Raw genomic sequence first — 57,671 nt, 5'->3', positions numbered from 1 at the left:
CAGACACGGCACGGCCGTGCTCCGTCAGGCCACGAATGGACAGGGCGAAATACAACACCACAGCCTGAACCAGCAGGTATTCCCAGTTCCCCAACCACCAGCGCAACCACTCGGCTGCCGCCAGTACGGGTATCACAGCGATTAACAGGGCCAGGAACCCGAGAACCATCGATCCTGCCATTCGCTCAGGTAGACGATTCATTCTCTGTTCGAGGAAGGCGGCGACATGCCCAAAACCAACGAGCGGGTGCCACCGACGCGGCTCACCCAGCCAGCGATCCAATACAACGGCGATAAAACAAGCTGTCACGGCGAGAATGAAGGCGTTCAAATCAGCAATGTCTCTTCGAGCGGGCGATGGGTTGTCGTGATCGAAAGGAAGTCTAACCGAGTGGCTGCTATCCTTGACACTTTTTCAGGCCGGGTAGACCATCTTCGGCTCCCGACACTTTGCCACCTCAGGATCCAACCATGCCGCTGCCTTCCTGCTGGACACAGCCGTTGCCACCCTCCGACACCCATTTTTGCGAGCGGGCACGGCAACGCCAACACGTGCTCACCAAGCCCCGGGGGTCTCTGGGGCAGCTGGAAGACGTAGCGATTACACTGGCGGGCCTTCAGCGCACGGAACATCCGCAGGTCGACCCTGTCCGCATCGCTGTTTTCGCGGCGGATCACGGCGTCTGTGCGGAGGGCGTATCCGCGTACCCCCAGGAAGTCACCGCCCAGATGATTGCGAACTTTGCCAGCGGGGGTGCGGCTATCAGCGTGTTGGCTCGGGAACTGGGAGCCTCGCTGGAAGTGGTAAATCTCGGAACCGTCGGCGACGTTCCGCCGTTGACCGATGTACGTGATGAGCAGATCGCAGCGGGCACCGCCAATCTGACCACAACCGACGCGATGACGCCGGGCCAGTTTGAACAGGCGCTGGCCAGTGGTGACAGGGCCGCCGCCCGCGCCGCGGATGACGGGTGTCGACTGTTTGTGGGCGGCGATATGGGCATCGGCAATACCACCAGTGCCACCGCCGTGGCCTGCGCGTTGCTGGAACAAAGCCCGGAAAACCTGGCTGGGCCGGGCACGGGGCTGGACGCAGCCGGCGTGTCTCGAAAGTGTGAGGTCATCGCCCGGGCGCTGGCCAGGCATGGCAACAACCGTGATCCTCTAGCGGTGCTGGCCTCCCTCGGCGGGTTCGAGATTGCTGCGCTGGCAGGCGCCATTCTGGGTAGCGCGGCGCGCGGCATTCCCGTACTGGTGGATGGGTTTATTGTTTCCGTTGCCGCCCTGGTGGCGGTTCGCCAACAACCACAACTCCGGCACTGGCTTGTGTTTGCCCATCGTTCGGCGGAGCCGGGGCATCAGGCCGTGCTCGACGCCATGAATGCCAGGCCGTTGCTGGACCTGGGTATGCGCCTGGGTGAAGGCAGCGGCGCTGCGGTGGCGGTTCCGCTGCTTCGCAGTGCCTGTGCCCTGCACAACCAGATGGCCAGCTTCGCTGACGCCGGCGTGACCGACAAGAACGAGGACTGAAGCGGGGATGACCAATAACCAGAACACCACTGCGTTTTTCGACCTGATCCGTCATGGCGAACCTGCCGGCGGGCCCATGTTCCGGGGCAGCAAGGATGATCCACTGAGCGACACCGGCTGGCAGCAAATGAACGCGGCTATCAGGGACGATGACCAGTGGGATGTGATCATCACCTCCCCACTGCGGCGCTGCCGCCTCTTCGCAGAACAGTTGGCGGAGCAACGTCAGATTCCGTTGCACCAGGAGCCACGGCTGAGGGAGATTGCGTTCGGTGACTGGGAGGGCAGAACCTCCGAAAACATCATGGCGGATACGCCCGAGGCGCTGACCCGCTTCTGGAGCGACCCGGTTCGTTATCCTCCGCCCGGTGGTGAGGCTATCACCGAGTTCCGGCAAAGGGTCAGCAGCGCCTGGCAGGATTGGCAAACCCAGGCGGCAGGCAAGCGGGTACTCGTGGTATGCCATGGCGGCGTGATTCGCATGCTCCTGGCGGAGGTGATGGGTATCCCCACTGAACGCTCTTTTTCAGCGTTAACGGTACCCTACGCCTGCCGCAGCCGTATCCGCGTGGACATCTCGGAGCATGGCCTGCTCAGTTGCCTGCAAACGCACGGCGCATAATCAGCCTTTCAACGTTTGCGACAGCCCCGCCACGCTCATCAGCACCCGCTCACAACGGGCGGCAAGATCCTGGTTGAGCCACCCCAGTTCATCGCAGAAACGGCGGGTGAGCGGGTCCATGCCGATGGTACCCAGGCCCACTTCATTACTGACAATCACGATTGGGCCCGGGTAGTTCTCCAATGCCCGCAGGAAGGCGGCACGCTCACGGGCAAACACTTCATCGCCGGCAAACAGCAGGTTGCTCACCCACAGGCTCATGCAATCCACCAGCAACAAGGGTGGTTGTGGTTCCCTGGCGTAACCATCCAGCAGGGAGGCCAGCTTCAAGGGCTCTTCTGCCAACCCCCATTCCGGCGGCCGATTCTGCCGGTGGCGGGCCACCCGCCGGGTCATTTCTTCATCGTCGGCGGTCGCCGTTGCAACATAGACCACCGGTGAACCGGCGTCACAGGCAATACGCTCCGCCAACGCGGTTTTGCCGGATCGAATGCCCCCAAGGACCAGTGTATGAATAGCAGACAAAACCCATCCTCTCGTGTGTAAACCAACGCTATCTTGCCCAACATCATGGCCGTAAAACAGCGCCACTGCTATATTGCGTGATAAATTCCAGAGGCGTAACCGGTGCGAAAAGGAAGCGAACAATGCAGGCAGAGCTGATCGAGATACGCAACCACCTGGCCCAGCACGCCCCGTTTGATGAAATGCCGGAGAATGTCCTGGACCGTATCGTCTCCAGCATCGAAGTCGCCTATTTCCGCGCTGGCACAGACATTCTCACGCTGGGTGAACGAAACACCTACCTGCACTATGTGCGCAGCGGCGCCGTCGAGATTTATCGCCGCTCTGGCGAGCTATACAACCGCATTACCGAAGGTGAGATTTTCGGTCAGTTTGGTCTGCTGATGAACAAAACCGTGCGGTTTCCGGCCAAGGCTATTGAAGACTCCCTGATCTACCTGATTCCCGACGAAATATTTCAATATTTGTGGGAAAACGACGAGAACTTCACCGATTTTGTCGAAATTGAAGACCATTCACGTCTGCGGTCGGCACTTTCACGGCGGGAGAAATCGAATCAACCGATGACAGCACGGGTGACCCGGCTGATTTCCCGCGAGCCGGTGATGGCGCCCAACACCGTGCGCCTTCAGGAGGCCGCCCGAATCATGACGGACCGGGGAGTGTCGGCCCTCTTGCTGATGGACGAGAGCGGCAAACAGCCCCGGCTTTCAGGCATCATTACCGACCGTGACCTGCGCACCCGCGCCCTCTGCGAGGCACTGCCGTCGGAAACACCCATCAGCGACATCATGACGGAAGAGCTGATCACCACCCGTTCCGACGCCTTCATTTTCGAGGCCATGCTGACCATGCTGCACAACAACGTGCACCACCTGCCGGTAATGGAGGGTGACAAGGTGCGGGGTGTGATTGCACTGTCGGACATCGTCAAACACGAATCCCAGAGCAGCCTGTATCTGGTCAGTAACATCTATCATCAGCAGGATGTGAAGGGCCTGAAGCGCCTGAGCAAGGACGTGCCCAACACCTTTGTGCGCATGGTCCGTGAAGATGCGAACTCCCATATGATCGGCAGTGCCATGGCTGGCATCGGGCGCACCTTCAGCCAACGACTGCTTGAGCTGGGAGAGGAGAAGCTGGGGCCACCACCCGTGCCTTATTGTTTTATGGCACTCGGCTCCATGGCCCGGGACGAGCAACTCGTTGTCACCGACCAGGACAACGCCATGGTGCTGGACGACAGCTTCGATCCGGCCCAGCACGACGAGTATTTCCTCGCCCTGGCGAAGTTCGTCAGTGATGGCCTGGCAGAGTGCGGCTACAGTTACTGCACCGGCGATATCATGGCCACCAACCAGAAGTGGCGACAACCGCTGCGGGTGTGGAAGGAATACTTCGCCGACTGGATCGAAAATCCCAAGGCGGAGGCGCTGCTCAACAGCAATATTTTCTTCGACCTGGACGGCATCCATGGCCGCACCGAATACACCGAAGAATTGAAAACCTTCATTGCGGATAAAGCGAGCAATAGCCAGCGCTTCCTGGCCATGCTGGCCCGCAACGCCCTCAACCGCACGCCACCGCTGGGCTTTTTTCGTACCTTTGTGATGGAGGAAAGCGGCAAGCAGGCCAAGACCTTCAACCTGAAGCGCCGCGGCACGGCACCGGTGTCGGATCTGATCCGGGTGCATGCCCTGGCCTGTGGCTCACGGGCACAGAATACCTTCAACCGGCTCAAGGCCATTGGGCAAACCAAACTGATCCCGGAAGATGGCGTTGATAACCTTCGGGATGCCTTCGAGTTTATTGCCATAGTACGTATTCGACATCAGGCCCTCTCCATCGAAGCAGGAAGAGAGCCAGACAACAATGTGCGGCCGGAAGACCTTTCGCCATTCGAACGCAGTCACCTGAAAGACGCTTTTCAGGTGGTCGGCCAGGCACAAAAGTTCCTCAAATTCCGCTACAACCCCCAGGCTACCCGGAATGTCTGATGGTAAGGCAGCACAGATCGACACTTTGTCCTGGCCCGAACAGTACCGGGAACTGGCAACACAAACGAAAGACCCGCGACTGAAGACGTTCTACGAGGCAGGTTGTGTGGCGCCGGAAACGCCTCTGAGCGACGTCCCGTTTGTAGCCGTGGATTTCGAAACCACCGGCCTGGACCCTGACAGGCACTCCATCGTCAGTATCGGTGTGGTGCCCTTTACCCTGGACCGTGTGCAACTGGGTGGTTCACGGCACTGGCTGGTGAAACCGCAACTGCCGTTACACCAGACCTCTATCACGATACATGGCATAACCCACGCCGATATCGACAAGGCCCCTGATCTGGCCGACGTACTGGACGAATTCCTGGGAAGCCTGGCCGGGCGCGTACCGGTGGTGCACTACCGCAATATCGAACGTCCGTTCCTGAACATGGCGCTGAAGTGGCGAATCGGGGAGGACATACGCTTTCCGGTGATGGATACCATGGCCATTGAGGCTTACCTGCATCCGAACCGGAAACGCTCCTGGTGGCAGAAGTTGAAGGGTCAGCAGCCGATCTCGATTCGGCTGGCAGACAGCCGGCGGCGGTATGGGCTGCCACACTACCCACCGCACAATGCCCTGGTGGATGCGCTGGCCAGCGCCGAGTTGCTGATGGCGCAGGTCCAGCATCACTTTTCGCCAGAGACCCCCATCGGGGATCTCTGGCTGTAACGGGTTGGCTTAGTTGGAAGCGGTACGGCTGGCTTCTTTCACTTCACTGATCAGCGCGCCATACCCTTCCTTCTCCATGTTCTCCAACGGGATGAACCGGAGCGCGGCCGAGTTCATGCAGTAACGCAACCCCGTTGGCGCCGGGCCGTCGTTGAACACATGCCCGAGGTGGGAATCCGCATAGCGGCTACGGATCTCCGTGCGGGTCATGAAGAAGCTGTTGTCCTCTTTCTCCACCACCATGTCCGGGCTGATCGGCTTGGTAAAGCTGGGCCAGCCAGTGTTGGACTTGTACTTGTCGCGGGAGGAGAACAGGGGCTCACCGGAAACAACGTCGACATAGATACCCGCCCGTTTCTCATCATAATACTCGTTCTGATAAGCGGGCTCAGTGCCGTCCTCCTGGGTGATTTTGTACTGCGTCTCAGTCAACCGTGCCTTGAGCGTTTTGTCGTCCGGCTTGGTGAACGTGTCCGGGTTGAATGCCTCAACCCGGCTGAGGTTCATGTCGGATTTGCCACCAGACGCTTTGTTGACAGTGGCCTGCGCGGAACCGCCATTGTTCTCGGGGCGGTACTGGGCATAGTCCACTTTCTCATCCTCGCCCCAGACCTTTTCGATAAACTGGTAGCGCCCGGAGTTGAAGGTGTAGACCTGGTACCGAACCGGGTTTTTCTTGTAGTAATCCTGATGGTATTCCTCGGCGTCGTAGAACGCTTCGAAAGGCACCACTTCAATCTTGACCGGATGATCGTAACGGCCGGATTCTTCCAAAGCCTTTATCGAGGCCTCGGCGGCACGCTTCTGGGCGTCGTTGTGATAGAAAATCGCCGGCCGGTACTGTTTGCCCCGGTCCACATACTGGCCTTTCACGTCGGTCGGGTTGGCCGTACGCCACAGAGCCTGGAGCAGGCCTTCGTAGGTGATCGTGTCAGGGTCGTAGTACACCTGGACCGCCTCGGTATGGCCTGTGCGGCCACCAGCTACCTGTTTATAGTTCGGGTTCTTCTCGTCGCCGCCACTATAACCAGACACCGCCTCAACAACGCCGGGTACTTTCTCTTCATACGCCGCTTCCACGCACCAGAAACAGCCACCAGCGAACGTAGCAACCGCCAGGCCTGGGTCATCCGGGGCGTATTGTGATTCCGTCCCTTTGGAGGCGCCAACCTGGAAACCGGTCAATGCGATCGCGGCCGCGATAGACGTCAGTAACAGATACCGTTTCATAACCTTAACCTCTTGCCTTTTGAATGCTGTGACCAGTTTGCACGGAATTCATCACATCACTTTCTCCAGTTTATTACGTTTGTATAACGCCGGAGAGATCATTATGGATGCAGGCAGCCTATTCGGGTGGCCCTACCGGTAAGCGTATGCAGAAGGATGCCCCGCCGGAGCTCAGGTTCTCAACGCAGATATCACCGCCCTGAAGACTCATGATCCTGCGGGCGATAGCCAACCCCAGGCCGGCGTGGCCGGAACCGCCGGACGATTCGCCACGGTAGAAAGGATCGAAAATGTGGGGCAGGTCCTGCTCCGGAATACCGGGGCCGCTGTCGTGCACACAGACCTGCGGCAGCCCATCCGCCTGCCCGAACACCACTTCAATGCGGCTCTCTGAGGGACTGTAGGCAATGGCATTGCCGATCAGGTTGTCCAGTACCCGCTCGGTCATGGCCAGGTCCGCGTACGCCAGGGGGAGGTCCGGATCGCCATCCACCACAAGTTCCAACTGCCGGGCGCCGGCCTCTTGTCCATGCTTCTGGACCACATCGTGCACCAATTCCGCCAGCGGAAAGGGTTCCGGCACGGGCTGCTTTTCCCGGGCCTCGAGGGCAGCAAGCTCAAACAGCTCGTCCACCAGGCGGCTCAGGCGTCGGCCCTCCTTGAGGGCAATGTCGAGAAAGCGGTCCTGCTCTTCCGCTGTCAGCCGATCGCGCCTGAGCTTGAGGCTTTCAATGTAGCCCTGCATGGAGGCCAGCGGCGTACGCAGGTCATGGGACACCTGGGCCACCAGTTGCCGGCGCTGGGCGTCTTTTTCCGTCAGCAGTTCGATCTGGGATGCAATGCGGCTGGCCATGTCATCAAAGGTGGCACCCAGGTAGTCAATTTCGTCGCGCACCACTGGCCGTCGGTCCCGCCAGGTGCTCTGTAGGGCCTGTCGACTCATGTCACTGTGCTCGAAATCTTCCACCAGCCGGGTCAGCAAGGTCAGCCGGCGTGTCAGCAGCCGGAAGACCGCCAGCCCCGCAATCATCACCACCGCCAGACTGATAATCAGAGCCCAGGCGCTCAGCTCCACCAACTGGCCACCCCGGGCCATGGTTTCGGCAGCATCGTATTCCTCGCCGCGCAGCACCACATAGAGATACCCTTCAGGGTTTTCAGCCGACGGCACCGGTGTTACGGAAAAGACTTTCTGCCGGTCATGGCTGCGGGGGTCGTCGCCCAGTACCGGGTAGCTGTCCATATCGTTCATCAGGCGGCGGATGGGTTCGAGCGAGACCTGCTTGCGTTTGATCTTCGCCGGATCAGCGGAGTAAGAGAGGATGGTGCCGTCCAAATCCAGCAGGTAGATTTCAATGCTGGGATTGATGGTCATGTACAGCGCAAAGAGTTCTTTCAGGGCGCCGCGGTCGAGTTCCCCTTCACTGACCAGATTCCTGTCTGCCACCAGGTCTTTCGCCAGATCCCGGTGCAGCTCCTGATTAACAGACGCGTTGTACTCCCGCAGGGAATACAAGCTGAAAAAGGTGTACAGCAGACCAACGGCCAGCAGGAGCAGGAAAAGACCTAACGTCAGCCGGGTGTAGAGTGTCTTCAGCATGGTTCAGTCCCGGAAGCGATAGCCCACCCCCCAGACGGTTTCGATAAACTCCGGTCGCGCCGGGTCTTGCTCAATCTTGCCGCGCAGACGGTTAATGTGGGTATTGACGGTATGCTCGTACCCTTCGTGGTTATAGCCCCAGACCTTGTCCAGCAGCTGAACCCGGCTGAACACACGTCCCGGGTGGCTGGCAAAGTGCCAGAGCAGGTCGAACTCGCGGGCCGTCAGTTCCACCTCCTGTTCCCATACGAACACTCGGCGCCGGGCCGGATCGATACGCAAGCCTTCGGTGTCCAACTCACCCAACTCTTCGGGCCCGGACGTTTCGCCTGACGAACTCGACATGGCGTCCACCCGCCGGAACAGGGCTTTCACCCGTGCCGACAGCTCGGCCACGCTGAAGGGTTTGGTGAGGTAATCGTCCGCCCCCATCTCCAAGCCCAGTACACGATCCAGCTCCGTGCTTTTCGCTGTCAGCATCAGCACCGGCACATACCCGGGGCCGGAGCGAATCTCCCGACACACCGAGAGACCGTCCATTCCAGGCAACATCAGATCAAGCACAACCAGGTCGATGTCCCCTTCGCGAAAACGCTCCAGCCCGGTATCGCCCCGGTCACAGAGAACGGCATTCATGCCAAGGTCCGCCACGTGCATTCGCACCAGCTCCCCGATACCCGGGTTATCCTCAACAATCAGTACGTTTCGTGTCATAAGTTACTGGCTCTGGAAGCTCGCAAATTACCGTTAGTTGATACCAGTGTAGAGCCAAAACTTCACAAATGTATCACGCCGATATCAGGCCTCCAGGCTGCCCAGCAGGCGTTGACGGATAATATTGTCTGCTTCATCCATAATGCGGCCAATCAGTTCCTCGCAACTGGGAATGTCGTGAATCAGCCCCGCCACCATGCCACAGCTCCAGGCGGCCTCATCCATCTTGCCTTCCTGAAGCACCAATCTGCCTTTCACACCGGTGACCAGATGGCGAATGTCATCAATGGTTTCGGTGCCGGCTTTCGCGTGCTCGATGCGGATGATTTCTTCCACGGCAGCGTTGTTCATTACCCGCTCGGTGTTACGGAGGTTCCGCATAATGAGGCGGGTCTGGAGTTCGTCCGCTTCGACAATGGCCTGCTTGACGTTATTGTGGATGGGGGCGTCTGTGGTGGCCAGAAAACGGGTACCCATGTTCATGCCCTCTGCACCCAGTGCCATCGCGGCTACCAGGCTGCGACCATCCGCCATACCACCTGACGCAACAAATGGAATGGTGAGTTCTTCCGCAGCGCGGGGCAGCAGGATAAAGTTGGGAATGTCATCCTCGCCCGGGTGGCCGCCACATTCGAAGCCGTCCACACTGACCGCATCGCAACCAATTTTTTCGGCCTTCAGGGCATGGCGCACCGAGGTGCATTTATGGATAACCTTGATACCCGCGGCCTTGAGCTGCGGCATGTATTGCTCGGGACTGCGCCCGGCGGTTTCCACCACCTTGACGCCACCGTCGACAATGGCCTGGATATAGTCCGGATAGGGGGGCGCCTTGAAGGATGGCAGGAAGGTCAGGTTTACTCCGAAAGGCTGGTCGGTCATCTCAGCACAACGTGCAATTTCCCGAGACAGGTCTTCCGGGGTAGGCTGGGTCAGCCCGGTGATTATACCAAGGCCACCGGCGTTGGAGACGGCTGCTGCCAGCTCTGCATAACCCACGTGATGCATGCCACCCTGGATAATCGGGTGACGTATACCAAACAATTCGGTGATTCTGGTCTTCATAGCGGGCTTCCTGTTTTGTCGTTAGAATGAAATCGAGTACCGATACGAGGTTGCAGTGACAGAAAAAACAACAACAAGGGCGACACCAGCAGATGCCTTCCGGCGTGCACGGAGGATGTGGTTGAAAGGTGAACGAATTCATCTGGCATCGCTGTCTGCAGAATTGAATATTGGCAGGGCCACCCTGTTTCGCTGGGTTGGCAACAAGGATTTACTGCTGGGGGAAGTACTCTGGTCACTCTACGAACCCCTGAGGCTGGAAGCGCTGAACGCAACACCGGGGAACGGCGTCGACTTTGTCGTCGGGGTATACCGTCACATTAACTCCACCCTGTTGCACTCTGAACCTTTGCGGCGGTTTATCCGCGAAGACCCGGAGTACGCGCTCAAAATCCTGACGTCATCCCAGTCCACGCTTCACAGCCGTACTGTTGAGGCCAACACCCGCACCCTTCGGGATCAGATTGCGGGCGGACATATTAATCCACCCCTGAACGTGAACAGCCTGTCCTACTTCATGGTGCGCCTGGCCGAATCCTGCCTGTACAGCGACATCATCAACGGCCGCGAACCCCGTGAAGAGGAGCTGGAGGACGCCTGTACCGCTGTTCGTGTAATGCTTGGCGGAACGGCCTGACGAATGGTGGCTGGCCCCGAGGCGGGGGTACCTTTTCTTCTGGGAAAAATAACTCGCTTCGCTCAGACATCTTTTTCCCGGCAGAAAAGGTACCCCCACCCCGTGACCGACCTGACTTCGGTCCAATTGCCATTAGAGCTGTAACGACCGCACTTCCAGAAACTCTTCAAGCCCCCATTTGCCGAATTCGCGGCCGATACCGGAGTGGCCGAAGCCGCCAAACGGCGCCAACGGGTTGAAGTCCCCGCCGTTGACAAACACCTGACCGGTGCGCAGTTTGCCTGCCACTTTTTTCGCGTGGGCGTCATCGGCCGACCAGACAGCGCCGGACAGGCCATAGGCCGTGCCATTGGCGATCTCGATGGCCTCGGCTTCGTCCTCATAAGGGATCACGCACAACACCGGGCCGAAGATTTCCTCCTGGGCAATGCGGCTGTCGGGTTTGACGTTACCGAACACCGTGGCCTTCACGAAGTAGCCCTTGTCGCAGCCTTCCGGTGCTTCCGGGCCGCCGGCAATCAGGGTGGCGCCTTCTTTGATACCGATGTTGATAAAGTCGATGACTTTGTCCCGCTGCTGGGCCGAAGCCAGCGGGCCCAGGCGTGTGGTTTCTTCCAGCGGATTGCCCGGCGTCATTTTCGCCACCGCATTAGCGGCCAGTTCGCAGGCTTCGTCATGCTTCTGGGCCGGCACCAGCATGCGGGTCAGCGCCGTACAGGTCTGGCCTGAGTTCAGCAGGCAGTTGTTGACGGTTCCCTTGACCGCTTTCGCCAGGTCAGCATCCGACAGGATAACCGAGGCAGACTTTCCGCCCATCTCCAGGGCAAAGCGCTTGAAGTCATCGGCAGCAGCGTGGGCAACCAGGCTGCCGGTGCGGGTGGAACCGGTGAACGACACCATGTTGACGTCCGGATGTTTGATCAGGGTGTCGCCCACGGTGTGGCCTTCGCCGCAGACCAGGTTGAAAACACCCTCGGGCAGGTCTGTCTGGTCCAGAATATCCGCCAGGATATAAGCACTCTGGGGTGCGATTTCAGACGGCTTGAGCACCACCGTGCAACCGGCGGCAATGGCCGGAACCACCTTGAGGATGACCTGGTGCAGAGGGTAGTTCCAGGGGGTGATGCATCCCACCACGCCCACCGGCGTGTACTGCACCTCGGAGTTGCCGACCTGTTCGGCAAAGGTGAATTCGGGCAGCATTTTCAGGTAGCTTTTGGTGATGGTGGCCGGCAGCCCCGCCTGAATGCCGGTGGCCAGTTTGATGGGCATACCCACTTCCCGGCATACGGTTTCGGCTATCTCACCCGCCCGTTCTTTCAGGCCGGCATGCAATTGCTCCAACACATGCAATCGCTTTTCCAGTGTGCTTTCCGACCAGCTTTCGAAAGCAGTGCTGGCGGCGGCGATGGCCTTTTCCATTTCCTCGCGACCGGAGGCGGGAACCTTGGCAATCACGTCGCCAGTGGCCGCTTCGTGAACATCAATGGTCTCACCATTCCAGTTCTGCCATTGGCCGTTGATGTAGTTTTTGCTGAGATCATTCATGGTTCTGCTCCTGAATCAGTCGAACACGATCACGCCACGGGCGTTCTTGCCAGCCAACATATCATCGAAGGCCTGGGGTGCGTCATCAATGTGGTAAGTGCGGGTGACAAGTTCGTCGAGTTTGAGTTTGCCCGCTTTGTAGAGCCCCAGGATACGTGGGAAATCGTATTGTGGACGGGCGGAGCCCAGCCAGCTGCCCTTGAGGGTTTTCTCGTCGGCTGGAAGCGTCAATGTGGTGATAGAAGTTCTATCCTTTGGGTCTGAAACGCCCACCACCACGGCGGTACCACCCCGACCCAGGCATTTGTAGGCCTGTTCAACCACTGCGCCGGCGCCCACGCATTCGAAGGCGTAGTCCACGCCGCCCGTGAGTTTTTTCACGGCTTTGGCGCCGTCCTCCACCTCGCTGATATTGACGGTGTGCGTGGCACCGAACTCACGGGCCATTTCCAGCTTTTTCTCGTTGTTGTCCACTGCCACGATCATTTCCGCGCCGGCGGTGACGCAGCCCTGAATGGCGTTCAGCCCCACGCCGCCTATACCGAATACCGCCGTGCGGGACCCCGGTTCAACGTTGGCGGTGTTGAACACGGCACCAACGCCGGTCATCACCGCGCAGCCCACCAGAGCGGCGTTCTGCATGGGCACGGATTCATCCACTTTGACGCAGTTGTCCACGTGCATGGTGGCATATTCCGCCATCACGCCGCAGGCGCCGAACACGTTGAGATCCTCACCATCCGCGCCTTTGGTGCGAACAGTGCCATCGGGCAGGGTAAACATGGCTTTACGGGCGTTTTCACAGAGCACCGGGCGGCCACGAACACACTGACGGCATTTGCCGCACATGGAAATAAAGGAACTGACCACGTGGTCGCCTTCCTTGAAGGCGGTGACACCCTCGCCCACTTCAATAACAACACCGGCGGCTTCGTGACCGAGCACCAGGGGCGCGGGGTAGGGAATTTTGCCGGTGGTGGCGGACTGGTCACTATGGCAAACGCCACAGGCTCCGATCCTGATGGTGATTTCGTCCCGCCTCGGACCTTCCACGGTAATGGTTTCCACCTGAACGGGTTGGCCCCATTCGCGGCAGACGACGGCTTTGGCTTTTCTGTCCATTCTGTTTACACCACCTCGAAAAGACCAGCCGCGCCCTGGCCACCGCCAATGCACATAGTTACGACCACATACTTGGCACCACGGCGCTTACCTTCGATCAGGGCATGACCGGCCAAACGAGAGCCCGTGACACCGTAGGGATGGCCAATGGAGATAGAGCCGCCGTTGACGTTCAGCTTTTCCATGGGAATGCCCAGGCGATCACGGCAGTAAACTACCTGCGACGCGAAGGCTTCGTTCAATTCCCACAGGTCGATATCGTCCATCTTCAGGCCATTCCGCTCCAACAGGCGTGGAATCGCGAAAACAGGGCCAATACCCATCTCATCCGGCTCACAGCCCGCCACCGCGAAGCCGCGGAAAATACCCATGGGCTCGATGTTGTTTTTCTCGGCATAGGCGCTGTTCATCACCGTACACACGGACGCACCGTCAGACAGCTGGGACGCGTTACCGGCGGTGACGAACTGATTGTCTCCGCGCACCGGATTCAGGCCCTGGAGGCCTTCCAGAGTGGTGTTGGGGCGGTTGCACTCGTCACGGGTCAGGGTGACGTCCTTATAACTGACATCCCCCGTTTCCTTGTCCTTCACCATCATAGTGGCGTCAAAGGGCACGATTTCATCGTCAAACCGACCCGCTTCCTGAGCTGCGGCGGTGCGCTGCTGGGAGATCAACGCGTACTCGTCCTGAGCCTCACGGCTAACGCCATAGCGCTGCGCGACAATGTCGGCGGTCTCAATCATCGCCAGATACAACTCGGGCTTGTTCTTCATCAGCCAATCGTTGGTAGCGTGGAAGCTGTTGAGCTTCTCGTTCTGCACCATGGAAATGGATTCGACGCCACCCGCCACCATGGCCGGTACCTTCTCCGACACCACCCGCTGGGCGGCAATGGCGATGGACTGAAGGCCGGAACTACAAAAACGGTTGATCGAAAGGCCAGCGGTGGTTACCGGCAGACCGGCACGAATCGCCGCCAGCCGAGCGATGTTCTTGCCCTGGGCGCCTTCATGGAACGTAGCGCCGAGGATGACATCTTCAACAATATTCGGGTCGATACCCGCACGCTGCACAGCCTGCTGGATCACATGGCCGGCCAGATCCACGCTGTGGGTGTTGTTCAGTGCGCCACGGTAGGATTTACCAAGACCGGTACGGGCAGTGGAAACAATAACGGCATCAGACATAACAAACTCCTTCGTAAACGTGTAGGTGGCTCAAACCTCGGCAGTATGGTCGGTCACGGGGTGGGGTGCCTTTTCTGCCGGGAAAAAGATGTCTGAGCGCAGCGAGTTATTTTTCCCAGAAGAAAAGGCACCCCGCCTCGGGACCAGCCACCACACCAGCAGGCCAGGCTTTTAAAGGTCCGAAAACTTGCGCCCTTCACTGACCAGTTTTTGCAACAGGGCTGCTGGCTTCCACTGCTCGCCCCCCAGGTCATCGTAGAACTGTTCAACGGTGCCAAGTATGTTGTCCAGACCAATCTGATCCGCCCAGAACATCGGCCCACCCCGATAGGCCGGGAAGCCATAGCCGTAGATCCAGGTAATGTCGATATCCAGGGACCGGTCCGCAATGCCCTCCTCCAGAATCTTGGCACCCTCATTGACCATCACGTACATGCACCGCTCCAGAATCTCCTGGTCGGTGATCTCGCGGGACTTGATACCCTGCTCCTGACGGAACTCGGCAATAACCCGGTCCACTTCCGGATCGGGAATCGGCTTGCGATTACCCTCTTCGTACCTGTACACGCCCGCCTGGGTCTTCTGGCCAAGGCGCCCCTGCTCCGCCAGCTTATCCATCCAGCTCGCCGGCACGTCCTCACCTGCCTTGCGACGCTCCTGACGGATGCTGTAGCCAATATCGATACCGGCCAGGTCCGACATCGCAAACTGCCCCATGGGGAAGCCCAGGTCGGTCAGTACCTTGTCCACCTGTTGCGGGCTCGCACCTTCGTTGACCAGCGCCATGGCCTCTGCGCCTCGCTTGTGCAGCATGCGATTGCCAACGAAGCCATAGCAGTTGCCCACCATGACCCCGACCTTGCGAATCTTCTTCGCCAACGCCATGGCGGTGGCCTTGACCTCATCAGAGGTTTTTTCGCCGCGCACAATTTCCAGCAGCTTCATCACGTTGGCGGGGCTGAAGAAGTGCAGGCCAATCACGTCCTGCGGACGTTTCGTTGCCGCCGCAATGTCATCAATACTGAGGGTGGAGGTGTTGGACGCCAGAATCGCACCCGGTTTGCAGGCGTCGTCCAACTGACCGAAAATCTTTCTCTTCAGTTCCATGCTTTCAAACACCGCCTCGATCACCAGATCCACATCGCTGAAATCGTCATAGGTCAGGGTGCCGCTGATCAGGCTCATGCGCTCCTCAACCTGGGCCTGGGTGATACGGCCTTTCTTCGCGGTGTTCTCGTAGTTTCGGCGAATCACTGCCAGACCCTTGTCCAGCGCCTCCTGCTTGACCTCGGCGATGGTCACGGGTATCCCGGCGTTGGCGAAGTTCATGGCAATGCCGCCACCCATGGTGCCTGCACCTATAACACCCACTTTATGGATGTCACGAACAGGTGTTTCCTTGGGAAGACCTTTCACTTTGGAGACTTCCCGCTCGGCAAAGAAGGCATGAATCAGGCCCGCACGCTGTGGGGACTCCATGCACTCCATAAACAGTTCACGCTCACGCTTCATACCGTCTTCAAAGGGCAGGCTGAAGGCGGCTTCCACCGCATCCACGCACTTGAACGGGGAAAACTGGCCCCGAGCTTTCTTCTGCAGGCCAGCGCGGAACTGTTCAAACACCTCGCTACCCTTGTCGGCCTCAAGCTTATCGGTCAGATCCCGTACGCGACGAACTGGCTTTCCTTCATCGGCAATGTTCTGTGCGTAGGCCAGGCCAACGGCCTTGATGTCATTGCCATCTTCAACCGCATCAACAATGCCCAGGGCCAGAGCGTCTTTAGCGCCAACAAACTCACCGGAAGTGATCATTTCCAGGGCTTTCTGCGCACCCGTCAAACGTGGCAGGCGCTGAGTGCCCCCGGCTCCGGGCAACAAGCCCAGCTTTACTTCCGGCAATCCCACCTTGGCGCTGCTCAAGGCCACCCGGTAATGGCAACCCAAAGCGGTTTCCAGGCCACCGCCCAGCGCAGTGCCATGAATTGCCGCAACAATTGGCTTGTCGCAGTTCTCATATTGGTCAACAACGGACGGCAGCCCCGGATCCTGCATGGGCTTGCCGAACTCGCTAATGTCGGCCCCGGCAATAAAAGTGCGGCCTTCGCACACCAGCAACAGTACCTTGGCGTCGGCGTCTTTCTGGCCCTGCTCCAGTGCAGCCACCAGGCCGGAACGAACCGCATGGCTGAGGGCGTTCACCGGCGGATAATTCACGGTGATCACGCCGATGGAGCCTTCCCGGTTATAAGTCACGACCTCAGACATAATATCTCCTCGCCATATATGGAATGTAGTTTTAACAAGCGAAACATAGTCACGATTTAATACAAGTTTTCGGCAGGTTTCAACCATGAACTAAAATGCAGGCATAAAAAAACCCCAGAACGAATTCTGGGGTTTTTCGAGAAAATCGGCTCGGGGAAGGCCCGGACGGGGATCTCTCTCCGAAACACGCTGTAAATACATCCCTGTACGCTCGGCTCCGCCATCCATGGCTCCGCACGGTTTCGGAGAGAGATCCCCGTCCGGGCCCACGCTTTATCAGTTAGCCCGCAAAATCAAACACCGAGCGATTCAATATCGCTGGCCAGCATCGCCAGTTGGTGAGCAATGGATTCCCGCAGCTTTTCCCCGGAAATCAGATAGGAAGGCGCCGCACAAGTCAGCGCCATAATGGTGCCATCCTGCAGGTGAATGGGCACACCCGCAGAGTTGATGTTGCGATCCCACTCGCCGAGCGACAGGCAGAAGCCATACTTCTTGTAGTCTTCCATCGAGCGCTCAAGGCCCTCCTGCTTCTCCGGCCAGGCGTCACCATACTTGGCTTCCATGGCATCCGTGATGACCTTGCGGCCTTTATCCGAAATGGCACAGTAGTAGGCTCGACCGGCCGATGTGGTGGCCATGGGCAGCTTCAGACCGATATCCATACGCAGCAGCGATGCTTCCGGCGGCAGGCGATTTTCCACATAGATCATGTGCAGACGATCGCGGCACGTCAGGCCCACGGACATGTTGGTCTGACGGGCAAACTCGTCCATGTAAGGCTTAGCCAGCTGGCGCACTTTAAGGTTGGAAACGTAGGCGTAACCAAGAGCCAATACACCGGAGCTGAGCTGGTACTTTTCCAACTGGGCGTTATAACTGAGGTAACCCAGCTTGGTCAGGGTGTAGGTCATGCGCGAAACGGTGGGTTTCGGCAGCCCGGTCAGGCGCGCGATGTCCTGATTGCCCAGAATCACCGAGCCCTGGCTAAAGGCGCGAAGCACATCCAGGCCACGGGAAAGTGCCTCTACAAACTTGCGATCTTTCTCAGGCTTTACCGGTTCACCATCACCGGATGCTGCCAGGAGTTCCGGCGGGGTGGCTTGTGCTTTTGTCATAAACGGGCGTCCTCCAACAGCTGCGCCTGATCCGCTGTGCCCGGACTACCGGGGCTATGTTCGGATAGTAAGAAAAGATGCGGTATTTTAATCGCTGCAGATATCAAGTACCAGAAACCATTATCAAAAGTCGTGCCAAATATGAAACACTCTTCCTTTATGTTTCAATTCTCTTCCAATATCGCGACACAAGACCCCGGGTTTACGGATAGTTTGCGGTATATTATTCTGCAATGTGAAACTTGGCAACTGAATTAGAAGCCGATGACAACCCCGGAGAGCACATGAAAGTTCTATTTGTAGCAGGAGACCCCAAACCGGAGCGCTGGACCGTTCCCATAAAGGAGCTGCTTCCGGAAGCCGAGGTTCACGTATGGGACGCCAACGGCCCGGCGGTGGATGCCGATTACGCCATTGTCTGGCAACCACCGGAACAACTGTTTGAGCGCGAGAAAAGGCTTAAAGCCGTGTTTAACCTGGGCGCGGGAATCGATGGGTTGCTGGCCGTGCCCAATCTGCCACCTCAACTGCCCATCGTGCGTCTGGAAGATGCCGGCATGTCCGCGCAAATGGCGGAATACGTGTTGCACCAGCTACTGGAAGCCAGCCGGGGCATGGAAACCTACCGCGAGCAGCAACGCCAGGGTACCTGGAAAATTCATCGCCCGATCAAGCGCAGTGAGTGGCCAGTAGGCGTCATGGGCCTTGGCCATATTGGCAAGCGGGTGGCACGTACCCTCGCCGGCCTGGATTACCGGGTCAACGGCTGGGCCCGCAGCAAGCACGACCTGGACGGCGTCTCGACCTTTTCCGGTACCGAAAACCTGACCGATTTCCTGCAATCAACCAGGGTTCTGGTGAACACTCTTCCACTGACCGACGAAACCCGGGACATCCTCAATCATAAGCACCTCAGCCAACTCATGCCCAATGCCGTGGTGATCAACGTGGGCCGGGGAGAACACCTGGTGGAAGAGGACCTGATCAAAGCCATCGAAGACGGCCATGTCGCCCGGGCGTCCCTGGATGTGTTTCGCCAGGAACCCCTGCCCGCGGATCACCCCTTCTGGCAGCGGCCGGAGATCACCATTACGCCACATATCTCGGCGCGCACCCTGAGGGAGGCCACCCTGGAGCAGATCACCGGTAAGATCCAGGCACACTATAATGGTCAGCCGATTTCCGGCATCGTGGACCCCAGCCGGGGCTACTGAACCACTGAACATTGGCGCCGCTCGTTGTATGCATCAATCAGCTCGTGGCCGGCGCCATCACAAACATCCCCCACAGCATCAGCAATAACAGCGGAATGGAGAGCAGGACAAAAGCGCCGTTCCAGCCAAACGCCACCAGCCAGCGTGACACCTGCCCGAATCGTGACAGCAACATGACAGCCGGGCCGAACGGCGACAGCATCATGGCCAGGGAGAAACCAATCACCAGGGCGACCGCAATCGGCAGGGGGTTCACACCCTCGGCGACCAATTGTGGCATCAACCCCGCCTGAACACTCAGCACAGTAATCGGGATGATGCCGATGGCTGAGAGCATCGGCATCATTAGTAACCCACACACTGCCAGTAAAAATACTCCCAGTTCACCAGTGGCCATGCCTGCCAGGGCATCCGCCGGAATCACCGAGACCAACGCCACGCCTAACCCGGCGGAACCTGCGAAGATAGACATCTCGTTGCTCATACCGAGCATATTGTCAGTGGCTTCCCGTATCGCCATAGCTGGCGAGCGATCGTGCCAGAACATATAAAGAAGGGTGGCCACCGGCACCGTCAGCATGGCGGCCACCGACACCTTCAGTTCCGTTAACTGCACCAGCAGTCCCATCGACGTAAAGATAACCAATACCAGCAATACTAGCCGCCCACTTCCGGCCGGCCAGGCTTCCAGCGGTTCGCGCTCAACGCTGACCCTACGAAAACGCTTATGCTCCAGCCCCCATCCCACCAGAACCAGCAATACCGCACTGCCAATGCCATAGGGCAGCAGGCCCGACCAGCTCAGGGAGGGTACTTCACGGGTAATAATGGCGACCGCAACACTGGTTGGCGCAACCAGCGGCACCAGCGCAAATCCTCGCAATGTACTGATCAGCACACTGCGCAACCAGCGCACCCGCGAAGCCCCGGTAATACCCCGCTGCCGCAGGGTATCCGACAACGTGCCGCAAAGCAGGTTCATCACGCCGAAGTTCAGCACTGACGCAATGCCGCAACTCACCACCGCGTATTTCGGGTACAGCAACGCCGGGCGACCACCTAGCAGCACATCGTGTATACGCTGCAGCACCTCAAGCCGTCGAACCAGGCATTGCATCATCCCCAGGCTTCCCAGGAACGCCGCATAAAAGGCAGCGTTGGACGCGGCACGCATCAGATCCTCGGCGGTCAGTTGCCGGATAACCCCCAGATAACCGATCACAACCAGCGAGATCAGGAACAGGTAACGGGAATACGATTGCAGCCGCCTCAGCGCCAGCGTGAAATAAAGCACAAACAACACACCCGCAAAGGCACTGACCTTTATGCTGGAAAGGCAAAGCGCCAAAAGCTCCAGAAAAACCGCAGCAGGAACCAGAAAACGGCTCATAGCAGATTACTGACCTTGGTTGGTGGTATCGGTTGCATTTCAAACAGACCCGGATTAGTCTTCAACAATCAATATACAAAACTTAATTCCGCTATACGAAACTATATCAACACTAATGACATGACAAGCCCACCCCTTCCCTCCTTACAAACGGAAGATCACAATGGGAACCATGTCTGATCAAATGGGAGATGCCATGAGCGCTTTCATCTACGATGGGCTACGAACACCCTTCGGTCGACACGCCGGCGCACTGGCCAGGGTTCGCCCTGACAACCTTCTGGCCAGCGTTATCAAAGCGCTGGTTGAGCGCAACGCCTTTGCCCTTGAGGCCTACGAAGACGTTATTGCCGGTTGCACCAACCAGGCCGGCGAGGACGCCCGAAACCTGGCCCGCCACGCCGGACTGTTGGCCGGCCTTCCTGTTGAAACCGGTGGCCTGACCGTTAACCGCCTGTGTGGCTCTGGCCTGGCAGCCATCATCGACGCCGCCAGGGCGGTTCGCTGCGATGAGGGCGAGCTGTTTGTCGCCGGCGGCGCTGAAAGCATGAGCCGGGCACCGTTTGTGATGGCCAAGAGCGAAAGCCCGTTCAGCCGCGACTTTCGTGCCTTTGACAGCACCATCGGGGCCCGCTTCCCCAACCCTCGCATTGAGGCCGACTTCGGTGCCGACACCATGCCCGAAACCGCCGACAACATTGCCAGGGAGCTCAACCTCAGCCGGGACACCGTGGATCAGTTTGCCGCTCAGAGCCAGGCCCGATACGACGCTGCCCTGAAAGATGGCTTCTATAATGAAGAGATTATGCCCATTGACGTCCCTCAGGGCCGGAAAAAACCACCCGTCAGCGTGAACAGCGATGAGCATCCGCGGCCTCAGTCCACCCACGAGGCACTGGCCGGCCTGCGCCCGCTGTTCGAAGGAGGCGTGGTGACTGCCGGCAACGCCTCGGGTATCAACGATGGCGCCGCGGCCCTGATCATCGGCTCTCGCAAAGCCGGCGAAAAGGCCGGTATTCAGCCCCGTGCCCGTATTGTATCCGCAGCGATCGCGGGTGTTCCGCCACAGGTCATGGGCTACGGCCCGGTACCCGCCAGCGAGAAGGCCCTCGCCCGTGCGGGCCTCGGCATCAACGATATGGACGTCATCGAGATCAACGAAGCCTTTGCGGCCCAGGTTCTTGGCTGCACCCACAAACTGGGCATCGACCCGACCGATTCCAGGCTGAACCCCAACGGTGGCGCCATTGCGGTTGGCCACCCCCTTGGGGCGTCCGGTGCACGGATTGCATTGACCGCCACCCGCCAGCTTGAACGCAGTGGCGGACGTTACGCATTGATCAGCATGTGCATTGGCGTTGGCCAAGGCATTGCCGCTGTTATTGAGCGAGTATCTGATTAAAAGAGCAACCGACTAATTTTCTGAGGAGACACACCATGGCTTCCGCACCCTGGGATGACCTGTTGCAGTTCGACAAGCAACTGGATGAAACCGAGCGTCAGGTACGTGACAGTATCCGTTCGTTCTGCGATCAGCGCCTGATGCCCGGCATTACCGAAGCGAACCGGCATGAGAAGTTCGACCGTTCCATTTTTACCGACATGGGCGATCTGGGCATGCTCGGCGCTACCCTGCCGGAAGAATACGGCGGCCCCGGCCTGAACCACGTGTGCTACGGCCTGATTGCCCGCGAAGTGGAACGGGTTGATAGCGCCTATCGTTCAGCCCTGAGTGTCCAGTCGTCATTGGTTATTCACCCGATTCACGCCTTTGGCCAGGAAGCCCTGAAAAAACGCATCCTGCCCCAACTGGCATCCGGCGAAAAAGTGGGCTGCTTTGGCCTGACCGAGCCCAACCATGGGTCTGACCCGGGCAACATGGAAACCCGCGCCAAGAAAGTCGACGGCGGCTATCTGGTCAGTGGCTCCAAAACCTGGATCACCAACTCCCCCATTGCCGATGTTTGTGTGGTCTGGGCCAAGCTCGAGGGCAAAATCACCGGTTTCGTGATTGAACGCGAAGGTGCCAAGGGCCTGGACACGCCGAAGATTGAGGGTAAGTTTTCCCTGCGGGCTTCCGAGACCGGGTCCATCTTTATGGACGAAGTCTTTGTCCCGGACGAGAACAAGCTCGACGTAGAAGGTCTGAAAGGTCCTTTCAGTTGCCTGAACAAGGCCCGTTTCGGCATCAGCTGGGGCTCCATGGGCGCTGCCGAGTTCTGCTGGCACGCGGCCCTCAATTACACGCTCGAGCGCAAGCAGTTTGGCAAGCCTCTGGCGGCCAACCAGCTGATCCAGAAGAAGCTGGCGGATATGCAGACCGAGATCACCCTGGGCCTTCAGGGCGCCTTGCAACTGGGCCGTATGATAGACGCCGGCAACTACTCGACGGACGCCATCTCCATGCTCAAGCGCAACAACTGCGGCAAGGCCCTGGACATCGCACGGGTAGCCCGTGACATGCACGGCGGCAATGGTATCGCCGACGAATACCATGTCATCCGCCACGTGATGAACCTGGAAGCGGTGAATACCTATGAAGGTACTCACGATGTCCACGCCCTGATTCTGGGCCGCGGACAGACCGGGATTCAGGCTTTCAGCTGATCCTGCTACCCATAGCGCCAAAAAGCAGAGCTCCGGCTCTGCTTTTTTTATGCCCACAAAAAAGCCCCGGAGCGGGGGGAGCACTCCAAGGCAAGGATGCATAAAAGCACCTGAGAATTGATTTATGTCAGACGTTTATCGATCAGAAGCTCAGTTTCGCGGAGGCCATGACCTGCTCATACTGCATGCTGCTACTGGTGGCAATCTCACCGAAATCCCAATAGGCGTACTCCAGCCCCAGCGTCAGATTGCGGTGGGCAGACCATAGTATGTTGGCGTGAACCGAGGTCGACGAGTCGAAGTAACTCAACGTTCCGGCAGGCGGTGCAACCAGATCATCAACAATTTCCGTGTGCGAGACCGTCAGGGTGCTACGCCATGCAGGCGACCAGAAGTGGCGATAGGCCGCTGTGGCACCATAGGTCTTGAGAGGTTCGACATCGCCTTGGGCGAGAGCTGCCAGATCCACGTCCGGGTATGTCAGCAGGCCCATGTACCGGCCGAGCGCGCCATAGCTGTACTGCAGGCGCAGATCATCACGGCCAACCGTCGGAATGCGGGCACTCAAAGATACGGCTCCGTCAGTTATGGTTTCATCCGCTGCGTTGTCTTCAAAATTCCGCAGCAAACCGGCAATGGAGTAAAACCCGTAGTTACCTCGGATCTGGTACCGCATTGCGAGATCCGGGTAGGACTGATCGTCGTAGGAGTTGCCGTAGTAGCCGTCTTCGGGATTCTCCAGGGAAACCATCAGCTTCCCGCCGGGCGCAGCCATGTTGTAGCGAATCATAGGCTGGGTTGCGTAGATAAAAGCCGCTTGCTTACCCTGATCAAGAATTTCCGGCATGGCCGCCAGGTCGGTGAACGTGGTGTAGGTCTGACCAAAATCCCAGCCGTTCCAGGAACCGTAGGCCTGGCGCAAACGGGGGGAATAACTGTTGGACACGATCTCGTTACCGGTTTCATTCATGCCGTCGTTAAGGTCCTGGTTAAAGTCCATCTCCAGGTAGGTGGTCAGCGTGTGACCGACGACATCCTCGGTTTTGGTGCCGATACTGATCCGTGATTCCCGGGCCGAGAAACCGGTCTTCCAGTCGCTTTCATCCGAAGCCGCGGCACTCGCGAAGGTTCTCGGCAAACCAATGCTGTAGCTGTTCAGGCTGCCATTCCCGTGGGAACCAAAAATAGCGTCGGCCTTGATAAAACCACCGAATGAAATCGTTGTGCTTCCAATCTTGATCCCGTCGCCGTCTCGCAGCAAATAGGGGTTGTCTTCTGTCAATTCAGGCGCGGTAGACACGGCGCCTTCCAGTTTGTTTTCCAGCTGTTGGACCCGCTCTCGCAGTTCGTCCAGCTCAGTGCTTTGCGCCAGCGCGGAGCCGGAACCGATGGCCATCAGCGGCAGCCCGGCAATAGCCACGGCTCGGAGCAAGGGACGCACCTGGGAAGGTATTGTTGTTGTCATCTCAAACCTCTTAACGGAGTTGATTTCATGTCGTTGTTATTGGACGTTCCGGTGCCGGCACTGGGACACACCAAATCAATCACGCTGTTTCACTGTGCGGTATTTTGTGATTGTTAGGTTTCGCATAGCAGTACCAGCTTCCGTGTTTTCGAATATAGACAATACTTTTGTTATCAACAAGTGAGTGAAACCAAATTTTAATGAAATCGGTAATTACTCTGTGTTTTGTTGTTTCATTAGCATTGACAGACGAGCAACCCATGAAAGATCATTGAGTAATTCTGCTATGCGGTATATATTTTCGCTGTAATGCATTAACGAGGTTGATTCGATGAACATGAACTACACCGCCGAGGAACTCGCCTTCCGTGACGAAGTGCGTGCGTTCCTGGATGAAAAGCTGCCGGCCGACATCGCCGCCAAAGTGAAAGGATTCCGCCGCCTGTCCAAAGAGGACCATCAGCGCTGGCAGAAAATCCTTTGCGAGCAGGGCTGGTACGCGACCCACTGGCCGGAAGAGTACGGCGGTGTAGAGTGGACGCCCGTGCAAAAGCACATCTGGGACGAAGAATCCTGCCGTTACGGCGTTCCCCGCTCCATCCCGTTCGGGGTGAATATGGTGGCGCCGGTGATCATCAAGTTCGGCAGCGAGGAACAGAAACAGGCGTACCTGCCGCGCATCCTCAGCGGCGAGGACTGGTGGTGCCAGGGGTATTCCGAACCCGGCGCGGGCTCTGACCTGGCGTCTCTTAAAACCCGTGCTGTGCGTGATGGCGACCATTACATTGTTAACGGCCAGAAAACCTGGACCACCCTGGGCCAGCACGCCAACATGATCTTCTGCCTGGTGCGTACCAACACCGAGGTCAAGAACCAGGAAGGTATTTCGTTCCTGCTCATCGATATGGACACACCGGGCATTACCGTGCGCCCCATCATCACTCTGGATGGTGAGCATGAAGTTAACGAAGTGTTCTTCGAGGACGTGAAGGTGCCGGTTGAGAACCTGGTGGGCGAAGAGGATAAAGGCTGGACCTATGCCAAGTATCTTCTGACTTACGAGCGCACCGGCCTGGCCGGTATCGGTATGTCCAAGGCAGCACTGTCGCACCTGAAAAACCTGGCATCACGCCGCCTGAAAAACGGTCGGCCGCTGCTTGAGGACCCCTCATTCAGTCAGCGCATCGCCAAAGTGGAAATCGACCTCACGGCAGCCGCCATCAGCAACCTGCGTATTATTGCCTCTGTTGAAGGTGGCGGTGTGCCGGGTGCGGAAAGTTCCATGCTGAAAGTAAAAGGCACCGAGATCCGCCAGGCCATCAATGATCTCGCCCGCCGCGCGATCGGGCCCTATGCCCTGCCGTTCCTCGAAGAGGAGATGAATATGGATTACGAGGGCGACTTCCTGTCGGATAAAGATGCCGCTCCCCTGTCGGCCCAGTACTTCAACAACCGCAAGCTGTCGATCTTCGGCGGATCCAACGAGATCCAGAAGAACATCGTGTCGAAAATGATTCTCGGGCTTTAAGGAGACGACCATGGATTTCCGACTTAATGAAGAGCAGCAGATGCTGCAGGACACCGTGGAACGGCTGGTGCGCGGTGAGTACAGTTTTGAAAAACGACTGGCGTTCAGTGAGACGGAACTGGGCTTCAGCGCCGATTTCTGGCAGCAGCTTAGCGAGCTGGGCCTGACCGCTGTACCTTTTTCCGAGGAACTCGGTGGCTTTGGCGGCAGCGGTGTGGAAGTTCAGTCCGTTATGACTGAGCTGGGCCGCGGGCTTTGCCTGGAGCCATATGTGCAGTCCATTATTCTGGGCGGCGGCCTGATTGGCCAGGCAGGCAACGACCCCCAGAAAGACACCTGGCTGGCCGGCATCGCCAGCGGCGAACTGAAAGCCGCTGTAGGCCTGCAAGAGCCCCAGAGCTTCTATGACCTGAATAACGTGGAAACCCGTGCCGAGAAAAACGGCGAGGGCTATGCTCTGAACGGCCGCAAGGCCGTGGTGATCAGCGGCCACTGTGCCGACCTGATCGTGGTGTCCGCACGCACCTCAGGCGACGCCCGCGATGCCGACGGCATCAGCCTGTTTGCCCTGAGCCCGGATACCGCTGGCGTTGAGCGCCGAGCTTACCCCACTATCGACGGCTCCCGCGGCTGTGACATTACCTTGAACAACGTCCAGGTCGGTGCCGACGCGTTGCTGGGAGAAGAAGGCAAGGCTAGCGGGGTGATCGAGTATCAGGCCGGTCGCGCCATCGCCGCCATCTGCGCCGAGGCTGTGGGTGTCATGGAAATGGCCAATGAGCTGACTCTGGATTACCTCAAACAGCGCAAGCAGTTTGGCGTGCCTATCGGCCGGTTCCAGGTGTTGCAGCACCGTATGGTGGATATGATGTCGGAACTGGAGCAGGCTCGTTCCATGGCAATTCTTGCCGCCAGCGTCGCCGACAGCGAACCCAGTGATGAACGCCGCCGCGTGCTGGCCGCCGCCAAGAACGTGATTGGCCGTGCCGGTCAATTCATCTCCGAGGCCGGCATTCAGTCCCACGGTGGTATCGGCATGACCTGGGAGTATAACTTTGCCCACTACGCGAAGCGGCTGATCGCCATCAATCACCAGTTGGGGGATGACGATTACCATCTGGAGCAATACGCCACTTTGTTGCAGGCAGGCTGACAGCTGAGGCTCTCATCATGACGACAACCGACGATCAGTCATCACAACGGGATCTGAGAAAAGCCGAATGGAAGGTCCGTACCGAGCTGGCCGCCGCCTATCGCCTGGTGGCGCTGTTTGGCTGGGACGATCTGGTGTTCACCCACCTTTCGGCACGGGTGCCAGGGCCGGATCATCATTTCCTGATCAACCCCTATGGGCTTCTGTTCCATGAAATCACCGCGTCGTCACTGGTGAAGGTGGATAAGGATGGCCAGGTGGTGGAGTCTGGCGGCCTCGCCCGTGTAAATCCGGCCGGATTCACCATTCACAGTGCCGTTCACATGGGCCGCGAGGATGCCGGAGCGGTGATGCACCTGCACGCGCCGGATGGGGTGGCTGTGTCGGCGCACCGGGATGGTCTGTTGCCCCTGAGCCAGACGGCGATGCTGTGCCTGAATCATCTGAGCTATCACGATTATGAAGGTGTGGCACTGAACCTGGATGAGCGCGAGCGGCTGATCAGGGATCTGGGTGACAAGTCGATGATGATGCTGCGCAATCACGGCGTGCTGACGGCGGGCAAGGACGTGCCGGAGACGTTCACCTATCTGTATTTTCTGATGAAGGCCTGCGAGATCCAGGTCAAGGCCCAGAGTTGTGGGCCAACCTGCATGCCGTCAGAGCAGGCCATTCAGACAACCGCTGACCAGTCTCAGTCGCTGGGTAGTGCGGCGGCATTGACCTGGCCCGCATTGGTTCGGCTTCTGGATAGCAAGAATCCCGGGTACGCTGTTTGAGTCTCTGACTTTGCACCTTGTGCACCATGGAAGCAGATATGCTCTCTGTTGAATTAAACGATCTTGAACATTTTTGCGGCACTACCATTGGCCACAGCCCTTGGAAAACCGTCACCCAGGAGATGATTCAGGCGTTTGCGGACGCCACGGGCGATCACCAGTGGATTCATCTGGATGTTGAGCGGGCCACGCGGGAAACGCCGTGGAAAAGCCCCGTCGCCCATGGGTTTCTGACAGCGTCGCTGATTCCACTGCTGAATCAGGAGGTCATTGACGTGCAGGGCAAAGGCGCCAGCATAAACTACGGCATCAATAAGCTGCGCTTTCCTGCGGCGGTGAAATCCGGGGCGGATATCCGTAGCAAGATGGAATTGCTGGATGTGTCCAGGGTGGATGATCAGCGCACGCTGGCCACCTACCGAACCACCGTGGAAATCCGTGGAGAGGACAAGCCTGCCTGCGTGGCAGAGAACCTGGTGATGTACGTGGCCTGAGCGGTCAGACGCCCGAAGCAACACTAAAAAAGGGGCCCTTGGGCCCCTTTTCTCATTCAGATGGGTGCTGAACCCCCATCACTTGATCTCTTCCCGAACAATCTCGCCGTCTTTCACCACGGCCAGGGTCGTCTCCGTCACGAAACCACCGTTTTCGGTGACTTCGGTGACTTCGTACGGGTTCTTGCGGGTGTCCATGTTTTTCAGGGCATCGCCGATCGCAGCACGGATGGTTTTCGGGTCGGTGGACTCGGTGGCGTCCATGGCTTCCACCAGGGCGTGCAGCGCCAGGTAGTTGTAGGCGGCTTCGGATCCGGGCATTTTGTCGTACTCGGCCTTGTAGCGCTTGATGAAGTCTTTGGCCGCCGGGGTGTCATAGACGCTCAGTGGAACCACGCCGATGGCGCCTTCCACCATGTCCAGGCCACCGGCTACCTGGGCCACTTCGTCAATCTTGGCCTGGTCCATCACGATAAAGCCGCCCTGAAAGCCCATCTGGCGGGCCTGTTGCACCACCAGACCGGTCGGCTCGGAGGCGCCGCCCACAAACATCACGTCCGGGCTTTCTGAAATGATACGGCTGACGCCGGTAAAGAAATCCGCCGATTTGTTGTAGTCCATGGGGTTGTCAGAAACCACTTCTCCCCCTTTGGACTCCCACTCTTTCTTGATCATGGCACCCCAGATTTTGGCGTATTCGTGGGTTGCGCCGCCCATGCCCAGCTTCTTGCCCTCGTGCTCAAGGGCGTAGTCGGTAAAGGCCCGCACGTAGCCATCAAAGGTAGGAGGAATACGCAACGTCAGGCTGTTGCCCTTTTCGGTGATGCTGGGCACGCTGGAGTAGGCCATCACCAGAAAATTGTCTTTCTCGTTGAAGTCCTGGAGGGCAAAAATACCACCGGAGTGAGGCACGAACACCGCCGACACGTTGGACTCCTGCTTCAGTCGCTTGGCATTGGTCGCCGCCTGCGCCGGTGAGTAACGATCGTCCAGGGGGACCAGGTTGACCGTGGTCTTTTCGCCGTTCAGGTCAAAACCGCCCGCCGCGTTGATTTCCGCCACCGCCATTCGCAGCCCGGACAGCGTGTTTTCACCGTATAAAGCAGCGCCGCCACTCAGCGGGCCGGTGAATCCGATGTTGACTTCGCCCGCCATTGCACCGGCGGACAGGCTCATCCCAAGGGTTGCCGCCGCGACAGCCTGACCCAGTTTTCTGACTATTTTCATTGTTGTCTCCTGGTTGTGTTGTGCGTGTCACTCTGATTGTTGTTGTAGGCCGGTCAGGCCCCGATATACGCCTTGCGAACCTGTTCGTTGCCCAGCATCGTCTCCCGGTCGCCTTCCATGACCAGATGGCCGTTCTCCATAACATAAGCACGGTGGGCAATCTTCAGGGCCGCAAACGCATTCTGCTCTGCCAACAGCACGGTTGTGCCCAGGCTGTTGATTTGTTTGACGGTTTCGAACACTTGCTTGACCACCAGGGGAGCCAGGCCAAGGGATGGCTCATCCAGCATCAGCAAGCGGGGGCGGCTCATCATGGCGCGGCCGATGGCCACCATCTGTTGCTGCCCCCCGGACAGAGATCCGGCAGGCTCATCGGCCTTGTCTGCGAGGATCGGGAACAGCTCCAACACTTCGTTCAGGCGCTTGCGGTTGCCCTGCCGATCACGTCGGTGCACGTAGGCCCCCATCATCAGGTTCTGCATGACGCTCATCTGCGGAAACAGTTTTCGGCCTTCGGCACACTGCACTACGCCGCTGGCGACGACCGCACTGGCTTTCATACCGTTGAGCTGTTTGTCTTCGAACTGGATCTCGCCGGCCGTCGGCTTTACCAGGCCACTAATGGCATTGAACAGGCTGCTTTTACCGGCGCCATTGGCCCCGAGTAGAACAACCAGCTCCCCGGCATCCACCGTCATCGAAATATCGGTCAGTGCCTTGAAGCTGCCATAGCAGACGTCGACATGGTTAAGCTGCAGCATCTTCGTCACCTCCCAGATAGGCTTCGATCACCACCGGGTTGTTGCGTACTTCTTCCGGCGTGCCCTCGGCAATCTTTTCACCGTGATCCAGCACCATGATCTTGTCTGCCAGGCTCATGATCATGTCCATCTTGTGCTCGATCAGGCACACGGTGAGTCCTTTTTCATCCACCATTTTCCGCATCAGCGCGGCGAATCCGACGGTTTCTTCCGGATTAACCCCGGCCGCCGGCTCATCCAGCAGGACGATCTTGGGGTCGGTCGCCAGTGCCAGGGCAAAGGCCACCCGCTTGCGTTCTTCCTGGGTGATGTCGGCAATAAACTGCCCGGCAACGTGGGCAAGGCCCACAAATTCCAGGGCTTCCATGGCCTTGTCCCGCGCCGCCTTCTCTTCACGTTGCAGGCGTTTGCTGTTGATCAGCACGTCCCACAGGCCGGATTTCGTCCGCAGCCGGTGCCCCACGATCAGGTTGTCCAGCACGGTTGCCTGCTCAAACAGGTTGGTCGTCTGGAAGGTCCTTCCCACACCCAGGCGTGCGACCCTGTCGCTGGGCAGGTTAGTGACGTCCACGCCGTCCAGCAGGATACGGCCGGAGGTGGGCTGGTGCAGGCCTGAAATAAGGTTGAAAAAGGTGCTCTTGCCAGCACCGTTGGGGCCGATAATGGCGTTGATCCTGCCGGCTTCGAACTCCACCGACACATCGCTCACCGCCGCCAGACCGCCAAACATTTTGGTGACGTTTTCTACCTTAAGCATTGCTCTCTGCCTCCCGGTTCTGTGCGGTGTTGACCTTGTTCTCCTGGCGCTTTTTCGTAGGCGCCAGTGCCTGGGACTTGCGATGCATCCAGGTCAGGAAGGAGCCGGTAATGCCCCGGGGGAAGAAGATCACCAATAGCACCAGCAGCGGCCCGAAAATGATCATTCGGTACTCTTCCAGGAACTGCAGTGACTGGGTAATCCACACAATGCCCACGGTGCCCAGCAACGGCCCCATAATGGTGCCGATACCGCCCACCAGCAGATAGGTGATCATGTCGAAGGTGTGGTTGATATTGGCCTCTTCCGGGCCGATGAAACGGACCATCCCGGCATACAGGGCACCTGCCAGACCGGCATAGGTCGTGGACAGTACAAAGGCGAGGACTTTATTGCGCATCAGGTTGATCCCGAGGGACTGGGCCAGTTCATCACCGTTGCGGATGGCAATGAAGGTACGACCCAGCAGGGACTTGGACAAACGCCCCATGAACCAGATTGCGAACACCAGGAAGGCCAGCACCAGGTAGTAGAACGGGGTGGTGTCTGTAAAGTCCACCAACCCAAAGCCATAGGGTGCGGCGATATCTCGGACACCGATGGCACCATGGGTCAGCTCTTCCCACTTGTCGATCAGCAGGTAGATGATAAAGCCCACACACAGGGTGAATATCGCAAAGTAATGCTCTTTCAGGCGCAGCGAAACGATGCCCACGAGAAACCCGAGCACCGCCGTCATCACCAGCGCACCCAGGAAGGCAGGCCAGAAACTCCAGCCATAGTCGGCAGTCAGCAGGCCAAGGGTGTAGGCTCCGATGGCAAAAAAACCGCCGTGGGCCAGGTTCAGCTGGCCGCAAAAACCGGTAATGATGTTCAGGCCGTAGACCGCGATCGCCCAGACAAAGGCGGTCGCCATCACGTACACCTGGTACTCATTCGCGGCGACCAGCGGGAACAGTATGGCGAAGGCCAGCATCAGGTACTTGGCGGCTGGCGTCATCAGCAGGGAAGCGACTTTGAACATGATCAGTGCGCCCCCTTCGCGAACAGGCCCTGTGGACGAACTGACAGAATCAGCACCAGCAGACCAAAGGCAATAATGTCTTTATAGGACGTCGAGATGTAAAAGCCGCCGAGGGCTTCAGCGAAACCGATAATCATGCCGCCGGCAATGGCGCCAGGCACGCTACCCATGCCACCGAGTATGATAATGACGAAGGCTTTCATGATGACCAGGTGCCCCATGGCGGGATACACCAGATTGATGGGCGCATAGAGTGTGGCGGCAAACGCGGCCAGCATGCCCGAAATCGCAAACGTCATCATCGCCACCCGGTTGGCATCAATGCCCACCAGGAAGGCACCTTCACGACTCTGCGCCATGGCGATAATGGTCGCCCCCGTCATGGTCTTGCGCAGGAAAAGCTGCAGGGCCACTACCAACACGAACGCCCCCGCAATGATCAGCAGGCGCTGTTCAGGAATAATCAGTCCGTCGAAATTCATGATGCCGGTAAATGGCGATGACATACGGCGGAAGTCCGACCCCCAGAACATCTGCACCACCGCTTCCAGAAACAGCAGAATACCAATGGCGGCGATCTTGTCGTGGATCGGTGGCGAATGCCTCAGTGGGTGGAACACCAGACGCTCACACAGTATCGCCAGGACAGCGACCACCGCGGCCGAACCGGCCATGGCAATCCAGTAGTGCGCGCCCAGGTCCACCATGAAAAAGTAGGACATGAATGCCCCGACCATATAGAGCGCGCCATGGGCAAAATTGGGGATATGAAGTATCCCGTAGACCAGGGTCAGGCCCAGGGCTACGAGACCGTAGATACTCCCCAGGGTTAACCCGTTGATGATTTGTTGTAGGAAAAGGCTCAAGTGTGCTCCTCCGCTGTTTTGTTGTTGTTGCGAGTTATGCGGTTTTGGGCAGGGCCTTGCGACCCATCTATCAGCTTAATGAAACAATTGCACCGAACGTCTCGTATGTCAATATTTAGAACGTTATTCCGCAGTGCGGAATAATTAGCATGAATTAACGCTTAGGCTTTAGCCTTCCACTCTTCTTCCTGCAGCGCTCGCCACATCAACTTGCCCGTGGGTGATTTCGGCAACTCATCCACGAACTCGATGATTTCTGGCACTTTGTAGGCAGCCATCTGCTCCTTACACCAACTGACGATGTCCGCTTCGGTGGTACTGGTCTCCGCATCCGGTGTCAGTACGATGCAGGCTTTCACAGTCTCACCGCGTTTGGGGTGGGGCGATGAAATGACGCACACTTCGTGGATGGCCGGATGCCGGTACATCAATCCTTCCACTTCCGAGGGCCACACCTTGAAGCCTGATGCGTTGATCATCCGTTTGACCCGGTCCACCATGAAGAAATAGCCCTCTTCGTCGTAATAAGCGAGGTCACCGGTGCGGAAAAAGCGTTTGCCGTCGATGTCCACGAACGCCGCCTCGGTTTCAGCCGGGCGATGCCAGTACCCCTGGGTTACCTGAGGACCATTGGAAACAATCTCCCCCACTTCGCCCGGGCCTTTCTCTTCCAGGGTCTCAACGTCAATGATGCGGCTATCCACATCGAATACCGGAATACCCAGGCACTGGGGCTTGGGATGATCCGACGGGTTGATGTGGGTGGCGGCCATGGTTTCCGACAGGCCATAACCCTCGATGTAATCCAGGCCGGTCATGGCTTTAAGCTTGGCAGCCACCGCTTCCGGCATTGCCGCTCCACCACCGCCAATGGTGTTGAGGCTGGAAAGGTCGTATTGCCCGATGTCCGGATTCGACAGAAAATCCACCGCCATGGTGACAATGTTGGTCCAGCCGGTGACCTGGTAACGTTCTATCAGCCGGGCGGCGGTTGTGCGATCCCAGCGCGTCATAATGATGGTAGTTGAACCACTGTAGATGGGGCTGTTCATGGAGCCGGTCATACCGGTCACGTGGAAGAACGGCAACGTCGCCAACTGGACAGTGTTGGCGGTGCTCAGATTCCAGAACGCCCGGTGAACCGCTGTGGCCATGACACTGCGGTGCGTATGCATGCATCCCTTGGGCGCGCCGGTGGTCCCGGAACTGTAGGGGATCACCGCCAGGTCGTCCGGGCCTGCGGTGTGCTCTGCCGGCTTGTGATTACCGGCCAGCGCCTGTTCCCAGCTCACCACGCCGGGTACGTCTTTGGACCAGGCCGGTGCAGCCACCTCTGCCGGCAAATCCAGGTCGGTGTCCTTATTGATGTAGGTGTTATAGGACGCCACCACCACCCGCTCAAGATCCGTGCTGTCCAGCATCGGCAGGATAAAGTCGGCCAGTTCCTGACCGGCCAGGCACACCCTCGAACCGGTATCGGCAATGTAGTGTTCCAGCTCTGCAGCCCGGTTCATCGGATTCACCGGAATCACCACGGCGTCGGCTCGCAGTATGGCGTAGTAGGCAACGGCATACTGGGGGGAGTTCTGCATGTAGAGCAGAACACGGTCACCTTTCTTCACTCCTTGAGCCTGAAGATAGCCGGCCATCGCTTCCACTTCCGTCAGCAGCTGCCTGTAGCTCATGGGCGCATCGTAGTAGATGGTCGCTGTATGGTCCGGATACCGCAGGGCAGATATTTGCAGGTTGATGAAAACGCTGGTGTCAGGCAGTGTCATGCTCTTTGGTAATTCTTTTGGCCAGACGCTGTGGTGGCGTGTAAATGTCATTGTTGTCATCCCCTCAGTCAATTCAGTGAGCCGCAGCGGCGGCCAGATCGAATATTCCAGTACCACCGGGCAGGGCTTCCCGGTGACGCAATGGCGTTATCGCAATGGCTTTTTCCCGCAGCACGGTGACGTCTTCATCCGGTGCCGTAATGTGCCGGGAACTGCGATCGAACCCCAGCCACCAATAAGGCAGGCTACGGGCATCCTGCCCTGCCAGCAGGCGGGGCCGCTGAATGGAGCCGGTGGATTGGTTGCACCATTGCGCTTGCCGGATCACACCGGCGTCGCAGGCCGGAAAGTTCACATTCCAGGCCCGGTTTTCGCCCGGTTGCCAGAGCTTGCGGATTACCTGCTCGCCGAACGCCGACACCGGCGACCAGTCAACGCCTTCCCGGCTCAGGAAGGCCTGGCTCAGCGCAATGGCGGGTATGCCCATATGTTCGGCGCTGAGCACCGCGCCCACGGTTCCGGAGTACTGCACCGAATCACTGATATTGGCGCCGCAGTTCACACCGGACAGCACCAGATCCGGCGGGTTATCACCAAACCAATGGGCCAGCGAGTACAACACACAGTCTGCGGGGGTACCGGACACGGCATAGCGTTTCTCACCGTTTTCATACACCCGCAGCGGGTCGTGAATGGAGATGCTCTGCCCTGCGCCACTGCGATCATGCTCCGGCGCCACCACCCAGACTTCTTCCGCCAGATTGCGGGCAATCCGTTCGAGAATCGCCAGCCCAGGTGCGTTGATGCCGTCATCGTTGGTGATCAGGATGCGACGGACCATCGGTTCCGTGATTGCAGCAGTCTGGCTCATGACCGGTCTCCTTCACTGGCTATTTTCCAGCCCGCTTCCGCCAGCTGGCTTGCACGTTTGCCAACCTGCAGGGCATCGGCATTGGCGGCATTTCCCTGCAACGCGCGGGCATAGACCCCCTGAACAATCGCCGCCAGACGGAACAGGGAAAACGCCAGGAACACATGCCAGTCCGCAATGCCATCGCGACCGGTCTGTTGGCAGTAACGGGCAATGGTTTCCTGCTCAGTGGGAACGCCCAGTGCCTCCAGATCCTCCCCCAACAAACCGCGGGAACCTTCCATGTCCGAAGGCAGGTGGTACGGCAGGCAGTAATAGGCAAGATCCGCCAGCGGATGACCAAGAGTAGACAACTCCCAGTCCAGAATGGCGATCACGTCCGGTTTGTCCGGTGCCAGCATCAGGTTGCCAAAGCGGTAGTCACCATGGGCAATAGCGCACTCATCGGTGGATGGCAGGTTTTTCGGAAGCCACTCCATGAGTTTGTTCATGGCGGACTGCTCGTCCGTTTTCGACGCCAGGTACTGCTTGGTCCAACGGGATACCTGCCGTGCCACATAGCCTTCCGGACGGCCATAATCCCCAAGGCCGATTTGGTTAACATCCACCGAGTGCAGTGCTGCCAGGGTGTCGATAGCCGACCGATGGGCCGACATCCGCTCCTGACGATCCAGCGCCCGCAGTGCCGGATGACTAACTATGCGGCCTTCCAGATAATCCATAACGTAGAACGGCGTACCGATGATGCTGCTGTCTTCACACAAAGCCCGGGTGGCCGGCACGGGCACGCTGGTGTGTTCGGACAAAGCGCGCATGACTTTGTATTCCCGCTCCACCATGTGGGCGGAGGGCAGTGTTTTTCCCGGTGGCTTTTTGCGCAGAACGTACTGACCGCTGTCGGTGTCCAGTAGAAACGTGGGGTTCGACTGCCCGCCCTGGAATTGCTGTACGTCCAGCTTGGTGCCGAAACCTGGTATGGCTCGCTGTAGCCAGGTCCGGAGGCTGTCTTCATCAAATTGGTGGGCTGGCAAAACGTCTACCAACTCTGGGTTCATGGCCATCTTTTCTGTTGCCTTCATTTATTGCGTGACAGCCCCGTCATGGGGGCGGCGGCCGGCGGGTGGGGGTGTCTTTCTTCCGGGAAAAAGAACTCGCTGCGCTCGGACACCTTTTTCCCTGCACAAAGACACCCCCACCCACCTGCCTCGGCGTGCTTTCGTTGATGCCTTCTTAACAAATGGTTTCGCCGCCGTCGGCTACGATGACCTGTCCGGTGACGTAGGCACTCGCCTTTGTTGACAGGAAGACGGCCAGGCCGGCGATGTCGACCGGGTCACCGATTCTGCGCAGTGGGGTTTTGTCTTCGGCGCGTTTAACGCGGACCGGGTCTTCCCACAGGGCTTTGGCAAAGTCGGTTTTGATCAGGCCGGGGGCGATGCTGTTCACTCGAATGCCCTTTGGCCCCCACTCCACTGCCAGATTCCGGGCCAACGCCGCTTCCGCTGCCTTGGAAACACCGTAAGTACCGATGGTGGTATTGCCACGGATTCCGGCGATGCTGGACAGAAGAACAACCGCACCTTCACCTTTCCCGGCCATCTGCGGCAGCACCATGTTGGTGAGCCAGAAGGTGCCTTTGACGTTGGTGTCCATGATCTTGTCCCAGGCTTCGTCGGTCATTTCGGCGGTGGTGCCGTAGACCGGGTTGGTGGCGGCGTTGCACACCAGCACATCGATAGAACCCCAGGCTTCGTTGGTTTTATCCACCAGGTTCTGCAGGTCTTCCTTCTTACCCACATGACAGGGAATGGCGATGGCCTCGTAGCCCTGCTCTTTCAATTCATTGGCGACCTGCTCACAGGCATCGGCCTTGCGGCTGGAGATGACAACTTTGGCACCCAGGCGAGCCATTTCTTCGGCGATGGAACGGCCGATGCCTTTGGTGGAACCGGTGATCAGGGCGACTTTTCCGGTCATATCGAAAAGCGGGTTGTTCATACAGACACCTCATTGTCGAAAATCTTTCTCAGAGCTATGGGAACGAACGGGGAGGAACCTGCCGGGACCGTCAAAAACATGGATGTTTTTGTCGAGCGTACATGGACGTATTCACAGCGCGTCCCGGCAGGTTCCTCCCCGTTCGTTCACGCACCCGACAAAGCGGGCCAAAACAATTACCGGTATTGTTTGAGCTCCAGCTTGGCAACAGAATCAAGATGCACCTCATCCGGCCCGTCCGCCAGCCGCAACGTCCGCACCTTGGCCCAGGCTTCGGCCAGGAACGTGTCCTGAGACACGCCCGCGCCACCGTGAACCTGAATCGCCCGGTCCAACACCTTCAGCGCCATGCTCGGTGCGATCACCTTGATCATCGCAATCTCCTGACGAGCCACCTTATTGCCAACGGTGTCCATCATGTGCGCCGCTTTCAGGGTCATCAGCCGAGCCTGTTCAATCTCCATGCGACTGCGGGCAATATCCTTGCGAATGGAATCGAAACTCGACAGCGGCTTACCGAAAGCCTCGCGGGCATTGGCACGCTTGCACATCAGCTCGAGGGCACGCTCGGCAACCCCGATGGTGCGCATACAGTGGTGAATACGGCCCGGCCCAAGGCGGCCCTGAGCAATTTCAAAACCACGGCCCTCACCCAACAGAATGTTGTCCACCGGCACCCGCACATTGTCATACTGAATCTCAGCGTGGCCGTGAGGGGCATGGTCGTAGCCAAACACCGTCAGCGGGCGGATCATCTTCACGCCCGGCGTGTCCAGCGGCACCAGAATCATCGACTGCTGCTTGTGCTTCTCAGCCCCCGGATCGGTCTTGCCCATAACAATGGCGATTTTAGAGGTGGTGGTCATGGCACCTGACGACCACCACTTACGGCCATTGATCACATACTCATCGCCTTCGCGACGGATTTCACAGGCAATATTGGTGGCATCGGAAGAGGCCACGTCAGGCTCGGTCATGGAGAAGCAGGAGCGGATTTCGCCATCAAGCAGGGGCTTCAGCCACTTGTCCTGCTGCTCTTTGTTGCCGTAGCGGGCGATGGTTTCCATGTTGCCGGTGTCCGGCGCGGAGCAGTTGAACACCTCCGGCGCCATGGCCGAGCGCCCCATGACTTCACACAGATGGGCGTACTCATAGTTGGTCAGACCGGCACCGAATTCACTGTCGGGCAGGAACAGGTTCCACAGCCCCGCGGCTTTCGCCTTGACCTTCAACTCCTCGACGATCGGTACCGGCGCCCAGCGATTCTCCGCCTGCTCGACCTGTTCATGGTGCTTGTGCTCATTCGGGTAAATATGGGCGTCCATGAATTCGTGAAGCTGCGCCTGCAGTTTTTTGGCTTTGTCAGACAGCTCAAACATTCCAGTACCTCATTGGTTGAAGGATCAGATTGGCACGCCTTCCGGTTTCTCACTCCCGGAGCGAATGCGGAAGGTGCCTTCGGCGATGGCCAGGAGGTTACCCTTGTCGTCGTGAACCTCTCCGGTGCTGTTAAAAATTCGGGTACCGCCGGCCCGTTTGCGGCCGGTGACCCGGATAGTTCCACCGGAACACTGCCCGGTGAACGTTGTCGTCAGCGACAGGGTAATGGCTTTGCGTATCCGGCCGGGATACGGACAGTAGGTGCCGGCCTCGGCCATTGCGATATCCAGCAGCGACGTCAACACACCGCCATGAATCACGCCGCCCAGATTAAGGTGGCAAGGCTGCAGCTCCAGGCCAATCACCGCTTCGTTCTCCTCCCAGGACACCTGGTGATACCCCAGCAGATTGTGAAATCCTGGCAGGTCCTGGCCACCACGGATATGCAGGCTGTCTTCACTCATTACACTTTCATTCCAGGCAGGTTAAGAGAAGCGGTGTTGCCACCGTCCACGGGCAAAGACTGGCCAGTGATGTAGCTGGCGTCATCACTGGCCAGGAACAGAATGGCGGCGGCAATTTCTTCCGGCGCACCATAGCGCCGCAATTCACACCGTGATCCAAGCTTATGGGCTTTCTCATTGGCGTGGGCATAGTCAAAAACAGCCTGGGTCATGCCGGTTTCCACCAGCCCCGGGCACACCGCATTCACGCGTACATTGTCGTTCCCCAGATCGCAGGCAGCAGTCATGGTGAGGTTAACCACACCAGCCTTGGACGCGCTGTAAGCGTTACCACCGGCACCGGAGCGAAGACCGGCCACCGAGGCGGTATTAACAATCGAGCCCAGCTTGCGGGCCTGCATGTGGGGCGCGACATGCTTTATAAACAGCATGGTGCCAATCAGGTTCACCGCCAGCACCTGTTCCCATTCGCCCCGGTCGTTACCGGTAATATCGGGGTGACCACCATTGGTGCTGGCGATGCCGGCAACGTTGCACAGCACGTCAATGCGACCGAAGGTCGAGACAGTCTCGCCCACCAGTGCGCTGACCTGCTCCTCATCAGCCACGTCTCCAATGCGACGCAGGGTTTCCGCTCCCTCGGGCATCAGGCCCTCGGTATCCAGCAGGCCCGCTTCGGACATATCCATCATCACCACCTGCGCACCCTCCCGCGCCAGGCGAACCGCCGTGGCCCTGCCGATACCACTGCCGGCCCCGGTGACGATGGCTACCCGCTTGTCGAAACGCCCCATGCCGATGCTCCTTTTTATAGTTTGTTGCGTCGTCGCGAATTCACCTTCTACTGTAATTTGTCACGCCTTCCGGTTTTGAGTCAATATATTCGGAAGTAAATTTCACTAGATAAAACATCAGAACCACAATAGGCGAAAAAATGAAAAACACGCAGCACATGCCCGTCTATGCCCCCACCGATCCCGATGAGTCCATGGACGCCATTGGCCAACGCATCCAGCACCTCGCCCTCGAACGCCCGGACCATATCGCACTCATCGATGGGGAGACCCAACTCAACTGGCAGGCGCTTGTCAGGCGAGCCAACCGCATCGCCAACCGGCTGCGATCCGCCGGCCTGAAACAAGGTGACGCCGTAGCGGGTTTGTCAGAAAACAGCATCCATTATGTTGCTCTGTACCTGGGGACGTTGGTGGCCGGCGGTTGCATGGTGCCGCTTTCAGGCATGGCGAGTGGCAGCAGCCTGGCACTGATGCTGAATGACTGCAGAGCCCGCTTCCTGTTTGTTTCCAAGAAGAACATCGAGCTGTTTGAAGGCATTGCCGATAAGCTCGATACGCTCGGGCGCGATCAATGTATAGCGCTCGATGGCCACAGCCCGGGAATGCGCCTGGACCTTGCGTCCTGGCTGGGCGATATTGGCGCGGAGGCGCGCCCGGCCACGGTCACCCTGGATGATCCGTTCAATGTCATTTACAGCTCGGGCACGACCGGCACCCCCAAGGGCATTCTTCACGATTACCGTTTCCGCCAGCGCCAGATGGTCCGAATGAGTCGCTTCGGGCTTGATGGCAACGCCGTTAACCTGGTGTCCACGCCGATGTACTCCAACACCACGCTGGTGTCCGTACTGCCAACTCTGTTCTACGGCGGGACCCTGGTGCTGATGGCAAAGTTCGATGCCCGGCGGTTCCTGGAAATGGCCGAACGCTACCGCGTGACCCACGCCATGCTGGTGCCGGTCCAGTACCAACGCATCCTCGCCGATCCGGAATTCAATCGCTTCGACCTGTCCGCGTTCCAGCTCAAGTTGTGCACCAGCGCTCCCCTCAGGGCGGACGTCATCCGGGAAGCCATGGAGCGCTGGCCGGGCAACATCCGCGAGGTGTATGGCCTGACCGAAGGCGGCATCTCCACCAGCCTGGACTGCGCGGCCCACCCGGACAAATGGGACTCCGTGGGAAAACCCACCGAAGGCGCGGAAGTTCGGGTAATTGACGAGGAGGGCAACGAGCTGCCCCGGGGCGAGACCGGGGAGATCGTGGGCCGCGCCATCTCCATGATGCGGGGATATATCAACCGCGAGGAACAGACCCGGGACATGCTCTGGACCAGCCCCGAGGGCCTGGTCTTCTATCGCAGCGGTGATATGGGCCGAGTCGATGAAGAAGGTTTTGTGTATATCCTGGACCGACGCAAGGACATGATCATCTCCGGCGGTTTCAACATCTACGCGGTGGATCTCGAAAAGGTACTGCTGGCCCATCCGGCCGTCGCCGACGTTGCGGTGATTGGCATTCCCAGCGAACAATGGGGCGAAACCCCGCTGGGGCTGGTGGTGCTCAAGCCCGGCTGCACAGAGGATGAGGCGGAGATCCTCGAGTGGACCAATGGTCAACTGGGCAAGGCCCAGCGCCTGACGGCCATTGAATTCCGCCCGGAGCTGCCCCGTTCCACCATTGGCAAGGTGTTGAAGCGCGATCTGCGGGCGCCTTACTGGCCCTGAACTAGCCCTTGCCCATGCGCGCAAGGGCGGCCCGGCAGTCCTCCGACCGCAGTCTGTCGGCAAACACGGAGCGTTCCCTCTCAAGGGCCTCGCTCACCGCTTCCCGCCAGGGCGCCTTGATGAGGCGCTTGGTGGCCCGCAGGGCTTCCCGGGGTTTAGCCGCGAGCGCGTCAGCCTGTGCCAATGCTTCATCCACCGCCAGCCCATCATCAACCACATGACTGACCAGGCCACATTCCCTAGCTTCCTCGCCGTTCAGAGTGTCTCCCATCAGTAGCAGATCCGCGGTACGCCGGGAACCCAGATGCAACGGCATGGTCACGGTAGAAGCCGCCTCCGGCACCAGCCCCAGATCCACAAAGGCGGTTTTGAAACGTGCGGAGCGGCCAGCGATGACGGAGTCACAATGCAACAACAGGGTAGTGCCGATCCCGATGGCAAGTCCTTCCACCGCAGCAATGATGGGCGTATCGCACACCATCAGGGCTTCGATAAAAGCCAGACCCGCAGAGGGCTTCGGATTCTTATCCGTAGCGCGGGCGCGGAAATCATCGAGATCATTGCCGGCGGTAAAAACACCACCGTCACCGCTGAGCACAATGGCATGCACGCTTGTATCTGCCGCTGCTTTGCTCACACCTTCGGCCAGCGCCCGGTACATATCGCGAGTCAATGCGTTTTTTTTGTCCGTCCTGCTGATCACCAGGTGGGCCACACCTGGCTGATTTTGGGTGATGATCACGATGAATGCCTCCATGAACTAAACTTTGGTAATGGAATATCGGCAACCATCCTATTGCAAAAAGCAAAGTGTGTGATAGATTCAGATACACGGATTCATTCTGCAGTCACTAATTCCGCACAGTGAAATCACGAACAGGACGTCCAACACAATAATGATCGAGGTCCAGCAATGAAGATACTAACAACCGCCAGAAAAACCCTGATCACGTACGGTTCTGCCCTGACCCTGGGCCTGACCGCCGCACTGGCCAGCGCTCCGGCAGCTGCCGCTGAAGAAAGCTTTACCTGGAAGGTCCAATCCCATTGGCCTGGCTCCAGCAGTTCCTATGAAGACAGTCTGGTTCGACTCAAGACCATTCTTGAAGAGCGCACCGATGGCCGTCTGGAGCTGGAACTTTACGAAGCAGGCTCGCTGTTTAAAGCCAAGGAAATCTTCAACGCTGTCAGCCGGGGCATCCTGGAAATGGGCACCATTTCCCCGGCTTACGCCCAGGACAAGATCACCCTCGCGGGTATTGCCTCGGGCCTGCCGTTTGCCTTCCGTAATGTCTGGGAAGCCGCCTATTTCCATCAGGGCCTCGGGTTCGAACAGATGCTTCGCGATGAAGCGGCCAAACACAATGTCTATTGGGCGACTGACAAGGTCTACCCGACCGAGATGGTGGTCAAGCAGCCTATTAATAGCTGGGAAGACTTCACCAAGCTGAAAATCCGCTCCTCTGGTGCGCTGCAAAGCTTTCTGACCGACGCCGGTGCCGCCGCATCCTACATCCCGGGCAGCGAACTCTACTCCGCCCTGGACTCCGGCATTGTTGACGGTGCCCACTGGGGGGCTTCTCAGGGCGCATTCAGTATGGGCCTGTATGAAGTGGCCAAATACCACGTGCAGCCAGCACTGAACATTGCCGGCACCGACGTCATCATTGTCAGCCAGAAAGCGTTGAACAAGTTGCCCGAGGATATGCAGAACATCGTCAAGCAGGCCCTTGAGGAACAGTTCTGGTTCCGTACCAACGAGTATCAGTACAAGGAACGCATCACGCTGGCCAAGGCCATCAGCGAACACAATGTTCAGGTCAACACCTTGCCGGAGGACGTTCAGAACCGTCTGACCCAGACCGCACAGACGTTGTGGGATGAGGAAGGCAAGCGCAGCGACAACGCCCAGAAGGCGCTGGACATGCTGAAAGACTACCTGTCAGAGCTTGGTTACCTGTAAACGCCTGACACCTGAAACCGGCCGGGCCAGCTTTTCAGGCCCGGCTTTGCTTTTGAACGAACCGTTTCCCGGAGAATACCAATGGGTGTGTTGAGCGCATTCATGAGAGGGGTTACCCGTCTCAATGATGTCATCGGGCGCGGGATAGCGCTGATCGTTTTTGCCATGTTCGCATTCCTGATCATGGAGGTGGCGTTTCGCTACCTGTTCAACTCACCCACGGTATGGACCAACGAACTGACCCAGATGCTGTTTGGCATCTACGCCGTCATGTCCGGGGGTTACATCATGGCTCACCGTGGCCATGTGAATGTTGATCTGCTGCACTCACACCTTCCGCCCCGCGGCCGTGCCGTGCTCGACATTCTGACTTCAACAATATTCTTTATATTCACCCTGGCCCTGCTTTACTTCGGCTACGACATGGCCAGTGAGTCCATTGCCAGCTGGGAAACCTCCTATTCCGCCTGGAACCCGCCTATCTGGCCGGTGAAAGCTGCCATTCCATTGGGCACTGGCCTGCTGGTTCTGCAAGGCATCGTCAAGTTACTGGAAGATATCGCAGTGGCCTTCAACCTCAATTACTACACCCCCGAACCCCAGGACGACGCCAAAGGAGAGCCATTGTGAGCATTGAAATCCTCACGCTGCTGTTCTTCGGCTCCCTGCTGTTTTTCCTGCTTCTGGGCCTGCCACTGGCCTTTGTGCTGGGCGGCGTATCCGTTGTCTTCCTCTACTTCACCTGGGGATTCGACTCCTTCTACATGGTGTCCTCGCAGATCTGGGGCACCATGGAAAGCTTTACCCTGGTGGCGATCCCCCTGTTTGTCTTCATGGCGATGATTCTGGAGCGAACCGGGGTTGCCAAAGACCTGTACCGCATGATGCATCTTTGGTGCGGCGGCCTGCGGGGCGGCCTCGCGATTGGCACCCTTGGCATCTGCGCCGTTTTTGCAGCCATGGTCGGCATCAGTGGCGCGGCGGTCGTCGCCATGGGCACCATCGCTCTGCCCTCAATGCTTGAACGGGGCTACGACAAGAAGATGGCCCTGGGTGTGATCAACACCGGTGGGGGCTGGGGCATACTGATTCCTCCCAGCATTCTGATGATCCTCTATGCCCTGATTACCGGTGTGTCGGTGGGCAAGATGTTCGCTGCCGGCATCATGCCCGGTATTCTGCTGATGGTACTGACCGCCATCTACATCCTGGTGCGCTGCCACCTGCAGCCCGAACTGGCCCCGGCGCTGCCCAAGGAAGAGCGTGGCACCTGGCCGGAGAAGTTGCGTGCCCTGCGGGCGGTACTGCTGCCCATCGGTGTTGTGATCATGGTTCTGGGCTCTATCATTGGCGGCATTACCACGCCAACCGAAGCCGCCGCCATGGGCGTGCTCGGCGCCCTGATATCCGCTGCGGTGTACCGTCAGTTCAAGTGGAGCATCCTGCAGGAAGCGGCGATCCGCACCTTCAAGCTCACCGGTATGATCATGTGGATCCTGTTCGCAGCCCACGCCTTCAGTGCTGCCTATCAGAGCATGGGGGCCCAGGATCTGATCGAGGGGCTGATGAATATGATTCCCGGCGGCCCCTGGGGCATCATCGTCGCCATGATGGTGATCGTGTTCCTGCTGGCCATGGTGCTGGACCCGGTTGGCATCATGTTGATCACGCTGCCGGTATTCATGCCCATCGTTGAGTCCCTGGGATTTGACCCGATATGGTTCGGCATCCTGTTCGTGATCAATATGGAAATCGGCTACATGACGCCGCCTTTCGGTTTCAATCTGTTCTATCTGAAAGGGGTGGTGCCACCGAGCATCACCATGAAGGATATCTACTCATCGATCATTCCCTTTGTGATTGTTGAAATTGTGGGTCTGGGGTTGATCATGATCTTCCCGCAAATTGCCACCTATCTGCCGGATCTGCTGTTCTGAGCCGAGCCTGATCATGGCCGATCATAACCCGGCATGGGTTGTTGCAGGCGGTTTAACAGAGGACTACCTTTAGGGAATCCCGATCAATGGAACCGGGATTCCCAATCACAAGGAGACGTTCTCATGAACCGATTCAGCCCTGCCTTAGTGCCCCTGCTTCTCCTGCTCTTGCTTGCCCCCTTCGCGGCCCAGGCTGAGACCCTGACCGACCAGACCATCCGCTCATTCATCAGCAGCCTGGAAACCCTTCAGGGGATGGAGAGTGAATTCGATGAGATGACGGAGGATTTCCCGGCCGAGAAAGGTGAGCGCGGTGGCGAGATGCCAGACATGTCGCGAATATTCTCATCGTCCATCGAGCGCATGAAGGGTCATGACCTATATAACCGGCTGGAAGACGTGGTGGAGCAACACGGATTCGCCAATCCCGAGTCGTGGGCGAAAACCGGTGACCGCATCTTCCAGGCCTGGAGCGCCCTGGAAATGGGCGAGCAGTCCAACACCATGAATCAGGAAATGGCCAAAGCCATGGAAGAGATCAACAACAATCCACACATGAGCGAAGCCCAAAAACAGCAGATGCGGGACATGATGGGTGGCGCCATGTCTGCCATGGAAACGGCAAGCAACGCACCGGAAGCCGACAAGCGTGCCCTGCGACCGCACCTGGACGCACTGCGCGCCGCAACCGATTCAGACCGTTAAGCAGCACACGCCCCGAAACAAAAAAACCCGGCCGCGTGGGCCGGGTTTCTTTCAATCCCCTGACGGCCTTTACGACATCAGGTTGTAGACAAACACGATCGCAACCGCCACCGGTGTTACGAAGCGAACCAGGTTGTACCAGAGCGCAAAGCTGCCTCCGGAAAGGGCCAAATTGCTCTGCAACGACTCTTTCGCCACGCACCAGCCGACAAACAGGGCCGTCAGCAGGCCGGACAGCGGCAGCATCACGTTGGCGGTAAAGAAGTCGAGCAGATCGAAGATGGTGTTGCCCTCGAAACGCTCGAACATGCCCAGGGGCGCGAAACCAGACCACTCGTTCAGGGACAGGATGGACGCAATACCCAGCAGCCAGCAGGCAACCCCCACCACCACCGTGCTTCCCACACGGCCAACGATCAGTTTGTCTTCCAGCCATTCAACCACTGGCTCCAGCAGTGAAATAGCGGAGGTCCAGGCCGCGAACAACAGCAGCACAAAGAACAGGGCACCAAATATGCTGCCCATCGGCATCTGGCCGAAGGCCAATGGCAGGGTCTGGAAAATCAGGCCGGGGCCCGCACCGGCTTCCAGGCCATTGGCAAAGACCACCGGGAAAATCGCCAGGCCGGCCATCAGCGCCACCACGGTATCCATGATGGACACGGTCACTGCAGTCCGCCCGACCGACACATCGTCTCCCAGATAGGAACCGTAGGCCATCATGATGGCCATACCCAGGCTCAGGGTGAAAAACGCATGGCCCAACGCTACCAGTACGCCATCCATGGTCAGGGCGCCAAAATCAGGGGTAAACAGGAAGGCGACAGCAGCACCGAAGTGGCCGGTGGTAGTGGCATAGCCCACCGCAACCAGCAGCAACACGAACAGGGCGGGCATCAGGATGGTGACGGCTCGCTCCAGGCCGGATTTGAGGCCACGGGCCACCACGAAAATCACCAATGCCATAAAGATGGTGTGCCAGATCAACAGTGTAACCGGGCTGGCCAGCAGGCCGCCGAACAGCTCACCGATGGCGTCCGCGCTCTGGCCGGTAAAATCGCCCATGGCCGCGTGGCCAACGTAGGACGCCGCCCAGCCCCCGATGACAGAATAGAACGACAGGATAATGAACGCTGCCAGCACACCCACAATGGCAGAGATCCGCCATACCGGTGACGCCAGGTTGCGCTCGGCCACCAGGCGGAAACTGGTGATCGGATTATGTCGGCCACTACGGCCGATATAAACCTCCGCCATCATGATGGGGATACCGACGATGGCGATACACAGCAGGTATACCAGTACGAAAGCGCCACCACCATTTTCGCCGGTGACATAGGGAAATTTCCAGATATTGCCCAGCCCGACGGCCGAACCGGTCGCGGCCAGGATAAAGGCCATCCGGGAGGACCATAGCCCACGATGGGCCGGGGTAGATTTGGAACCAGTCATTGTTTCATCCTGTGCTTTTGGCTGATGAATCGATTAGAAGAGGTATGCCGAAGGCCTGCTTCAGCAGATGGGGCGGGATTTTGCCAGCAGTATGCGCAGGATGCCAGCCAGGGCCGGCACCGGGACGTAAACATCTCCGGGGCCGGCCGATAACTAGCCGTTTTTACTCACGAACCGGGAGACCAGATCTTTCAGCCCGCGGGACATCTGGCTCAGACTGTTACTGCTGTCCTTGGCGGAATCCGCCTGCTGGGTACTGTGATCGGCCAGTTCGGCAATATTGACCACCTGATGGTTGATCTCCTCGGATACCTGGCTCTGCTCCTCAAAGGCCGCCGACATGCTGATGAAGCTGTCGGAAATATCATGGATCGAAGACACGATTTCCTGCAAGGACGTTTCTGCCTCCCGCACCTTCTCCAGGCCCTTGCCTGCATCCTGCTCCCCTTCACGGGTGGCCTGAACGGCTTGTTCCACCTGGCTACGGAAGTCGTCAATGACCTGCTGTATACGTACTGTGGAATCCCGGGTGCGGCGGGCCAACGACCGGACCTCGTCCGCCACCACGGCGAACCCTCGACCCTGCTCGCCAGCACGGGCGGCTTCGATGGCCGCATTCAGTGCCAGCAAATTGGTTTGTTCAGCAATGTCTGAGATCAGGCTGGCGGCCTCACCAATGCTTTCTGTTGAGGCACCCAGTTTCTGGATGGCCGTGCCAATGCCGTTCACCCGGGTGACCAGCTGTTCGATGGCCGTCAGGGCCTCACCGCTGCGCTTGCTGCCGGTGGCCGCCATCCGGTTGGCTTCTTCCGCCACTTTGGCGTTGCCATTCACGGTTTCAGTCACTTCCTGGATCGACACCGTCATTTCGTTAACGGCCGATGCGGTCTGGTCGGTCTCGGCCCGCTGTTTGGCAATCGACTCGGCGCCCTCGCTGATGTAACGGTGGCTCGCCCTGGCATGCTCATACAGTAGCTCCGCCTGGTCATCAATACGGGCCAGGGCGGTACGAATCCTCGCTTTCTCGCTCATGATCAGCATGGCCATCTGCGAGAACAGGCCGCTTTCATCACTGTAGGTCCGTGCCACAACGGCATCACGGAAGGCGTCAGGGCGCAGGTCAAGCAGGCTCTGCAGGCGGGCGGTTATGGACCTGAGGGTCAGCCCCGCTGCCAACACATGAGCTACCACGATCACGCCGATGGCCATCCCGGAATTGCCCAGCATGGTCAACGCCACCAGGCTCAGGACCAACGACAGGGCAAAGGGCCATCCTGACCGCAAGACAGATGCAATCCGACTTTGGACACTGACGACCGCCTTGCCGGCAGACAGCTTCGGATAGAGTTTTTCAGCCCGCGCCACTTGCTCACGGGTTGGCGAGACTCGTACCGACTCGAAGCCAATCATTTTTCCGTTTTCAAGAATCGGGGTCACGTAAGCGCTCACCCAATAGTGGTCACCGCTCTTGGTGCGGTTCTTGACCACCCCCATCCAGGGTTTTCCGGCCTTGAGGTACTCCCACATTCCCTGAAATACAGCCGACGGCATATCCGGATGACGGATTACGTTGTGGGGCTGGCCGACCAACTCCTCTCGAGAGAAACCGCTAATGTCGACGAACTCGTCATTGCAGTACGTAATGACGCCTCTTGAATCGGTGGTGGTAATCAGTCGACCGCTTTCGGCCATTCGGACTTCACGCTGGGTAACCGGAAGGTTTTTTCGCATTACAGGCTGTCTCCCTGACATGGCCATTCCACATTTGGTTTGGCAATTATGGCAACTCTAAGCGTAGACGCCGTCAGCAAACATTGTGAAATATCCGATATCCAGAGGATGTCAGAGTGAACCGGGACGACCGTTTACAGACAACGGGGAGTACCGTTACACCGCCAGCCTTGCCCGCGGATGAAAGCGCGCATTCAACCACAGCGACAGGGCGATAACACCGCCTCCTATGGCCAGTCGCAACAGGTCGGCATCCCGGTTCCAGATCACCAGATTGACCAGCAACCCGGCGGGCACCAACATGTTGTTCATGATTGCCAGAGTGCCGGCATCCACATGGCATGCCCCCCGGTTCCACAGGAACAGCCCGATACCGGACGCTGCCAGGCCCAACCAGGCGAGGATGCCCCACTGCAACGAGGTCGTGGGCAGACGACTGGCATCGCCAAAGATCAGGAAGGATGGCAGGGCAATGATCAGTGCCCCGAAAAAGAAATAACCAAACGTACGGTAGGCCGGCAGTTCCGTCGGGAAGCGCATCATGGTGTGCTTATAGCCGACCTGGCCCGCCGCAAAGGTGAAATTGGCCACCTGCAACAGCAGGAAGCCAGTGATAAAGCCCTGGCTCAGGCCGTCGTAACGGATAATCCCTGCACCCAGCGTTGCCACGGCTGCGGCAACCAATGCAATCGGCGAAAAGCGCCGGTACAGGGCGTCATCGATCAGGGTAACGTACAGTGGCGTGAAAATGGTAAACAGCAGAACTTCCGGCACGGTCAGGTAGCTGAACGAGCGGTACAGGCACAAATAGGTCACACCGAACTGCAGCATACCGGTGACCAGTACACCCAGCTTCAAGCCTCCGGGAACCCCACGCCAGCGGGTCAGCGGCAGAAACACCAGGGCGGCAAGCACCACACGGGTCAACACCGCGAAATCGCTGTCCACACGCCCGGCCAGAAATTCGCCAATCAGGCTGAACGAAAACGCCCACAGGACTGTTACGAAAATCAGAAGACCCATATTACCCGCACCTGAAACATTGGAAGGCGGCACTTTACCCGCTACTGCACTGGGTTGTACACAGTGCCACGGAAACACCCTATGACATCCGGAGTGGAGAATGGGGTACCATCCAGCGCACCTGACAGTTTCCAATTTATCTCTCCGGCCCGGGCTCACGATTCCATGGACGAAACCCACCAGCCATTACCAGAAGTCCGCCAGCCTCTGGTCCAGCGCACACTGACCGAGTGGCGCACGCTGGCCGTCCTGGGCGGACCGATCCTGATTGCCCAGGTGGCGCAGATGGCCAACGGGGTCATTGATACCGTGATGGCAGGCCACGCCAGTGCCGAAGACCTGGCGGCCGTGGGCATTGGCAGTAGTCTGTGGATGCCGGTGTTCCTCTTTTTCATGGGCCTCCTGGGGGCCCTGCAGCCGATCATTTCCGGTTATAACGGGGCGCGCACCACCGAGAAAATCATGCCCGCGACCTGGCAGGGGCTTTATATCGCAGCCGGCGGCACGGTGATCATGATCCTGCTGCTGACCAACGTGCACCCGGTGCTGGATGCCCTGAATCTGGAAACCAACACCGCCCGCATCACCCAGGGCTACCTGGACGCCTTCGCCTGGGGCATTCCTGCGATGTTGATGATCATGGCACTGCGAGGGCTGACGGACGGGCTGGGCCATACCCGGGTGATTATGGCCTTCTCGGTGCTGGGAACCCTGATCAACCTGCCCCTGAACTACATCTTCATTTACGGCAAACTCGGCCTCCCGGCCATGGGCGGCATCGGCTGTGGGTGGGCCACCTCCATCTCCAACGGCGTTGCGGCCCTGGCGTTGCTGATCTACCTGAACCGCAGTGCGGTGTATCGCCGTTTTCACCTGCTGGCAGACTGGGCCAAACCGGACGCAGCGGGCATCCGCTATATCCTGCGCCTGGGCATCCCCATTGGTTTTACCATCTTTGTGGAAGCCAGCATGTTCTCGGTCATAGCCCTGTTCCTGGCACCGCTGGGGCCAGTGATTGTGGCGGGGCACCAGATCGCGCTGAACGTGGTATCGCTGGTGTTCATGCTGCCGCTGAGTATCGGAATGGCGCTGACCCTGCGGGTGAGTTTCCTGGTGGGTGCCAAGGCGCCGGATACTGCCCGGCTCATCGCCCGCAGTTCGCTGATTCTGGCGTCAGCGGTGGCGCTGGTATTTGCCGTGCTGCTGTTTGTGTTCGCAGAAGGAATTGCAGCGCTCTACACCGGTGAGCAGGACGTTCAGGCCGTGACGGTGACACTGCTGGTGTATGCGGCCTTCTTCCAGATTGCCGATGTGATTCAGGTGACCTGCATCAGCGCCTTGCGGGGCTACAAAGACACCAGCATTCCCATGCTCATCATGCTGTTTTCGTTCTGGGGCGTTGGATTGCCGCTGGGGTGGGTGCTGACCTTTACCGACTGGTTGCTGCCTGCCATGGGGGCCGCTGGTTTTTGGGTGGGGCTTACCTGTGGGCTGGCGTCCGCCAGTATCCTGTTGGGGCTGCGATTATTTCTGTACTCGCCAAAACCAGAGTAGTCTTGCCGGGGCGATCACGCAGGGCTGGCGACCATGTCGTCCGCGTAGACAATACGGTCGCGCCCGGTGTCCTTTGCTTCATAAAGTGCTTCATCCGCCCGCGCCAGCCAATCATCAGGTTTTTCGCCAGCCTGGAGCAGGGCAACGCCAAAGGAGGCGGTAACCTGCCCCCCGGGGTGACGCAGGAACTTGTGCATGATGTGCTGCAGGTTGTGCATGACCGCCTTCAACCCGGTTGAATCCACCCCGGGCATCAGCAATACAAACTCTTCACCGCCAAAGCGGAACAGTTGATCGGACTTGCGGATGTTCTGTTCGATCAACGCCACCATTTCCACCAGCACGTCATCCCCTACGTTGTGCCCATACTCGTCGTTGATCTTCTTGAAGTAGTCGATATCCAGCAACACCAGGGCGTAGGAGATGCCGTTTCTGGAAGCGCTGGCAACGGCCATTGCCAGCTCCTGATCCATGGAGCGGCGGTTTTTGACGCCCGTCAGGGGGTCGATTGTGGCCAGGTGTTCCAAGCGCTCCCGCTGGTTCTCGTTGCGATGGGCAAACACATAGGCGCAGCAGCTGACGACCATAGCCGTGGCGGCGAAGGTCCACATCTGGACAAGAGAACTGAAGGCCACGCCATGCACCATCAAGGCAACAACGGCGGCCAGATTGATAAAAATTGCGTAGCGGGGTTCCGTCAGGAAGAAGCTTGTCACCAGGCACGGATATAACCAGAACAGCCCAGGCTCTCCGACCAACGCTCCGACTGTCACCGCCCCGCCGCAGGCCACCAGGGCCATTGCAAAACCACTGCGAGCGGTATCGCCTGTTATCCAGGCGTAAATCATTCCGGCGGTGATCGCCAGCATAATACCCAGATCGACCACCCCGGCCAGCACGTTGCCCTGGACAAACCGCATCACCGCAAAGGGGGTTATCCCCAGAATGGCACTGATGGCCAACAACGTGATGATGGACAGCCTGAAATCTGTTTTCAGACGATAGAGCATAGTGACAGTACATTCCTACCAAGGTCTTATTAGCAAACTATCATAGCGCAAGATCCGATTACGGAAGCTGAACGCAACGAAATTTAACAAACGCACAAATGAAATACTTTGTTAAATCAAAGGACGCAGATTCCCATATCACCGCAAACGTCCCATTCCCGACCGTTCAACAACTGGAGTTGGTATCGGCTTAAGGGGTAAACTTAAGCATTATTATAATAAGCACCAGGAAGCCATTGAGTGCAGAACCTTCTTCGTATCGCACCCGGCGCATTGACCATTGGAAAGCCCTTGCCCTGGACGGTCTATGACGCCGATGGCAATGTTCTGCTGAGACAGGGCTACGTCATACAGAATGACATTCAGCTGGAGCAGTTGTTCGAGCGTGGCCTGTTCCAGCCCCGGGTGATTGAGCGCCCCGACGAGGATATTCAGGAAGATATCCGTCTCCGCAACCCGTTTGCGGATTATCCCGTATTACTGCAAACCCTGGAATCCTCGCTAAACGCCATTACTAACCAGGATGACAGTGCCCGCCAACGGGTACTTGGCCTGTCACGAATGATTGACCAGATGTGCCAGGAATCCCCGGAGGCCAGCCTGGCACTGGTGCACCTGTACTCGATCGAGCCCACCATCCATGAACAGATACTGTTCTATGCCGTTCTCTGTCAGTTTACTGCACGCCGGTTCGGCCTCGATGACAAGCGGATCGCCGTACTGATCAGTGCTGCGCTAATGGCAAACCTGGCTCTGGTGCCGGTGGCCGACAAACTCAATGCTTCCAACCGGGTATTGACCGACGAGCAGCGCGCGGTGATACGCAAACACCCCGAACGCAGCGTTCAGGCACTCAAAGAGGCCGACATCACCAGCCCACTGCTACTCAAAATCATTGCGCAGCACCACGAACAGGCGGACGGTTCGGGCTATCCCCATGGGTTGAGTGGTACCGACATACGGGGTGAGGCGGAAATCCTGGCGCTGGCGGAACGCTATGTGGCAATGATAACGAAGCGGGCTTATCGCGAACGAATGAACATAACCGAGGCCCGCAAACTGATCGCTTCGCTGGCCGACGGCAAACTACGCCCTGCCATTCCGCGGGCTCTGCTGGCCATTCTGACCGATCATCCGCCAGGAACTCTGGTGAGGCTCGCCAACAACGAAGTGGCGGTGATTGTCCGGCGCCCGCACCGTCACCGTGGCCCGTTTGCCAAAGCCATCATTGGTCCCAGGGGCAATCGTTACAGCGGCACCTTTGAGCGGGATTGCAGCCAGCCGGATTTCAATATTATCGACGTTGAACAGCCCGAAGTGATGCCCTCCATGGACTTCGGGCTACTCTGGGGTTTCCACTAACGCTCTACGCGCTCTGTATTATCTCAAGCCCAACGCCTGGGCGTGATGCTCCAGATGGTCATCGATGAACGAGGCGATGAAGAAGTAGCTGTGATCATAACCCCGGTGCATTCTCAGATTGATGTGGTGATGCACCTTCTCACATGCCTCGACCAGCGCCTCGGGATTGAGCTGACTTTCAAGGAAGTCATCCGCTGTACCCTGGTCCACCAGCAGCGGTAAGCGTTCGCTGGCGCCGGGAATCAACAGCGTCGCATCCCACTCTTCCCAGGTTTTCGGGTCGTCCCCCAGATAACCGCTGAAGGCTTTTTGACCCCAGGGGCACTCGCTGGGGTTGGCAATCGGCGCAAAAGCAGACACGGATCTGTACTGCCCGGGATTCTTCAGCGCCGCGATCAGTGCCCCGTGACCACCCATGGAATGACCACTGATACTGCGATCCTCTGTCACCGGCAAGTGGCCTTCCACCAGTTGCGGCAATTCCTTCACCACATAATCGTACATTCGATAGTGAGGGGCCCAGGGTTGGCGTGTGGCGTTCAGGTAAAAACCGGCACCACTACCGAAATCGTAACTGTCATGTTCACCGGGCAGGTCCAGACCACGGGGGCTGGTGTCAGGGCACACAATGGCGATGCCCAACTGCGCCGCTTTTTTCTGGGCCCCGGCCTTCTGCATGAAATTCTGGTCGGTACAGGTCAGTCCCGACAGCCAGTAAAGAACCGGCACTTTTTGAGGGTTGCTGCCCACGGCAACAGGAGGAAGGTACACCGCAAACTCCATATCGCAGTCCAGGGCTGCCGAGTGGTGCTGGTAGCGCCGGTGTTCGCCGCCAAAACAGACGTTGGTGGAGAGCAGTTGCATGGGAACCTCTCAGTCGGAAAATTCACAGTCTTCTGACTACGCGTATTTCGGTACTTCTATGCCATAACCGGCCTTTGCAAACTCTGCCAGGATGGCAGTGCGGGTCACAATACCGATCAAACGATCATGGTCAACCACCGGGTAGACCTTGGGCTTGCCTGCGCCCAGGTTCTGGGCCAGATCCACAACAGACATTTCCGGGGATATGGTGACCGGATTGCGAAACATAACGTCGTCCACGATCGGGTCGCCTTCGTGGTGGTAGTTGCTCACCAGCAGGGCGTGGATGCAGTCCTGTTCGGAAACAAACCCGATCACCTTGCGGTGGTCATCCACGACCGGCAGCCCAGTGACGTGGTTGTGAAGCAGTGTTTTGACCACTTTGGTTAAGGGCGTTCCACGACGAATGGGCTCGATGTGGTTCCACATGACATCGGATACTTTTAGCGATTGCATTGGCAGACTCCCTGACCAGTCATATTCTGGATTCGTCCCTCTTTAAACATAGGCAATGGGGGCGAAAACTGGAAGTATAAACCCGCAACCGGCCATCTCTTTCTGCGGGCACCGGCCGTCAGCCGTTGCCCTGCCTCGGCTGTTGCGCCATGGTTTCAAAGCCGATCTGGGCAAACCGCGACAACAGAGGTTCCGGAAGATCGTGCCCCATTCCGTCAATCATCTCAACGCGGGCATGAGGCATCAGGTATCCCAACTGCTCCGCAGCCACCGGCCGCACCAGCGGGTCGGCCTTGCCATGAATCACGGATACCGGCACCCGTATGCGCCGTGTGGCTGATGACAGGCTGCCAGTGGCAAGGATGGCACGGGTCTGGCGGAGAATGCCGGCGGGATGATAGCTGCGCCGGAACTCCCGTACGATCCGGTCCCTCACTTCCTGTTCGCGAGGTGGGTAGCCCGGACTCTGAATCGCCTTCCAGAAGTCCAGGGAGCGTGCGACAACTGCGGCTTCATCATGCCCCTTCGCGCCAATACCTGCCAGGCGCCAGATCAGCTTTGATTTTGGCATCGGCAGGCGCGGGCTGTTGGTGGAGGTCATGATAAGGGTTGCCGAGCGCACGCGTTCGGGGCGATTCGCAGCCACCAACTGGCTGATCATGCCGCCCATGGAAACACCCACCAGGTGAGCGCAGGTCAGGCTGAAGGCGTCCATCACCTTACAGACATCGTCCGCCATGTCATGCAGGGTATAGGGCGCGGCGATCGGCAGGCCCATCCGGTGCCTTGCCATGACCGCAACCGGATGACCCTCCAGGCGATCCTTCAGGTGCGATGACAGCCCGATGTCGCGATTATCAAACCGGATTACCCGGAAGCCTTCACGAACATACTGGTCCAGCAACGCCTCCGGCCAGAGCGTCATCTGCGCCCCCAATCCCATCACGAAGATCACTGGCTCCCCGGCGGGATCTCCCCGGGTTTCCACACAGAACGACAGCTCGCCTGCCTGGACGTGAAGGGTCTCGGGCATGGCGTTGACCGACGTATCGGCAGAACTCCAATCAGAGTGGCTTAGGGTTTCCGGCATTGAGGGACTCCTGAGATAACCAGTCCACAGCTTAACCCGAGAGGCTACGAATCCAATAGCTTTGCAGACCCACGTCGCGTCAGAACAGCGAATTCTTTGCAGCGAATATTTACAGATGGAAATAAGTATATAAACTCAATGAGTTATACGCTTCCGCCGAGCTCAGATCTGTACTACTCAGATCCATATCGCCGGTGTCGCGGAAGCTCCTCAATACCAAGGCACAAACACAGGGAGATTCCCATGGAAGCCTTTGAGTCGTTTATTAGCAGCATTAACGCACTGGTCTGGGGCCCGCCCATGCTGGTGATGATTCTTGGTGTCGGCCTGTTTCTGAGCATTGGCCTGAAGCTGATGCCGGTATTGAAA

The 57,671-nt window shown here is 58.3% G+C and carries 53 protein-coding genes (2 of these 53 running past the window's edge); 20 read left to right on the top strand and 33 right to left on the bottom strand.

The features are described from left to right. Positions 1–319, bottom strand: the 5' end (the start) of a protein-coding gene (cbiB, locus tag JJO78_RS02540) for an adenosylcobinamide-phosphate synthase CbiB (RefSeq protein ID WP_091641614.1). Its footprint begins 623 nt before the window's first position; only the first 319 of its 942 coding nucleotides appear in the window; it begins with the start codon at positions 317–319; the stop codon falls past the left edge of the window. A gap of 152 nt (positions 320–471) precedes the next feature. Here cbiB and cobT point away from each other — a divergent pair, with 152 nt between their 5' ends. Next, positions 472–1,530: a nicotinate-nucleotide--dimethylbenzimidazole phosphoribosyltransferase gene (gene cobT, locus JJO78_RS02535; RefSeq protein WP_273622739.1), complete on the top strand. Its 1,059-nt coding sequence runs from the start codon at positions 472–474 to the stop codon at positions 1,528–1,530. 7 nt (positions 1,531–1,537) lie between these two features. Next, the gene (locus JJO78_RS02530) at positions 1,538–2,152 is read left to right on the top strand and encodes a histidine phosphatase family protein (protein WP_273622738.1); all 615 of its coding nucleotides are present in this window, start codon (positions 1,538–1,540) and stop codon (positions 2,150–2,152) included. Here the strand turns inward: JJO78_RS02530 and cobU are convergent, their stop codons facing one another. Continuing rightward, on the bottom strand, positions 2,153–2,668 hold the full coding sequence (gene cobU / locus JJO78_RS02525; protein WP_273622825.1) for a bifunctional adenosylcobinamide kinase/adenosylcobinamide-phosphate guanylyltransferase: 516 nt from the start codon (positions 2,666–2,668) through the stop codon (positions 2,153–2,155). 131 nt (positions 2,669–2,799) lie between these two features. On the opposite strand from cobU, the gene JJO78_RS02520 reads away from it, so the two are divergent. Both JJO78_RS02520 and JJO78_RS02515 read left to right on the top strand, forming a co-directional pair. Beyond that, entirely contained in the window at positions 2,800–4,674 is a 1,875-nt protein-coding gene (locus JJO78_RS02520; RefSeq protein ID WP_036202158.1) for a putative nucleotidyltransferase substrate binding domain-containing protein, read from the top strand. After that, positions 4,667–5,389 carry a 3'-5' exonuclease gene (locus tag JJO78_RS02515; protein ID WP_036202155.1) on the top strand — a complete coding sequence of 241 codons (723 nt, stop codon included), beginning with the start codon at positions 4,667–4,669 and terminating at the stop codon, positions 5,387–5,389. The genes JJO78_RS02520 and JJO78_RS02515 overlap by 8 nt, the downstream gene beginning before the upstream one ends. A 9-nt stretch (positions 5,390–5,398) precedes the next feature. Here JJO78_RS02515 and msrB read toward each other — a convergent pair whose 3' ends face one another. The 4 genes from msrB to JJO78_RS02495 all read right to left on the bottom strand — a co-directional run bounded on the left by msrB (position 5,399) and on the right by JJO78_RS02495 (position 9,998). Next, on the bottom strand, positions 5,399–6,619 hold the full coding sequence (gene msrB, locus JJO78_RS02510) for a peptide-methionine (R)-S-oxide reductase MsrB (RefSeq protein ID WP_273622737.1): 1,221 nt from the start codon (positions 6,617–6,619) through the stop codon (positions 5,399–5,401). A gap of 118 nt (positions 6,620–6,737) precedes the next feature. Continuing rightward, complete coding sequence (locus JJO78_RS02505) at positions 6,738–8,219, bottom strand: sensor histidine kinase (RefSeq protein ID WP_036202150.1); 1,482 nt, start codon at positions 8,217–8,219, stop codon at positions 6,738–6,740. Between the two features lie 3 nt (positions 8,220–8,222). Continuing rightward, on the bottom strand, positions 8,223–8,933 hold the full coding sequence (locus JJO78_RS02500; RefSeq protein WP_036202148.1) for a response regulator transcription factor: 711 nt from the start codon (positions 8,931–8,933) through the stop codon (positions 8,223–8,225). Between the two features lie 84 nt (positions 8,934–9,017). Next, entirely contained in the window at positions 9,018–9,998 is a 981-nt protein-coding gene (locus JJO78_RS02495) for an NAD(P)H-dependent flavin oxidoreductase (protein WP_075195530.1), read from the bottom strand. Positions 9,999–10,113: 115 nt separating this feature from the next. Between JJO78_RS02495 and JJO78_RS02490 the strand changes: the two genes are divergently transcribed. After that, complete coding sequence (locus tag JJO78_RS02490) at positions 10,114–10,635, top strand: QsdR family transcriptional regulator (RefSeq protein ID WP_174447638.1); 522 nt, start codon at positions 10,114–10,116, stop codon at positions 10,633–10,635. Positions 10,636–10,767: 132 nt separating this feature from the next. Here JJO78_RS02490 and JJO78_RS02485 read toward each other — a convergent pair whose 3' ends face one another. The 5 genes from JJO78_RS02485 to JJO78_RS02465 all read right to left on the bottom strand — a co-directional run bounded on the left by JJO78_RS02485 (position 10,768) and on the right by JJO78_RS02465 (position 17,878). Beyond that, the gene (locus JJO78_RS02485) at positions 10,768–12,183 is read right to left on the bottom strand and encodes an aldehyde dehydrogenase family protein (RefSeq protein ID WP_273622736.1); all 1,416 of its coding nucleotides are present in this window, start codon (positions 12,181–12,183) and stop codon (positions 10,768–10,770) included. A gap of 15 nt (positions 12,184–12,198) precedes the next feature. Next, complete coding sequence (locus JJO78_RS02480; protein ID WP_041335596.1) at positions 12,199–13,305, bottom strand: zinc-binding dehydrogenase; 1,107 nt, start codon at positions 13,303–13,305, stop codon at positions 12,199–12,201. Between the two features lie 5 nt (positions 13,306–13,310). Continuing rightward, the gene (locus JJO78_RS02475) at positions 13,311–14,495 is read right to left on the bottom strand and encodes an acetyl-CoA C-acyltransferase (RefSeq protein ID WP_075195532.1); all 1,185 of its coding nucleotides are present in this window, start codon (positions 14,493–14,495) and stop codon (positions 13,311–13,313) included. A gap of 171 nt (positions 14,496–14,666) precedes the next feature. Next, positions 14,667–16,760 carry a 3-hydroxyacyl-CoA dehydrogenase NAD-binding domain-containing protein gene (locus JJO78_RS02470; RefSeq protein WP_075195533.1) on the bottom strand — a complete coding sequence of 698 codons (2,094 nt, stop codon included), beginning with the start codon at positions 16,758–16,760 and terminating at the stop codon, positions 14,667–14,669. A gap of 293 nt (positions 16,761–17,053) precedes the next feature. Continuing rightward, positions 17,054–17,878, bottom strand: a complete 825-nt coding sequence (locus JJO78_RS02465; protein WP_041335593.1) for an IclR family transcriptional regulator — start codon at positions 17,876–17,878, stop codon at positions 17,054–17,056. Positions 17,879–18,162: 284 nt separating this feature from the next. Here JJO78_RS02465 and JJO78_RS02460 point away from each other — a divergent pair, with 284 nt between their 5' ends. Further along, on the top strand, positions 18,163–19,092 hold the full coding sequence (locus tag JJO78_RS02460; RefSeq protein ID WP_075195535.1) for a 2-hydroxyacid dehydrogenase: 930 nt from the start codon (positions 18,163–18,165) through the stop codon (positions 19,090–19,092). 37 nt (positions 19,093–19,129) lie between these two features. On the opposite strand, the gene JJO78_RS02455 is transcribed toward JJO78_RS02460, so the two are convergent. Next, positions 19,130–20,482, bottom strand: coding sequence for a hypothetical protein (locus tag JJO78_RS02455; RefSeq protein WP_075195536.1), 1,353 nt, complete (start codon positions 20,480–20,482; stop codon positions 19,130–19,132). Between the two features lie 196 nt (positions 20,483–20,678). Between JJO78_RS02455 and JJO78_RS02450 the strand changes: the two genes are divergently transcribed. Then, on the top strand, positions 20,679–21,884 hold the full coding sequence (locus JJO78_RS02450; RefSeq protein WP_036205534.1) for a 3-oxoadipyl-CoA thiolase: 1,206 nt from the start codon (positions 20,679–20,681) through the stop codon (positions 21,882–21,884). Positions 21,885–21,919: 35 nt separating this feature from the next. Next, positions 21,920–23,089: an acyl-CoA dehydrogenase gene (locus tag JJO78_RS02445; RefSeq protein ID WP_036202119.1), complete on the top strand. Its 1,170-nt coding sequence runs from the start codon at positions 21,920–21,922 to the stop codon at positions 23,087–23,089. Positions 23,090–23,231: 142 nt separating this feature from the next. Here the strand turns inward: JJO78_RS02445 and JJO78_RS02440 are convergent, their stop codons facing one another. Beyond that, positions 23,232–24,554, bottom strand: coding sequence for a DcaP family trimeric outer membrane transporter (locus tag JJO78_RS02440; RefSeq protein WP_226909969.1), 1,323 nt, complete (start codon positions 24,552–24,554; stop codon positions 23,232–23,234). Between the two features lie 331 nt (positions 24,555–24,885). Between JJO78_RS02440 and JJO78_RS02435 the strand changes: the two genes are divergently transcribed. The 4 genes from JJO78_RS02435 to JJO78_RS02420 are packed head-to-tail and all read left to right on the top strand — an operon-like array spanning position 24,886 to position 28,508. Beyond that, the gene (locus JJO78_RS02435; RefSeq protein WP_075195538.1) at positions 24,886–26,082 is read left to right on the top strand and encodes an acyl-CoA dehydrogenase family protein; all 1,197 of its coding nucleotides are present in this window, start codon (positions 24,886–24,888) and stop codon (positions 26,080–26,082) included. Positions 26,083–26,092: 10 nt separating this feature from the next. Next, complete coding sequence (locus JJO78_RS02430) at positions 26,093–27,235, top strand: acyl-CoA dehydrogenase family protein (RefSeq protein WP_075195539.1); 1,143 nt, start codon at positions 26,093–26,095, stop codon at positions 27,233–27,235. A gap of 17 nt (positions 27,236–27,252) precedes the next feature. Continuing rightward, positions 27,253–28,014 (top strand): class II aldolase/adducin family protein, encoded by a 762-nt coding sequence (locus JJO78_RS02425; RefSeq protein ID WP_091641502.1) that lies wholly within the window; start codon positions 27,253–27,255, stop codon positions 28,012–28,014. Between the two features lie 38 nt (positions 28,015–28,052). Further along, positions 28,053–28,508, top strand: coding sequence for a MaoC family dehydratase (locus tag JJO78_RS02420; RefSeq protein WP_036202105.1), 456 nt, complete (start codon positions 28,053–28,055; stop codon positions 28,506–28,508). 78 nt (positions 28,509–28,586) lie between these two features. Here the strand turns inward: JJO78_RS02420 and JJO78_RS02415 are convergent, their stop codons facing one another. From JJO78_RS02415 to JJO78_RS02360, 12 genes are all read right to left on the bottom strand, one after another. Then, entirely contained in the window at positions 28,587–29,735 is a 1,149-nt protein-coding gene (locus tag JJO78_RS02415) for an ABC transporter substrate-binding protein (RefSeq protein WP_075195540.1), read from the bottom strand. 53 nt (positions 29,736–29,788) lie between these two features. Next, positions 29,789–30,496: an ABC transporter ATP-binding protein gene (locus JJO78_RS02410; protein WP_007155440.1), complete on the bottom strand. Its 708-nt coding sequence runs from the start codon at positions 30,494–30,496 to the stop codon at positions 29,789–29,791. Continuing rightward, positions 30,483–31,253, bottom strand: a complete 771-nt coding sequence (locus JJO78_RS02405) for an ABC transporter ATP-binding protein (protein WP_036202098.1) — start codon at positions 31,251–31,253, stop codon at positions 30,483–30,485. Before JJO78_RS02405 ends, JJO78_RS02410 begins: the two co-directional genes overlap by 14 nt. After that, positions 31,246–32,277: a branched-chain amino acid ABC transporter permease gene (locus tag JJO78_RS02400; protein ID WP_085681908.1), complete on the bottom strand. Its 1,032-nt coding sequence runs from the start codon at positions 32,275–32,277 to the stop codon at positions 31,246–31,248. Before JJO78_RS02400 ends, JJO78_RS02405 begins: the two co-directional genes overlap by 8 nt. 2 nt (positions 32,278–32,279) lie before the next feature. Further along, entirely contained in the window at positions 32,280–33,143 is an 864-nt protein-coding gene (locus tag JJO78_RS02395; RefSeq protein WP_007155443.1) for a branched-chain amino acid ABC transporter permease, read from the bottom strand. Between the two features lie 161 nt (positions 33,144–33,304). Then, positions 33,305–34,972: a long-chain fatty acid--CoA ligase gene (locus JJO78_RS02390; RefSeq protein WP_091641499.1), complete on the bottom strand. Its 1,668-nt coding sequence runs from the start codon at positions 34,970–34,972 to the stop codon at positions 33,305–33,307. Positions 34,973–34,994: 22 nt separating this feature from the next. Continuing rightward, on the bottom strand, positions 34,995–35,774 hold the full coding sequence (surE, locus tag JJO78_RS02385; protein ID WP_075195566.1) for a 5'/3'-nucleotidase SurE: 780 nt from the start codon (positions 35,772–35,774) through the stop codon (positions 34,995–34,997). Between the two features lie 14 nt (positions 35,775–35,788). Further along, a complete protein-coding gene (locus JJO78_RS02380) occupies positions 35,789–36,853 on the bottom strand; it encodes a phosphotransferase (RefSeq protein WP_075195543.1) in 1,065 nt (354 codons plus the stop codon). 169 nt (positions 36,854–37,022) lie between these two features. Further along, positions 37,023–37,790 carry an SDR family NAD(P)-dependent oxidoreductase gene (locus JJO78_RS02375; RefSeq protein ID WP_075195544.1) on the bottom strand — a complete coding sequence of 256 codons (768 nt, stop codon included), beginning with the start codon at positions 37,788–37,790 and terminating at the stop codon, positions 37,023–37,025. A gap of 176 nt (positions 37,791–37,966) precedes the next feature. Continuing rightward, positions 37,967–39,169, bottom strand: a complete 1,203-nt coding sequence (locus JJO78_RS02370; protein WP_075195545.1) for an acyl-CoA dehydrogenase family protein — start codon at positions 39,167–39,169, stop codon at positions 37,967–37,969. 24 nt (positions 39,170–39,193) lie between these two features. Next, complete coding sequence (locus JJO78_RS02365; protein WP_036202088.1) at positions 39,194–39,634, bottom strand: PaaI family thioesterase; 441 nt, start codon at positions 39,632–39,634, stop codon at positions 39,194–39,196. After that, the gene (locus tag JJO78_RS02360; protein WP_075195546.1) at positions 39,634–40,428 is read right to left on the bottom strand and encodes an SDR family NAD(P)-dependent oxidoreductase; all 795 of its coding nucleotides are present in this window, start codon (positions 40,426–40,428) and stop codon (positions 39,634–39,636) included. The genes JJO78_RS02365 and JJO78_RS02360 overlap by 1 nt, the downstream gene beginning before the upstream one ends. Before the next feature lie 140 nt (positions 40,429–40,568). Between JJO78_RS02360 and JJO78_RS02355 the strand changes: the two genes are divergently transcribed. Beyond that, positions 40,569–42,155, top strand: a complete 1,587-nt coding sequence (locus tag JJO78_RS02355) for a class I adenylate-forming enzyme family protein (RefSeq protein ID WP_075195547.1) — start codon at positions 40,569–40,571, stop codon at positions 42,153–42,155. Position 42,156: 1 nt separating this feature from the next. On the opposite strand, the gene JJO78_RS02350 is transcribed toward JJO78_RS02355, so the two are convergent. Then, on the bottom strand, positions 42,157–42,897 hold the full coding sequence (locus tag JJO78_RS02350; protein ID WP_227662326.1) for an enoyl-CoA hydratase/isomerase family protein: 741 nt from the start codon (positions 42,895–42,897) through the stop codon (positions 42,157–42,159). Positions 42,898–43,068: 171 nt separating this feature from the next. Here JJO78_RS02350 and dctP point away from each other — a divergent pair, with 171 nt between their 5' ends. From dctP to JJO78_RS02330, 4 genes are all read left to right on the top strand, one after another. Beyond that, a complete protein-coding gene (gene dctP, locus JJO78_RS02345; protein WP_075195549.1) occupies positions 43,069–44,118 on the top strand; it encodes a TRAP transporter substrate-binding protein DctP in 1,050 nt (349 codons plus the stop codon). 81 nt (positions 44,119–44,199) lie between these two features. After that, complete coding sequence (locus tag JJO78_RS02340; RefSeq protein WP_036202080.1) at positions 44,200–44,748, top strand: TRAP transporter small permease subunit; 549 nt, start codon at positions 44,200–44,202, stop codon at positions 44,746–44,748. Further along, on the top strand, positions 44,745–46,055 hold the full coding sequence (locus tag JJO78_RS02335) for a TRAP transporter large permease (RefSeq protein ID WP_007155586.1): 1,311 nt from the start codon (positions 44,745–44,747) through the stop codon (positions 46,053–46,055). The genes JJO78_RS02340 and JJO78_RS02335 overlap by 4 nt, the downstream gene beginning before the upstream one ends. Positions 46,056–46,178: 123 nt before the next feature. Next, complete coding sequence (locus JJO78_RS02330; protein WP_075195550.1) at positions 46,179–46,760, top strand: hypothetical protein; 582 nt, start codon at positions 46,179–46,181, stop codon at positions 46,758–46,760. A 69-nt stretch (positions 46,761–46,829) separates the two neighbouring features. Here the strand turns inward: JJO78_RS02330 and JJO78_RS02325 are convergent, their stop codons facing one another. From JJO78_RS02325 to JJO78_RS02315, 3 genes are all read right to left on the bottom strand, one after another. Further along, positions 46,830–48,212, bottom strand: coding sequence for a sodium-dependent transporter (locus JJO78_RS02325; RefSeq protein ID WP_036202075.1), 1,383 nt, complete (start codon positions 48,210–48,212; stop codon positions 46,830–46,832). 153 nt (positions 48,213–48,365) lie between these two features. Beyond that, complete coding sequence (locus JJO78_RS02320; protein WP_036202065.1) at positions 48,366–49,943, bottom strand: methyl-accepting chemotaxis protein; 1,578 nt, start codon at positions 49,941–49,943, stop codon at positions 48,366–48,368. Between the two features lie 156 nt (positions 49,944–50,099). Next, complete coding sequence (locus tag JJO78_RS02315) at positions 50,100–50,966, bottom strand: EamA family transporter (protein ID WP_041335698.1); 867 nt, start codon at positions 50,964–50,966, stop codon at positions 50,100–50,102. Between the two features lie 165 nt (positions 50,967–51,131). Between JJO78_RS02315 and JJO78_RS02310 the strand changes: the two genes are divergently transcribed. Continuing rightward, positions 51,132–52,520, top strand: a complete 1,389-nt coding sequence (locus JJO78_RS02310; RefSeq protein ID WP_036205529.1) for an MATE family efflux transporter — start codon at positions 51,132–51,134, stop codon at positions 52,518–52,520. 14 nt (positions 52,521–52,534) lie between these two features. Here JJO78_RS02310 and JJO78_RS02305 read toward each other — a convergent pair whose 3' ends face one another. Next, a complete protein-coding gene (locus JJO78_RS02305; protein WP_036202060.1) occupies positions 52,535–53,530 on the bottom strand; it encodes a GGDEF domain-containing protein in 996 nt (331 codons plus the stop codon). Positions 53,531–53,770: 240 nt separating this feature from the next. On the opposite strand from JJO78_RS02305, the gene JJO78_RS02300 reads away from it, so the two are divergent. Next, entirely contained in the window at positions 53,771–54,892 is a 1,122-nt protein-coding gene (locus JJO78_RS02300; protein ID WP_075196299.1) for an HD-GYP domain-containing protein, read from the top strand. An 18-nt stretch (positions 54,893–54,910) separates the two neighbouring features. On the opposite strand, the gene fghA is transcribed toward JJO78_RS02300, so the two are convergent. From fghA to JJO78_RS02285, 3 genes are all read right to left on the bottom strand, one after another. After that, positions 54,911–55,756 carry an S-formylglutathione hydrolase gene (gene fghA, locus JJO78_RS02295; RefSeq protein WP_036202054.1) on the bottom strand — a complete coding sequence of 282 codons (846 nt, stop codon included), beginning with the start codon at positions 55,754–55,756 and terminating at the stop codon, positions 54,911–54,913. 36 nt (positions 55,757–55,792) lie between these two features. Then, on the bottom strand, positions 55,793–56,212 hold the full coding sequence (locus JJO78_RS02290; protein WP_036202051.1) for a CBS domain-containing protein: 420 nt from the start codon (positions 56,210–56,212) through the stop codon (positions 55,793–55,795). A gap of 118 nt (positions 56,213–56,330) precedes the next feature. After that, the gene (locus tag JJO78_RS02285) at positions 56,331–57,302 is read right to left on the bottom strand and encodes an alpha/beta fold hydrolase (protein ID WP_083637254.1); all 972 of its coding nucleotides are present in this window, start codon (positions 57,300–57,302) and stop codon (positions 56,331–56,333) included. Positions 57,303–57,545: 243 nt separating this feature from the next. Between JJO78_RS02285 and JJO78_RS02280 the strand changes: the two genes are divergently transcribed. Beyond that, positions 57,546–57,671, top strand: the beginning of a protein-coding gene (locus JJO78_RS02280) for an alanine/glycine:cation symporter family protein (RefSeq protein WP_036202046.1). 1,233 nt of this gene lie beyond the right edge of the window; the window shows 126 of its 1,359 coding nt (coding positions 1–126); the start codon lies at positions 57,546–57,548; its stop codon lies off the right edge, out of view.

The organism is Marinobacter sp. DS40M6 (assembly GCF_028581595.1).
Taxonomy (GTDB): Bacteria; Pseudomonadota; Gammaproteobacteria; order Pseudomonadales; family Oleiphilaceae; genus Marinobacter; species Marinobacter salarius.
The sequence above is the reverse complement of the archived record's forward strand: the minus strand, read 5'-3'. Positions and strand labels throughout refer to the sequence as shown.

Bases quoted from the DNA above. Each gene is read 5' to 3' on its own strand.
- JJO78_RS02485 (WP_273622736.1), bottom strand. From the start codon at position 12,183: ATGAATGATCTCAGCAAAAACTACATCAACGGCCAATGGCAGAACTGG.
- JJO78_RS02530 (WP_273622738.1), top strand. From the start codon at position 1,538: ATGACCAATAACCAGAACACCACTGCGTTTTTCGACCTGATCCGTCAT.
- JJO78_RS02375 (WP_075195544.1), bottom strand. From the start codon at position 37,790: ATGAACAACCCGCTTTTCGATATGACCGGAAAAGTCGCCCTGATCACC.
- JJO78_RS02290 (WP_036202051.1), bottom strand. From the start codon at position 56,212: ATGCAATCGCTAAAAGTATCCGATGTCATGTGGAACCACATCGAGCCC.
- JJO78_RS02325 (WP_036202075.1), bottom strand. From the start codon at position 48,212: ATGACTGGTTCCAAATCTACCCCGGCCCATCGTGGGCTATGGTCCTCC.
- JJO78_RS02380 (WP_075195543.1), bottom strand. From the start codon at position 36,853: ATGGCCATGAACCCAGAGTTGGTAGACGTTTTGCCAGCCCACCAATTT.
- JJO78_RS02320 (WP_036202065.1), bottom strand. From the start codon at position 49,943: ATGCGAAAAAACCTTCCGGTTACCCAGCGTGAAGTCCGAATGGCCGAA.
- JJO78_RS02465 (WP_041335593.1), bottom strand. From the start codon at position 17,878: ATGACAAAAGCACAAGCCACCCCGCCGGAACTCCTGGCAGCATCCGGT.
- JJO78_RS02355 (WP_075195547.1), top strand. From the start codon at position 40,569: ATGAAAAACACGCAGCACATGCCCGTCTATGCCCCCACCGATCCCGAT.
- JJO78_RS02505 (WP_036202150.1), bottom strand. From the start codon at position 8,219: ATGCTGAAGACACTCTACACCCGGCTGACGTTAGGTCTTTTCCTGCTC.
- JJO78_RS02470 (WP_075195533.1), bottom strand. From the start codon at position 16,760: ATGTCTGAGGTCGTGACTTATAACCGGGAAGGCTCCATCGGCGTGATC.
- JJO78_RS02515 (WP_036202155.1), top strand. From the start codon at position 4,667: ATGTCTGATGGTAAGGCAGCACAGATCGACACTTTGTCCTGGCCCGAA.
- cobT (WP_273622739.1), top strand. From the start codon at position 472: ATGCCGCTGCCTTCCTGCTGGACACAGCCGTTGCCACCCTCCGACACC.
- JJO78_RS02415 (WP_075195540.1), bottom strand. From the start codon at position 29,735: ATGAAAATAGTCAGAAAACTGGGTCAGGCTGTCGCGGCGGCAACCCTT.
- JJO78_RS02460 (WP_075195535.1), top strand. From the start codon at position 18,163: ATGAAAGTTCTATTTGTAGCAGGAGACCCCAAACCGGAGCGCTGGACC.
- msrB (WP_273622737.1), bottom strand. From the start codon at position 6,619: ATGAAACGGTATCTGTTACTGACGTCTATCGCGGCCGCGATCGCATTG.
- JJO78_RS02475 (WP_075195532.1), bottom strand. From the start codon at position 14,495: ATGTCTGATGCCGTTATTGTTTCCACTGCCCGTACCGGTCTTGGTAAA.
- JJO78_RS02420 (WP_036202105.1), top strand. From the start codon at position 28,053: ATGCTCTCTGTTGAATTAAACGATCTTGAACATTTTTGCGGCACTACC.
- JJO78_RS02400 (WP_085681908.1), bottom strand. From the start codon at position 32,277: ATGTTCAAAGTCGCTTCCCTGCTGATGACGCCAGCCGCCAAGTACCTG.
- JJO78_RS02360 (WP_075195546.1), bottom strand. From the start codon at position 40,428: ATGGGGCGTTTCGACAAGCGGGTAGCCATCGTCACCGGGGCCGGCAGT.
- JJO78_RS02310 (WP_036205529.1), top strand. From the start codon at position 51,132: ATGGACGAAACCCACCAGCCATTACCAGAAGTCCGCCAGCCTCTGGTC.
- JJO78_RS02390 (WP_091641499.1), bottom strand. From the start codon at position 34,972: ATGACATTTACACGCCACCACAGCGTCTGGCCAAAAGAATTACCAAAG.
- dctP (WP_075195549.1), top strand. From the start codon at position 43,069: ATGAAGATACTAACAACCGCCAGAAAAACCCTGATCACGTACGGTTCT.
- JJO78_RS02285 (WP_083637254.1), bottom strand. From the start codon at position 57,302: ATGCCGGAAACCCTAAGCCACTCTGATTGGAGTTCTGCCGATACGTCG.
- JJO78_RS02435 (WP_075195538.1), top strand. From the start codon at position 24,886: ATGAACATGAACTACACCGCCGAGGAACTCGCCTTCCGTGACGAAGTG.
- JJO78_RS02520 (WP_036202158.1), top strand. From the start codon at position 2,800: ATGCAGGCAGAGCTGATCGAGATACGCAACCACCTGGCCCAGCACGCC.
- JJO78_RS02480 (WP_041335596.1), bottom strand. From the start codon at position 13,305: ATGGACAGAAAAGCCAAAGCCGTCGTCTGCCGCGAATGGGGCCAACCC.
- fghA (WP_036202054.1), bottom strand. From the start codon at position 55,756: ATGCAACTGCTCTCCACCAACGTCTGTTTTGGCGGCGAACACCGGCGC.
- JJO78_RS02490 (WP_174447638.1), top strand. From the start codon at position 10,114: ATGTGGTTGAAAGGTGAACGAATTCATCTGGCATCGCTGTCTGCAGAA.
- JJO78_RS02440 (WP_226909969.1), bottom strand. From the start codon at position 24,554: ATGACAACAACAATACCTTCCCAGGTGCGTCCCTTGCTCCGAGCCGTG.
- JJO78_RS02370 (WP_075195545.1), bottom strand. From the start codon at position 39,169: ATGTTTGAGCTGTCTGACAAAGCCAAAAAACTGCAGGCGCAGCTTCAC.
- JJO78_RS02430 (WP_075195539.1), top strand. From the start codon at position 26,093: ATGGATTTCCGACTTAATGAAGAGCAGCAGATGCTGCAGGACACCGTG.
- JJO78_RS02365 (WP_036202088.1), bottom strand. From the start codon at position 39,634: ATGAGTGAAGACAGCCTGCATATCCGTGGTGGCCAGGACCTGCCAGGA.
- JJO78_RS02330 (WP_075195550.1), top strand. From the start codon at position 46,179: ATGAACCGATTCAGCCCTGCCTTAGTGCCCCTGCTTCTCCTGCTCTTG.
- JJO78_RS02340 (WP_036202080.1), top strand. From the start codon at position 44,200: ATGGGTGTGTTGAGCGCATTCATGAGAGGGGTTACCCGTCTCAATGAT.
- JJO78_RS02410 (WP_007155440.1), bottom strand. From the start codon at position 30,496: ATGCTGCAGCTTAACCATGTCGACGTCTGCTATGGCAGCTTCAAGGCA.
- JJO78_RS02315 (WP_041335698.1), bottom strand. From the start codon at position 50,966: ATGGGTCTTCTGATTTTCGTAACAGTCCTGTGGGCGTTTTCGTTCAGC.
- JJO78_RS02455 (WP_075195536.1), bottom strand. From the start codon at position 20,482: ATGAGCCGTTTTCTGGTTCCTGCTGCGGTTTTTCTGGAGCTTTTGGCG.
- JJO78_RS02500 (WP_036202148.1), bottom strand. From the start codon at position 8,933: ATGACACGAAACGTACTGATTGTTGAGGATAACCCGGGTATCGGGGAG.
- JJO78_RS02405 (WP_036202098.1), bottom strand. From the start codon at position 31,253: ATGCTTAAGGTAGAAAACGTCACCAAAATGTTTGGCGGTCTGGCGGCG.
- JJO78_RS02495 (WP_075195530.1), bottom strand. From the start codon at position 9,998: ATGAAGACCAGAATCACCGAATTGTTTGGTATACGTCACCCGATTATC.
- JJO78_RS02425 (WP_091641502.1), top strand. From the start codon at position 27,253: ATGACGACAACCGACGATCAGTCATCACAACGGGATCTGAGAAAAGCC.
- JJO78_RS02445 (WP_036202119.1), top strand. From the start codon at position 21,920: ATGGCTTCCGCACCCTGGGATGACCTGTTGCAGTTCGACAAGCAACTG.
- JJO78_RS02450 (WP_036205534.1), top strand. From the start codon at position 20,679: ATGAGCGCTTTCATCTACGATGGGCTACGAACACCCTTCGGTCGACAC.
- JJO78_RS02305 (WP_036202060.1), bottom strand. From the start codon at position 53,530: ATGCTCTATCGTCTGAAAACAGATTTCAGGCTGTCCATCATCACGTTG.